Genomic DNA, 51,679 nt, shown 5'->3' with positions numbered 1-51,679 from the left:
TCAAGGACGCTCTGGTGCGCGAAGGCGTGCCGGCGACCGCGATCGCGGTGGTGGGCCGTGGCGAGCAGGGTCTGCTGGTGCAGACCGGCCCGAACGTCCGCGAGCCGCAGAACCGCCGCGTCGAAATCGTCATCCAGTAAGACGATCCGAAGCACTGACTTCAGGAACGGCCGGGGGCAACCCCGGCCGTTTCCATTTTCAGTTACGTGCTTTTCAGGTTGGCGACGCCGGGGCCGGCCTCTATATCCGGGCGCAGGAGAGTGAATTCATGTCGCAAGTGTTGATGCCCAAGGCGACCGCCGTCTGGCTGGTCGAGAACACGACCCTGACGTTCGATCAGATCTCGGCTTTCACCGGCCTGCATCCGCTCGAGATCCAGGCGATCGCCGACGGCGAAGTCGCAGGTGGCATGACGGGATACGACCCGACCACCAACGGCCAGCTGACCAAGGAAGAGATCAAGCGCGTCGAGGCCGACGCCAACGCGCGGTTGAAGCTGAGCCCGCGTGACGTGCCGATGCCGCAGGCCCGTTCCAAGGGCCCGCGCTACACGCCGGTCGCCAAGCGCCAGGATCGTCCCGACGCCATCGCCTGGTTGCTGAAGACGCACCCCGAGCTGCAGGACAGCCAGGTCGCCAAGCTGGTGGGCTCGACCAAGAGCACGGTGCAGTCGGTCAAGGATCGTTCGCATTGGAACATGCAGAACGTGCGTCCGCGCGATCCGGTGACGCTCGGCCTCTGCTCGCTGAAGGACCTGAACGACGCCGTCGACCGTGCGCGCCGCAAGGCCGCCCGCGAGGATGCCTCGCGCAAGAAGGAAGTGGCGAAGGCAGGGATGGTGGAGGAAGCCGCCGACGTCGATCCGGCCGAAGCCGACCAGCCCGACGTCGGCGAGCAGTAGATCGACCTAGACGGTCATCATCACCTTGCCGACATGGTCGGCGCGCTCCAGTTCGGCATGCGCGCCGGCGGCATTCTTGAGCGGGAAGGTCTTGAAGATGATCGGCTTGATCCTGCCGGCATCGAGCAGGGGCCAGACCTTCTCCTTCAGGCCGCAGGCCATGCGGCCCTTGCTCTCGATGCTTTGCGGACGCAGCGTCGAGCCGGTGAGGGTGAGGCGATTGACCATCAGGAAGCCGGCGCTGATCGTCGCCGTCGCGCCGCCCTGCACGGCGATCACGACGCAGCGTCCGTCGAGCTTCAGGAGCGAAAGGTTCTTCGGCAGGTACTCTCCGGCCACCATGTCGAGCACGACATCGACGCCGCCCGACAGCTTCTTGACCTCGGCCGCCCAGTCGTTGTCCTTGTAGAGGATGGCGTGGTCGGCCCCGAGCGCCTTCACCGCATCGGCCTTCTCCTGAGTTCGCACGGTGGTGAGCACCGTTGCACCAAACGACTTGGCGAGCTGGATCGCGGTCGTGCCGATTCCGCTCGCGCCGCCATGGATCAGCACGGTCTCGCCGGCCTTGAGCTGGCCGCGCTCGAAGAGGTTGTGCCAGACGGTGAAGTAGTTCTCGGGCAGCGCCGCGGCGTGCAGCAGGTCGAAGCCCTTCGGCGGCGGCAGGCACTGCGGTGCGGGCACGGTACAGTATTCGGCATAGGAGCCGCCCGGTGTCAGCGCGCAGATCTCGTCGCCGACGGTCCAGCCGCTGACCCCGTCGCCCAACTCGGCGACGGTGCCGGCGGCTTCGAGGCCCGGCAGGTCGGAGGCGCCCGGCGGAGGCGCGTAGTTGCCCATGCGCTGGGCGATGTCGGGCCGATTTACCGCCGTGGCCGCGACCTTGATCAGGATTTCGCCGGCCTTTGGCCGGGGCACCGGCCGCGTCGCAGGTACCAGGACTTCCGGGCCGCCATACTTGGTGATTTCGATGCAGGTCATCATGGCGGGCAGGGCACTCATGGTCGGCCTTTCGAAGCGGGTGGAGCGGTGCTAGTCCTGCCTTAGCCGCTTCCGTGGAGACGCGCCATGGCCTTCGATCTCGACGATCTCGACCCCCGACAGAAGAAGACACAACCGAAGAATCTCGACGTCATGAACGTCGAGGACCTGAAGGAATACGTCGTCGCGCTCAAGGCCGAGCTCGAGCGTGTCGAAGCGAAGATCAAGGCGAAGCAGAACCATGCCGCGACAGCGGCCTCGCTGTTCAAGAAATAGTGGCGGCAATATCGCCCGCTGAGAGGGAGACGACGTGGTCGAAGCCAAGTTCCTGAGGCCCGATACGCTGGCGCTGCATGCCGGCCAGCATCCGGATCCCGCGACCGGCGCGCGCGCCGTGCCGATCTACCAGACGACGTCGTTCGTGTTTCGCGACGTTGACCACGCGGCCAGCCTGTTCAACCTGGAAGTCGGGGGCCACATCTACAGCCGCATCTCCAACCCGACCGTTTCGGTGTTCGAGGAGCGGGTCGCGGCACTGGAAGAGGGCTCGGGCGCGCTCGCCGTGTCGAGCGGCCAGGCCGCGCTGCACATCGCCATCGCGACGCTCATGGGCGCGGGCAGTCACATCGTCGCCTCGACTTCGCTCTATGGCGGCACGCGCAACATGCTGGCGTTGACGATGCCGCGCTTCGGCATCGAGACTACCTTCGTCCATCCGCGCGACCATGAGGGTTTCCGCAAGGCCATCCGGCCCGAGACGCGGCTGGTTCTGGGCGAGACGATCGGCAATCCGGGCGGCGAGGTGCTCGACATCCCGGCCATCGCTGCGATCGCCCACGAGGCGAAGATCCCGCTGATGATCGACAATACCTTCGCCTCGCCTATCCTGTGCAAGCCGCTGACCCTGGGCGCGGACATCGTCTTCCATTCGGCGACCAAGTTCATCGGCGGCCACGGCGTGGCGATCGGCGGGGTCATCGTCGATTCCGGCCGCTTCGACTGGGAAGGCTCGGGCAAATTCCCCACGCTCACCGAACCCTATGCGGGTTATCACGGCATCGACTTCGCCGAGGAATTCGGCCCGCATGCCTTCGTCATGCGCGCCCGCAGCGAGGGCGTGCGCGACTTCGGCTGCTGCCTGTCGCCGCAGAACGCCTTCTATCTGATCCAGGGCCTCGAGACGCTGCCGCTGAGGGTTGCGCGTCACGGGGAGAATGCCCGCACGGTGATGGCGTTCCTGAAGGCCAATCCTGCGGTCGAGCGCATCGCCTCGCCCGACATGCCCGACCATCCCGACCACGCGCTGTCGCAAAAGCTGCTGCCAAAGGGCACGGGCTCGATCTTCAGCTTCGACATCAAGGGCGGACGTGAGGCCGGCCGGCGATTCATCGAACGGCTGAAGCTCTTCTCGCATCTGGCCAACGTGGGCGATGCCAAGTCGCTGGTGATTCACCCCGCCTCGACGACGCACGCCCAGCTCGACGCGGCGGCGCTCGCGCAGGCAGGCATCGGCGAGGGCATGATCCGTCTCTCGGTTGGCCTCGAGGATGCCGAGGACCTGATCGACGATCTCGGACCGGCGCTGCGCGCCTCGCAGAAGGGCTGACCATGAAGCTCACCGTCGATGGCCGGACTGTCTTCGCGACGACCGGCGGCACCGAATTCGATACCACCAGGCCCGCGATCGTCTTCCTCCACGGCGCCGGTTTCGACCGCACCGCCTGGCGCCTGCAGACGCGCTGGTTTGCCCATCATGGCCGCGCCGTCCTGGCGGTCGACTTCCCGGCGCATGGCTGGTCCGATGGCCCGGCACTCGACAGCATTCCGGCGATGGCCGACTGGACGGCGCGCGTGATCGAGGCGGCGGGGCTGAAAGAGGCGGCTCTCGTCGGCCACTCGATGGGCGCGCTGGTCGCCCTCGACTGCGCGGCACGCCATGCCGACAAGGTGCGGGCGCTCGGCCTGTGCGGCATCGCCTCGGAGATGCCGGTGCATCCCGAGATGCTGGACTCGGCTAAGGCCAACACGACGAAGGTGCAGGACCTCATGACCTTCTGGGGCATGGGCACTGCGCTGCACAAGGGCGGCATGGTCTCGCCCGGCCTGTGGCTGCGGCGTGAGTCGCTTGCCGTGCTGGCGGGCAACAGACCGGACGTGATCCACACCGATCTCGCGGCCTGCAACGCCTACAAGGACGCGCCGGCCCGGGCGGCCGCCGTGAAGTGCCCGACCGTGTTCGTGCTGGGCGACGGCGATCTCATGACGCCCGCTGCCAAGGCCAGGTCGCTGGTCGCCGCCATCGCCGGGTCGACGGCCGTGACCATTCCCAATTGCGGGCACTTCATGATGGTGGAGCGGCCCGACGAGACGCTGGAAGCGTTGAAGGCCCGTGTCTGAGCGCGTCGCCCTCGTCACCGGTTCGACCTCCGGCATCGGCGCTGCCATTGCGCGCCGTCTGGCGCACGATGGCTACACCGTGGCGCTTCATTCGCGCAGCTCCGCCGAGGTCGGAAGGGCGATGGCCGGCGAGTTGCCGCGTGCGAGCTACCACCAGGCCGATCTCGGCGATGAGACGGCCGCGCGCGGCCTCGTCGCGTCGGTACTGGAGGCGCATGGCCGGCTCGACGTACTGGTCAACAATGCCGGCCTCTCGATCCGGATCCCGCACACGGACCTCAAGGCCGCGACGCCGGCTCTGTGGCGACAGATGCTCGACGTCAACCTGATTGCGCCCTTCGTGATCACCGCTGAAGCCGAGCCTGCATTGCGGCAGTCCGCGTCGACCGGTCGAGCGGCCAGCATCGTCAACATCGGCACGCATGCCGGTTCGCGGCCCAAGGGCTCGTCGATCCCCTATGCCGCGTCGAAGGCGGCGCTGCATCATGTGACCAAGCTGCTGGCGCTGTCGCTGGGGCCGGACATCCGCGTCAACGCCGTGGCGCCGGGCCTGGTCGAGACGCCGATGACGGCGAACTGGCCCGACATGCTGGAAACCTGGAAGACCAGGTCGCCGATGAAGCGACCTGCGAAACCGGAGGACATCGCCGATCTGGTGGCCGCCCTCTGCGCCAACGACTACGTTACCGGAGAGATCGTCATCGCCGACGGTGGGTTGAACCTCACCTAGCCAGACACGGAGGAAACAACAATGAACGTCCAGACGCTGCCGCCGGGCTACAAGACCGCCCCATGGACGCCGCCGGAAACCATCACCGCCGCCATGCTGGCCGAAGCCAGCAACAAGCTGATCGAGCTGCTGCGCATCCGCACCCAGCCGATCGGCATGCGTCTGTTCGAGGACCCGGCCGAGATGGACAAGATCAAGGGCGTGCGCAAGCCGACCGAGGGCTTCAAGTTCACCATGTGCCAGATGGTGACGCAGTCGCGCTGGTACGGCTTCACCCTGGGCATCACCGTCGACAATACGCGCGGCGGCAATTGCGGCGGCGTCGTCGGCCTCAACCATCCCGGCGAGGGCTTCCTCTCGGGCGACCACATGAACGGCGTGTGGTTCGGCAACAAGGAAGCTTCGGCCGCCCACCAGGCGCAGATGCCCCGGGTGCCGGATGGCAAGTACAACGGCCTCGTCGTGTCGCCGCTGCGCTCGGCGCGTCTCGATCCGCCGGATATCTGCCTGTTCTACGGCACGCCCGGCCAGATGATCTATTTCATCAACGGGCTGCAGTATCACCGCTACCGCCGCTACGACTTCACGGTGACGGGCGAGAGCGCTTGCGCCGATTCGTGGGGCCGGGCGCTGGCCACGCGCCAGACCTCGCTGTCGCTGCCCTGCTTCGCCGAGCGGCGCTATGGCGGCGTGGCCGACGACGAGCTGCTGATGGCCTGCCCGCCGGACGAGCTGCTGCGCGCGGTCGAGGGCATGGGGCATCTCGGCAAGAACGGCTTGCGCTATCCGTTCCCGCCCTATGGCGCGGTGATGGATCCGGCCCTGGGCATGGCCAAGAGCTACAGCTGAGATGCTCTACGTCGTGGCCTGGCCGGTGCTCGGCGAGGCCGACGACACGGCGCTGCGCCGGTTGCGGGCGCAGTATCACTCGGGCGAGGCCGCGCTGATCGGCCCGCACTTCACCCTCGTGTTCGGCGCCGCGGACGATCGCGAAGCCGAATTGCGGGCGGCGTTCGAGAGCGTCACACGGCGACCCTTCTGGTTCCAGATCGACCGCATCGTTCGATCCGACCTGTACCTCTATGCCGAACCGTCGGACGGTGCGGCCGAGCTGTCGGCGCTTTACGACGTCCTGAATCCAGATCCCGGCAACCCGCCGTTCGAGCCGCATATCACGCTCGGGCGGTTCGGGAGCGCTGCCGAGGCGGAGCAGGTGGCGCGCATCGTCGGGCGGCAGAACCTGCCCATGACCGGACGGATCGAGGAGCTGTCGCTCCTGCGGCGAACGGGCGACACGCTCGAGACGTTGGCGAGCGTGCGCCTCGGCGCATGAAGATCCTTCGCCGGATCCTGCTCGCGCTCCTGGCCGGCCTGGTGCTGCTGCTCTTCTTCGGACGCCCGATGGTCTGGGCGGAAGCCACGCTGGTGATGTGGGACATCGCGGCGGGGGGTGCGCCGACCTGGTTGCAGGACGTGACCGCGCCGCCCGGCGAACAGCCGATGCGCTGGGACGGCGGGGAGGGCGATCTCTATCTGCCGGCCAGTCAGGCACGCGCCGCGATGGTCCTCGTGCCGGGTGCCGCTGCGCTGGGACGTGACGAGCCGCGGCTGCAGGCCTTTGCCCGCAGCCTCGCACGGGTGGGCTTTGCCGTGCTGGTGCCGGAGCTGCCGGAAGTGCGCCAGCTCGTCCTGTCCCGCGCCGACGGCGACCGGGTGGCCGATGCCCTGCGCCAGCTGAACAGGCGCCTGCCCGATCTGCCGCTGGGCGTCGCTGCCATTTCGTACGCCGCCGCGCCCGCCATCATTGCCGCGATCGAGGATGATCTTGCTCCGCGTATCGCCTTTGTCGTCGCCATCGGCGGCTACCGCGACGCCTACACGACCATCCGCTTCGTCACCACGGGCGCCTTCCGGCCGAGAGGCGACAGCCGGGAGTTCCGGGTCGAGCCGAACGCCTACGGCCGCTGGGCCATCCTGCGCGCCAATGCCGGCCGGCTCGACGATCCGGCGGACGCCCGCCTGCTGGAACAGATCGCGCTACACCGCTTCCGCGACCGCGACGCCGACATAGCGCGAGAGGCCGCGATGCTGGGACCGCAGGGGCGCGCGGTGCTGGCCCTGGTCGACAATCGCGATCCCGATGCCGTCAATCGCCTGATCGAGGCACTCCCCGAAAGCGTGCGTCGCGAGATCGACGGTCTCAATCTCGCCTTCCATGATCTGTCGAAGTTGCGCGGCCGTCTCATCCTGGTGCATGGCCGCACCGATCCCATGGTGCCCTACAGCGAGAGCCAGGACCTCGCCGTGGCGGCGTCGAAGGCACGTGTGTCGCTGTTCCTGATCGACGATATCGGCCATGTCGAATTCACGGCGGTGAACGCAGCCAATGCCTGGAAGATGTGGCAGGCGATCGTCGCGCTCCTGGAGGAACGGCGATAGGGCATGGAAAACAATGGTCGACGACAAAGAACCCGTCGTCTCGACTGGAGCGCCGCAGGCGCGAAGCGGAGAGACCTTTTTCCACCAAAAGCCGGCTATTCGCAGAGAGAAGGTCTCTCCGCTTCGCCTCGCTGCGCGAGGCTTCGGTCGAGACGACGGATTTGAATTGAACGTGAGGTTCCGATTCGATCAGCGCCAGAGCGGCGGCAGGGGCGGCAGGCGGACGTTGCCGGGGCGCGCCGCAATGCCGAACTTCGCCAGTGCTTCGCGGACCTCTCGGGGCATGCCCACCCCGGGCGCCGAAGCAACGCCCGACAGCTTGAACAGCTGGTCGATCATCCTCTGCCAGCGGTCGCCCTCGTCGGGATAGCGGCGGATCTCGACCTTGCGGCCCTCGCCGATGCCCGCCTTCGCCTTGGCGATGTTGAGGGCGAGCTGCAGGCCGCCCAGTTCGTCCACCAGGCCGGCCTGCTTCGCGTCGGTGCCGCTGAAGACACGGCCGCGGGCGGCGGCGTCGATGCGGTTGGCGTCGAGGTTGCGGGATTCGGCGACCTCGGTCGTGAAGGCCGCGTAGATGACGTCGAGTTCCCGGTTGACCGCGGCGCGCTGGGCCGGCGTCGGCGGCTGGAAGGTCGAGTGCATGCCGGCGTTTCGGCCGACCGAGACGCGCTCGACGTTGACGCCGAGCGAGGTCAGCAGCTCCTGGGCCATGGGCCAGATGCTGAAGACGCCGATCGAGGCGGTGATGGTCGTCGGCTGGGCGACGATCACGTCACCGCGCACGGCGGCCAGATAGCCACCGGAGGCCGCCACGTCACCCATCGAGACGATGACGGGCTTGCCGGCGGCGCGCGCCCGGCCGACCGCGTCGGCAATGGCGTCGGCGGCGGGGTAGGTGCCCCCGGGCGAGTCGATGCGCAGGACGATGGCGCGCACGTCCTTGGCCTGCGCGGCGTTCTCCAGCGCCTCGACCACGTCCTCGGCGTTGGCCATCGCGTCGGCCTCCAGAGGACCGCCTTTGCCACTGCCCGACGTGATGGCGCCGCTCACCCGCACGAGGGCGATGACCTCGCCGTGCTGCTCGGGACGCGTCTCGTCCCCGGCATATTCCGCCAGGGTCACCAGATCGCGCTTGCCGTTGGCGCGCTGGTAGACGTCCTCGAGCGCGTCCGCGCGATAGCCGATCTTGTCGACGAGGCCATCCCGCCGGGCCTGCTCGGACTCGTGCGGCGCCGTGTCGATCAGGCGGCGAAGCTGCGAGGGTTCGATCTTGCGGTCGCGCGCCACGTCGCTCACGAACTGACCGAACAGGCTGTCGATCAACTGCTGCAGGTTCTCGCGGGCGGGACGCGTGTAGCTGGTTTCGAGGAATGTGTCGGGAGCACTCTTGTACTCGTAGCGCCGGCCGCCTTCGACCTTGACGCCGAGCTTGTCGAGGCCTCCCTTGATGAACGGTGTCTCGACGGCGATGCCGGTGACGCCGAAGCCGCCGCTCGGCTGCAGCCAGATCTGCTCCAGCGCGGCGGCCAGATAGTAATCGGCCACATGGTCGCCGCCGCTGCCGAGGGACTCCGCGAATCCCACCGCGAACTTGCCCTTGCCGCGGAAGTGGGCGATCGCCTGGCGCAGCTCCTGGACGCGGGCCATGCCGCCATTCTCGTCGCCGATCTCGACATACAGGCCGACGACGCGCGGGTCGTCGGCCGCCTGCCACAGGAGCTGCACGGTCTCGACGATGTCGCGCGAACTGCCGAACAGACCGCCGCTCAGCAGACCGGTCGACGTCGTTTCCGGTGGCAGTGAACGCAGGTCCAGCGACAATACCATCTGCTGCGGCAGCGGCTTGGGCGAGAAAGGCCCCGAGGCGAAGTAGGCCACGCCGGCGACGACCGCGAGCAGGACGAGGGTGCCGATGGTCGCAAGAAAGCCGACGATGAAACGCCGCATGCGAGAGTTTCCCTCTGATGACTGAATGCTGACTAGGAGCGGACGAGATTCGGCCGGAACGCCTTCACGGCGTCAAGCATTGCCATGGCATTTGAGTCGAGCCCGTTGTCGCGAACCACGACGGCCCCGGGTACGCCGCGGATCGGGCGCAGGCTGTCATCGACATTGAACTGGGAAAGGCGCAGGTCCGCTGCGAGGAAGGCATGCGGTTCGACGCCGATCTGCAGTTGGGCGCGCATCCCGAGGCGGCGCAGCCGCACCCACTCGATGTCGTCCCATGAGATACGGGCGTTGCGACCGAAACCCAGCGCTATGCCCTCGTGGTCGATCACGACCTGCGGCGTGCGATCCAGATAGCGACTGACGCCGACAAAGATGTAGTAGGCCATGATCATCGCCAGAAGCGAGAACATCACGAAGCGCGGGTCTTGCAGCGACAGGGTGGGCGCGTTGTCCGAATTGCCCGATGCGAAATGCGCGATGGCCGAGCCGATCATCAGCAGCGCGACGGCCGCCATCGCGAGATTGTGGAGGGTGCCGTAGCGCACCTGCAGGGCTTGCCGGGCGGCCACCGACGCCGCGCTAGCCACACTGCGCGCGGTGGCGCAGCAGATGGTCCGCCAGGACGCAGGCCATCATGGCCTCGGCGACCGGGGTCCCGCGGATGCCGACGCAGGGATCGTGGCGGCCCTTGGTGCGCAGTTCGATCTCGCGGCCGTTGCGGTCGACACTGCGGACCGGCGTCAGGATCGAGCTGGTCGGCTTGACCGCGAGGCGGCAGACGATGTCCTGGCCGGTCGAGATGCCGCCCAGGATGCCGCCGGCATGGTTGCTGAGGAAGCCGGGCCGGCCGTCGAGCATGCGCATCTCGTCGGCATTCTCCTCTCCGCTCATCGCGGCCGAGGCGAAACCGTCGCCGATCTCCACGCCCTTCACGGCGTTGATGCTCATGAGAGCCTTGGCGAGGTCGGCATCGAGCTTGTCGTAGACCGGGTCGCCCAGGCCTACGGGCACGCCCGAAGCCACGACCTCGATCACTGCGCCGCACGAACTGCCGCGCTTGCGCACGTCGTCGAGATAGCCTTCCCAGTTCTGCGCCGCCTGACGGTCGGGGCACCAGAAGGGATTGTCGCCGGTGGCGTCCCAGTCCCAGTTGGCGCGGTCGATCTTCTGCGTGCCGATCTGGACCACGGCGCCGCGGATGGTGACGCCATCACCCAGGATCTTGCGCGCGATCGCCCCGGCGGCGACACGCACCGCGGTCTCGCGCGCCGACTGGCGGCCGCCGCCGCGATAGTCGCGCACGCCGTATTTCATTTGATAGGTGTAGTCGGCGTGGCTCGGCCGGAACTGGTCTTTGATCTCACCGTAGTCGCGGCTGCGCTGGTCGACATTGTCGATGTGCAGCCCGATCGGCGTGCCGGTCGTGACACCCTCGAACACGCCGGACAGGATTTTCACCGTGTCCGGCTCCTGCCGCTGGGTGACGAAGCGCGACTGGCCGGGACGGCGCTTGTCCATCCACACCTGGATATCGGCTTCGGTGAGGGGGATGCGCGGCGGAGCCCCGTCGACCACGCAGCCGATCGCAGGCCCGTGGCTTTCGCCCCAGCTGGTGAACCGGAAGAGGGTACCGAAACTGCTGCCGGCCATGGCCTGCCGGCCTCCGCTCTACTCGCCTTCGAAGTTGCCGAGCAATTCGGCGATCTGCTTCGCGGACGAGGTATTGATCATGCCGACGACGTGGTAGCCGGCATCGACGTGCATCACTTCACCGGTCACGCCGGTGCCGAGATCGGACAGGAGATAGAGGCCGGCATTGCCGACCTCTTCCGTCGTGACGTTGCGCTTCAGCGGCGAATTGAGCTCGTTCCACTTCAGTATATAGCGGCCGTCGTTGATGCCGGCGAAGGCCAGCGTCTTGATCGGGCCGGCCGAAATGGCGTTGACGCGAATCTTCTGCTCGCCCAGGTCCGCCGCCAGGTAGCGAACGCTGGCCTCGAGCGCGGCCTTGGCGACGCCCATGACGTTGTAGTGCGGGATCACCCGCTCGGCGCCGTAGTAGGTGAGGGTGAGCAGGCTGCCGCCATCCTTCATCAGCGGCACGGCGCGCTGCGCCACGGCGGTGAAGGAGTAGACGCTCACGTTCATCGTGAGGGTGAAATTGTCGGCCGAGGTGTCGAGGTAGCGGCCACGCAGTTCGTCCTTGTTGGAGAAGGCGATGGCGTGGACCACGAAGTCCAGCTTGCCCCATTCCTTCTCCAGCTTGGCGAAGACCGCGTCGATGCTGGCGGGGTTGGTGACGTCGCACGGCTCTATGATCTTGGCGCCGATCGAGTTGGCCAGCGGCCGCACACGCTTTTCCAGGGCTTCGCCCTGGAAAGTGAAGGCCACCTCGGCCCCCTGGTCGTGGCAGGCCTTGGCGATCCCCCAAGCGATCGAGCGTTCGTTGGCGACGCCCATTACGAGGCCTTTTTTACCGGCCATCAGTTGTGCAGCTGCGATCATGCCTCGTTCTAGCTGGGGAACGGTATTGGGACAAGATGCCGGTGGTGGAACGCGCCGGCCCCCCTCATATTGTGGTGATGATCAGGGAAACTACCGACCCGCTGGAGCTTTTTGCCGCCTGGTACGGCGAAGCCGCCACTTCCGAGCCCAACGACCCCTCGGCCATGGCCCTCGCCACGGTCGGTCCGGACGGCACGCCCGCCGTACGCATGGTTCTGTTGAAGGACTATGACGCCGAGGGGTTCGTGTTTTACACAAACTATGAAAGCCGGAAGGGCAACCAGCTTCTGGCCCACCCGAAGGCGGCCCTGCTTTTCCACTGGAAGTCGCTGCGCCGCCAGGTTCGCCTCGAGGGGCCTGTCACCCAGACGACCGCTGCCGAGGCCGACGCCTATTTCGCGAGCCGGGCGCGGGGGAGCCAGGTCGGCGCCTGGGCCTCGGAGCAGTCTCGGCCGCTCGAGAGCCGGTTCGCGCTGGAGAAGCGGGTGGCGGAATATGCCGCCAAGCACGTGATCGGGACGGTGCCGCGGCCGCCGCACTGGTCGGGCTTCCGTCTGCAGCCGAATCTGATCGAATTCTGGCAGGACGGCGCCTTCCGCCTGCACGATCGGCTGGAGTATCGACGCAGCGCGCCCAGCGAACCCTGGACCACGAGAACGCTTTATCCCTGAGGGCGTGATGGCGATGGAGCCCCAACGGCTGATGCGGCTGGCGACCGTCGCTTCGATGTCGACGGCGCTCATCCTGATCGTCGCCAAGTTCGCGGCGTGGCGGCTCACCGATTCGGTGAGCATGCTGTCCTCGCTGGTCGACACGTCGCTCGATCTCGTCAGCTCGATGGTGACCTTCTTCGCGGTACGCCAGGCCCTCGTGCCGGCCGATGACAACCATCGCTTCGGTCATGGCAAGGCCGAGGGGCTGGCGGGCCTCATCCAGGCCGGTTTCATCGCCGCCTCGGGGTGCGCGCTCATGGTCGCGATCGTCGAGCGGCTGGGCAATCCCAAGCAGGTCCGCGAAGAGGAGATCGGCCTGATCGTCAGCGTGCTGGCGGTCGGATTGACGCTGTGCCTGATCGCGTTCCAGAAGTACGTCGTGCGGCGCAGCGGGTCGCTCGCCATCAATGCCGACATGGCGCACTACAGCACCGATCTGGTGGCGACGCTGGTCACCGGCGCCGGTGTCTTCCTGTCGGGCCTGCTGGACCAGCCGCTGATCGACAGCGGCGTTGCAGGCCTGGTGGCGCTCTACCTGATGCATGGTGGCTGGAAGGTGGGTCGGGAGTCGCTGGACGTTCTGATGGACCACGAGTTGCCGGCCGAGGACGGCAGGAAGATCGAGGCGATCGCACGGGCGCATCCCGGTGTGAAGGACGTTCACGATCTGAAGACTCGGTCGAGCGGGCTCACCAGGTTCATCCAGCTCCATATCGAGGTCGAACGCGACCTCTCGGTCGTTCTGGGCCACGCGATCGGCCTCGAAGTCCAGGCCGAGATCGCCAAAGCCTTTCCCGGCGCGGAGATCATCCTGCACGTCGACCCGGCGCCCGCCCCATGAGCGCGCGGCCTTCCTTCATCGTCGAAGATCAGTCCGAGACGATCGCCTTCCTCGAGGCCGAGCTGACGCCGGAGCGCCGGATCGACACGCACGGCGCCGTCGTCTTCCTGTGCCGCGAGCGCGCCTACAAGCTGAAGCGGGCCGTGAAGTTCCCGTATATGGACTTTTCAACCGAGGGCCGGCGCGCGGCGATGTGCGCCGCCGAGATCGATGTGAACCGGCGATCGGCGCCCGAGATCTATCTGGGTGTCGCGCCCGTCCTCAGGCGCGACGGAAGGCTGGCGCTGGGCGAGGTTGGCGAGACGTCCGAACACGCGGTGGATTGGCTGGTCGTGATGCGGCGCTTCGACGAAGAGGGGCTGCTGGACCGCATGGCAGCGCGCGGCGCGCTGACGCCGAGTCTCATGGCCGCCCTCGGCGCGCGCGTGGCGCAGTTCCATGACGGGCTGCCCGCCATCGCCTCGGGCTTCTGTTCGCCTGACGATTACCGCCATTCGGTAGCGGCCGATGTCCGCCAGATGCGCGAGGCGGGGGACCGCCTCGATCCGCCGACCAGCGAGGCGCTGGCCGAGGCGATGCCGCGCTCGCTTGAGCCGTTCGCCGATCTGGTGGCGCGCCGCGTCGCGGCCGGCGCGATCCGGCGCTGTCATGGCGATCTGCACCTGCGCAACATCGTGACCTTGAACGGCCAGCCGGTGCCGTTCGACGCCATCGAATTCTCAGACAAGATCGCCAACATCGACATGCTCTACGATCTCGCCTTTGCGCTGATGGACCTCGCACGGCAGGGGCTGGGCGCCCTGGCCAACCGCCTTCTGAACGAGTGGCTGTGGCGGGTCGGCGAGGTCGAGGGCGCCTCGCACGAGGAGGCGCTGGCGCTTCTGCCGATGTTTCTCGCCCGCCGCGCCGCGATCCGCGCCTATGTCGATTCGGCGGTCACGGCGGTGAGTGGCGCCGACAACGCGCCGGCGCGTGCCTACCAGAAGGCGGCGCTGGCCTTCCTGCAGCCCGCGCCGCCGCGCTTGGTCGCGATCGGCGGCCTGTCGGGCAGCGGCAAGACCACGCTGGCGCTCAAGATGGCACCCGAGATCGGCCGAGCCCCCGGCGCCGTCGTCGTGCGGACCGATGTCGAGCGCAAGCGACGGGCGGGCGTCGCGCTGGACGAGCGCATGCCGGTGGGCAGCTATTCGCCGGAGGCTTCGGCCAGGACCTACGCAGCCTCCATGGCGCGCGCCGAGCGGGTCCTGCGGGCGGGGCACAGCGTCGTGCTCGATGCCGTCTTCGCCCGCCCCGACGAACGCGCCGCGGCCGAGGCGCTGGCGCGAACGGTGGGCGTGCCGTTCCAGGGGATCTGGCTCGACGTCCCGAAGGACGTGGCGCAACAGCGCGTGACGGACCGGAAGGGCGACGCTTCCGACGCCACGGCGTCCGTGGTCGAGCGCCAGTTCGGCTACGATCTCGGCAGCATCGGCTGGGAGCGTCGCTGAACTCGCTCTTGACCGGCCCGTCATGAGTGAGTAATCACTCAATTTATGAGAGAAGTGCCGCTTATCGATGCGCGGGATGGCGTCGCCGCCGGTCACGTGCGGCAGCGTGAGGCGGCGGCACTGGCGGTTCGCGACGCCTGTCTCGGCTGGCTCCCGCTGGGCGGACTGCTGGCTCGCATCGCCGATCCGATCGTACGCGCCTGGATGAAACGGGCAGGGACGAGCTACGCCGCCGAAATCGACACCGTCGCCCGCACCCTGAAGAAGCCGGGCATCTGGCTCCTGCACGGCGCCTACCTCTTCGGCTGCACCGCGCTGGCGGACGACACCGCACAGGGGCCGCGTCTCCGCCGTACGCTCGACTGGCCGTTTCCCGGTCTCGGCCGCCTCGTCGAGGTGAGACGCCAGAGCGGATCGGCCGGCGAGTTCCTGAACGTCACCTGGCCGGGCTTCATCGGCGTGCTGACCGCGGTGGCGCCGGGGCGTTTCGCCGCCTCGATCAACCAGGCGCCGATGCGCCGCCGTTGGCGCAGTCCGATGTTGCTGTGGCTCGACTATGCGCTGAACGCGCTCGATGGCCTTCGCAGTAGCGGGCGCCTGCCGCCCGAACATCTGTTGCGCCACGTCTTCGAGACCTGCACGAGCTTCAACGACGCGCGCCATCTGCTCCAGGCCATGCCGGTCGCACGACCCGTCCTCTTCCTGCTCGTCGGCACGCGGCCGGGCGAGCGGATCGCGATCGAGCGCGAGGAGACGAGCGCGCGGACCTATCGCGACGACACGGTCCTCGCCAACGACTGGCGCGAACGCCATCCGAACTGGCGGCCCCGGGCCTGCGGCGAGGGCGCGCCGGTCGAGAACAACATCCGCCGCCGCGGCGCGCTCGCCGCCTGGGAGGGACGCGATTCAAACGAATTCGACTGGGTGACGGCCCCCGTGCTCAACGCCTGCACCCGCCTGTCGGTCGAGATGTGTCCCGCGAGCGGCCGCCTCGTCGTCGCGGGCTGGGAAGCCGATGGAACGGGGAGCGCTGCCCGCGCCACTGCGGTTTCGGCGTTCTGATCGGTTCGACACGCCTCAACGGAGCGCGCCACTCCCGTGGCGCTCAGGCTTCGTCGATCAGCAAGCCATGAGCGCCACGGGAGTGGCGCGCTCTATAGGATCTAAGCCCGCTTCTTCGCCGTGGCGCTGCGGGGCAGGAGCCGAGCGAGGTATTGGCCGGTGTAACTCTCCGGCACCTTGACGATCGCCTCGGGCGGGCCCTCGGCGACCAGGCGGCCGCCGCCCGATCCGCCGTCGGGGCCCATGTCGAGGACCCAGTCGGCGGTCTTGATGACTTCGAGATTATGCTCGATCACCAGCACCGTATTGCCGGTCTCGACCAGGCGATGCAGCACTTCCAGCAGTTTGCGCACGTCCTCGAAATGCAGGCCGGTCGTCGGCTCGTCGAGGATGTAGAGCGTGCGGCCGGTGGCGCGCCGCGACAGTTCCTTGGCGAGTTTGACCCTCTGGGCCTCGCCGCCGGATAGCGTCGTCGCCTGCTGGCCGATATGGATGTAGCCCAGTCCGACCTGCTGCAACGTCAGCATCTTGTCGCGAATGACCGGCACCGCCTTGAAGAACTCGCAACCCTCGTCGACCGTCATGTCGAGCACGTCGGCGATCGACTTGCCGCGGAACACGATCTCAAGCGTCTCGCGGTTGTAGCGCTTGCCCTTGCAGACGTCGCACTCGACGTAGACGTCGGGCAGGAAGTGCATCTCGATCTTGATGACGCCGTCACCCTGGCAGGCCTCGCAGCGGCCGCCCTTCACGTTGAAGGAGAAGCGTCCGGGCTTGTAGCCGCGCTCGGTCGATTCCGGGAGCTGCGAGAACCAGTCGCGGATCGGCGAGAAGGCGCCGGTATAGGTCGCCGGGTTCGAGCGCGGTGTGCGGCCGATCGGCGACTGGTCGATGTCGACGATCTTGTCGAGATGGTTGACGCCCTCGAGCGCGGCGTGCGCGCCGGCATGTTCGCGCGCATTGTTCAGCCGCTTGGCCAGCGCCTTGTAGAGCGTCTCGACGATCAGGGTGCTCTTGCCGCTGCCCGACACGCCGGTGACGCAGGTGAAGGTGCCGAGCGGGATGCTGGCCGTCACGTTCTGGAGATTGTTCTCCCTGGCGCCCTTAAGGGTCAGCCAGCGTCCGTTCTTGGGCGGCGGCTCGCGCCGCATCTTGGGAATCGGGACCTGGCGGAAGCCGGAGAGATACTGGCCGGTGAGGCTTGCGCTGTTGCCCATCACCTCCTCGGGCGTACCCTGGGCCACCACGTGACCGCCCAGTGCGCCGGCGCCGGGGCCCATGTCGACCAGATAGTCGGCCGAGCGGATGGCATCCTCGTCATGCTCGACCACCAGCACCGTGTTGCCGAGGTCGCGCAGGCGCGTCAGCGTCTTCAGGAGGCGGTCATTGTCGCGCTGGTGCAGGCCGATCGACGGCTCGTCGAGCACGTACAATACGCCCGTCAGCCCGGAGCCGATCTGGGAGGCGAGGCGAATGCGCTGGCTCTCGCCGCCCGACAGCGTGCCCGACGTGCGATTGAGGGTCAGGTAGGACAGGCCGACATTGTCGAGGAAGCCCAGACGCTCGTTGATCTCCTTCAGGATGCGGGCCGCGATCTCGCGCTGCTTGGCCGTGAGCTTGGGATCGAGCGCCAGGAACCACTTCACCGCCTCGCCGATCGAGAACTCGGTGGTCTGGCTGATGTTGAGGCCGGCGATCTTTACCGCCAGCGCCTCCGGCTTGAGGCGGGCGCCGTTGCAGACCTCGCACTTGCTCTCGTGCTGGAAGCGCTCCAACTCCTCGCGCACCCAGGAGGAATCGGTCTCCTTCCAGCGGCGATCGAGATTGGGGATCACGCCCTCGAACGGCTTGGTCGTCTGGTACTGGCGGATGCCGTCGTCGTAGCGCATGGCGACCGACTCGCTGCCGCTGCCGTAGAGGATCGTGTCGCGCACCTTCTTCGGGAGGTCGCGCCACGGCACGGAGGTCTTCAACTTGAAGTGCTTCGCGATGCTCTCGAGCGTCTGCATGTAATACTGGCCCGACGAATCGGCCCACGGCGCGACCGCACCCTCGGAGAGCGAGAGCCGGTCGTCCGGCACCACCATCTCGGGATCGAAGAACATTTTTACGCCCAAGCCATCGCAGGCCGGGCAGGCGCCTTGCGGCGCATTGAACGAGAAGAGGCGCGGCTCGATCTCCTCGATGGTGAAGCCCGAGACCGGGCAGGCGAATCGCGCGGAGAAGACCGTGCGCTCGCCATTGTCGGCGTTCTCGGCGATGGCCAAACCCTCGGCCAGAGTGAGCGCGGTCTCGAGAGAGTCGGCGAGGCGGTTGCCGAGGTCGGGCTTCACGACGATGCGGTCCACGACCACGTCGATGTCGTGCTTGAACTTCTTGTCGAGCGCCGGCGCCTCGGCGATCTCATAGAGCTTGCCGTCGATCTTGACCCTCTGGAAGCCCTTGCGCTGAAGTTCCTGCAGTTCCTTCCGGTACTCGCCCTTTCGGCCGCGCACGATCGGGGCCATCAGGTAGAGGCGCGTGCCCTCCGGCATCGTCTTGATGCGGTCGACCATCTGGGAAACGGTCTGGCTCTCGATCGGCAGTCCCGTCGCCGGCGAGTAGGGCACGCCGACGCGCGCGAACAACAGGCGCAGATAGTCGTAGATCTCGGTGACGGTGCCGACCGTCGAGCGCGGATTGCGCGAGGTCGTCTTCTGTTCGATGGAAATCGCAGGCGAGAGGCCCTCGATCGAATCGACGTCCGGCTTCTGCATCAGCTCGAGGAACTGGCGGGCATAGGCCGAAAGGCTCTCGACGTAGCGGCGCTGTCCTTCGGCGTAGATCGTGTCGAAGGCGAGCGACGACTTGCCCGAGCCGGAGAGGCCGGTGATCACCACCAGCCTGTCGCGCGGCAGGTCGACGTCGACGTTCTTGAGATTGTGCTCGCGTGCCCCCCGTACGGAGATGAAGCGATGCGGCTCGGCAGCGGGTAAGCGGGACTTTGCCATCAGGACCGGAACAATAGGGTAAGCGCGGGATCAGCGCATATGGCGATTATCCCCCGACTCCACCAGTGCTCTGCGTCACGCTGGCGATGCTTGCGCTGCCAGCACCCGCGCGGTCGGACGGTCGTTCATCAGAAGCTGCGCGGTGCCCGCGATCAGCCCGATCAGGACGCCGATCTTCCAGGCGAGGTCGTAGGAGCCCATCAGGTCGAACAGATAGCCGCCGCCCCAGGCGCCGAGGAAGGACCCGGCCTGGTGGCTGAGGAAGGCGATGCCCGTCAGGGTCGACAGGAAGCGCAGGCCGAAGATCTGCACCACCAGCCCGTTGACCAGCGGGATGACCCCCAGCCAGAGCGTGCCCATCGCGGCGCCGAACAGCACGACGGAGAGCGGCGTCGGCGAGAACAGAAAGAAAAGCGCCACCGTCAGCGAACGCAGCAGGTAGATGGCGCCCAGCAGCAGGCGCTTGGGGTATTTGTCACCCAGCCAACCGAACAGCCACGAGCTCAGGATGTTGAAGCCGCCGATCAGCATCAGCGCGACGGCACTATAGGACGGATCCATGCCGCACTGGGCGAGATAGGTCGGCAGGTGGGTGGTGATGAAGACCAGCTGCAGGCCGCAGACGAAGAAGGCCAGCGCCATCACGACATAGCCGGTGTGGCGCCGCGCTTCGTCGAGCGCGCCGATCAGGGTGAGGTTGCGGTCGGTCGAAAGCGTGTTGGGCAGCTTGTCGGCGCGGCTGCCGATCCAGGCGGCCGGCAGCATGGCGAGCGCCAGGATCACGAAGGCCCAGACGGCGGCCCGCCAGCCGTCGCTGTTCAGAAGGTAGGCCGCGATGGGGGCCGTCACCATGGTGCCGACGGAGCCGGCGGCCGAGACGATGCCGAAGGCCAGCGTCCGGCGGCCCGGTTCGACAACGCGGGCCGCGATGTTGGCGGTGATGCCCGAGGTCGTGCAGGCCAGCGCCACGCCGATCAGTACGCCGGCGCCCAGGATGATGGGCAGGACGCCCTGTGCCGTGGCGGTCAGCCAGATGCCGAGGATGAACAGGGCGCTGCCGATCATCGCGACCCAGCGCGTCCCATACTTGTCGGCGAAGATGCCGGCGATCGGCTGGCTCACGCCCCAGGCGACCTGCTGGACGGAGATCGCCAGCGCGAAGTCCGAGATCGCGATTCCGAGTTCCTTGGAGGCCGGTGCCTGGAAGAGACCGAGATTCTGACGGATGCCCATGGCGAGGGTCATCATCAGCGCCGCCCCGCCCAGCATGGCGTAGGCCTGACCGGTCGAAACCTGGGGAACGTGGAAGGATTTGCTCATGGCCGGGGAAGATACGGGAGAGATTGGGGCGGCAACCAATGAATTGTCGGAGGGCGCCCATGAGCAGACCTAACTTCACAACCGTAATTTGGTGGCTGCCCACAGGCGGCCGGGGCTAGTTTGCCGCCCGTGAGGTAGGTGCCGCGTCCCGCGGCGCCGGGAAAGCCAAGGAGGCCCCCATGGCGGGCAGCGTCAATAAAGTCATTCTGGTCGGAAATCTCGGCCGCGACCCCGAAGTGAAATCCATGCAGGACGGCCGTTCGCTGGTGAACATGTCGGTCGCGACGTCGGAGACCTGGCGCGACCGCAATAGCGGCGAGCGCAAGGAACGGACCGAGTGGCACCGTGTCGTGATCTTCAACGACAAGCTGGCCGAAGTGGCGCAGAAATTCCTGAAGAAGGGCGCCAAGGTCTATCTCGAAGGCCAGCTCACGACCCGCAAGTGGACCGACCAGAGCGGCCAGGAGCGCTATACGACCGAGGTGGTCATTCCGCGTTTCGGCGGCACGCTCACCATGCTCGACGGCCGCAGTGGCGGCGGTGAGGGCGGCGGCGGTGGCGGCGGCATGGACGAGGATTTCGGCGGCGGCGGCATGTCCGGTGGCGGCGGGATGTCGAGCGGCGGTGGCGGTGGCGGTGGCCGCGCGGCACCGCGTGGCAAGGCCGAGCTCGACGACGACATTCCCTTCTAGGCCATGCGGACGCTCGTCCTGGGTGGGACGGGCGTCTTTGGCGGCCGGTTGTGCCGCCTGCTGGCGAACGATCCGCTTATCGATCTCACGATCGGCGCGCGCGATCGGGCCAGGGTCGAGGCGCTGGCTGCCGAATTGGGGGTGGCCGGCCTGGTGCTCGATTGGCGACGCGACCTCGATCGCCTGCTCGCCTCGCGGCGGTTCGACGTTCTCGTCCATGTCGCGGGGCCGTTTCAGGGCCAGGACTATTCGGTGGCGGAAGCCTGCATCCGTCACGGCGTCCACTATCTCGACCTTTCTGACGATCGGGCCTTCGTCTGCGGCATCGACCGCCTGGACGCGGCGGCCAAGGCAGCGGGCGTGCTCGTTTGCTCGGGCGCCAGCACGGCGCCGGCGCTGACGGGGGCTGTGCTGGAACAAGCCCTGGACGAGGGCGTGGCCGTCGACCGCGTGTCTTTCGCGATCGTGCCGGGCAATGATGCGCCACGCGGTCGCGCCTTGATCGAGGCCATCCTGGCAGGCGCCGGCAAGCCCATTCCGGATCAGCCGGGCCGGCATGTCTGGGGCAGCCTTCGCCGCTTTGCCGTGCCCGGACTGGGCCGCCGCTGGGCGGCTTCCTGCGACTTGCCCGAGGCAGCCTTGTTTCGCCAGCGTTTTGGCGTGGCGGAGACCTATGCCGGCGCCGGGCTGGAGCTCTCCGTCCTGCATTTCGGACTTGGGCTGTTGGCCGTGCCGGTCCGGCTGGGGGTGCTTCGCTCGCTCAAGCCGGCAGCGATGCCGCTGGCCTGGATCGCCGACCGGCTGCGCGCCTTCGGCACCGACAAAGGCGGGCTGCGCATCGATTTTGAGGGCGCGGGTGGCGCGCGCACCTGGTCTCTGGTGGCCGAAGGCGGGGACGGTCCTTTCGTGCCCGCGACGCCGGCAGCCGCGCTGGTTCGCAAGCTGGCGCGAGGCGAAGTGTCCCGGCGCGGCGCCCTGCCCTGCATCGGCCTTCTGTCCCTGGCCGAGATCGAGGCCGAATGGGTGCGGGCGTCTCTGCGCATCGCGTCGGGATGGGGCGATGACGGGGCGTCGTTCCGGCCTTCGCTCTATCGCCGCGTCCTGGGCCGTGCCTACGGCGCCATGTCCGAAGCCGGGCAAAGGCTTCATGACGGAGGGGGCGGCACATGGAGCGGCCGATGCTCGGTCGAGGGCCCGGTCAACCTTGCCGGGCGGCTCGTGGCCCGACTGTTCGCCCTGCCGCCCGCGGCGGCAGATGCCCCCATCGAAGTCGACTTCGTCGCGCGGGGCGGACGCGAGACCTGGATCCGGCGGGTCGGCAGCCGCACCATGCGTTCCGAACAGTATATCGGGTCGCGCCGGCCCCTGGGGAGCATCGTCGAGCGGTTCGGGCCCTTCGCCTTCGATCTCGCGGTGCCGGTGAAGGACGGTCGACTCGAACTGGTGATGGCGGGGATGCGCTTTGGGGGCATGCCACTGCCGCGCTTCTGCTGGCCCCTCGTCAAGGCGGTCGAGACCGGGGATGAGGAGGGGCGTTTCCGGTTCGATGTCGAAATCGGCCTGCCGTGGATCAGCCGGCTGGCGCGCTATCGCGGCTTCCTCACAGATCGATGAAGCGTTCCCGCGTCTGCGGCGATGGCACCAGGCAGGATTCGAGCCGGCCGAACCAGCGGATCCGGTTGCGCGCAACGACGTCGTAGATTGGGTCCCGCAGGATCTTCGGGACCAGGATCAGCGGGTAAAGCCAGCGCGCCGGGCCCCGCAGATGGCGCAGCGCCCGCAGCGCGGCGGTCGAGCGCGCATAGATATTGCCCTCCTCGAGCAGCAGGATCGTGCGGTCCAGCGTGTCGTCGGGCAGGTCGAGGGCAAGCAGGACACGCCTGCCGAGGGCCGACTGCGCGCTGGCGAACTTGAGATGCCCGTCGGGGTCGCGCTCGAGGCAGAAGGCGACGAAGCGGCTGCACAGGACGCACTGGCCGTCGAAGAAGTAGAGCGGCTGCGGCAGGTCTGCCAGGGCCGCCCGGACCTTCACGCAGGAAAGCCCAGGGCCCGCAGTTCGGCCACCGTCTCGTCCGCCGAGCGGTGATGGATGCCGCTCATGCCGGTGGCTTGCGCTCCCTCGACGTTTGCCACCACGTCGTCGATGAACACCGCGTCCTGGGGGCGGAAACCGCCCGTGCGGCAGGTCAGCGCGAAGATCGCGGCATCGGGCTTCCAGCATCCGACATGCCCGGAGACAATGAAATCTCGGAAGCGGCCGATGAAGGGATGCCTCGCCTGGCCCGGTCCGCGCAGCCAGGCATCGAGGAAGCCGGGGGCGTTGGACAGCAGGTAGAGCGGCACGCCCCCGTCACCCAGGCGCTCGACCAGTTCGACCATCGGGGGAAAGGAGTGGTCGAGCATCTCGTCGAAGCGGTCGTAATAGGCCGCAATCAGCGCTTCCTTGCCCGGATGGAGCGCCTGCAGTTCGCGCGTGGCGGCTGCGGGATCGCCATCATAATCCTGCCGCATGTGCCATTCGCGCGTGGTCACGCTGGCCAGGAAGTGCTCCATCTCCGCTTCCTGCGGGATGAGTTTCCGGTAGAGGTGCCGCGGATTGTAGTCGATCAGCACGCCGCCCATGTCGAAGACCACGACCGAGGGACGGGGAGGGGTACTTTCTGGGGGCAAGTCACGGCCTTTTGGTGAGGCAATTTCGAGAGGAATTTAGCCAATAAAATCAATGCATTAAAGGGGGCTTTTTCAGGCGATTTTTGTTGGTCTGGAGGGGGTTGTTTGCTAGGTTGCGAGATACCCCCGCCGGAGTCTCCGGAAGGGCTGCAAGAACGAGAAAATTCCAGGTCTCCGTGAGCGACGATACGACCCTTCCGCCGGCGCCGCCGCCCCCCGACGCGCCTCCGCCACAGCCTTCGCCGCACGATATCGCCCCGATCACGATCGAAGAGGAGATGCGCCGCTCCTACCTCGATTACGCCATGAGCGTGATCGTGTCGCGCGCACTGCCCGATGCGCGCGACGGCCTGAAGCCCGTGCAGCGACGCATCCTCTACGCGATGAAGGAGGGCGGCTACGATTCGACGAGGCCCTTCCGCAAGTCGGCGCGCATCGTCGGCGACGTGATGGGCAAGTATCACCCGCACGGCGACAGCGCGATCTACGATGCCATGGTGCGCATGGCGCAGGACTTCTCGATGCGCCTGCCGCTGATCTCGGGGCAGGGCAATTTCGGCTCGATGGACGGCGATCCGCCCGCGGCGATGCGTTACACCGAGGCGCGGCTCGCCACGGTCGCCGAGACGCTGCTCGAGGACATCAACAAGGAAACCGTCGAGTTTCAGCCGAACTACGACGAGCGCGAGAGCGAGCCGACGGTGTTGCCGGCGGCCTATCCGAACCTGCTGGCCAACGGTGCCGGCGGAATTGCGGTGGGCATGGCGACCAACATCCCGCCGCACAATCTTGGCGAGTTGATCGATGCTTGCCTGGCGCTGATCGCCAATCCCGAGCTGACGGTGCCGCAGCTCATGGAACATGTGCCGGGCCCGGATTTTCCGACCGGCGGCCTCATCCTCGGCCGCAATGGCATCCGCGCCGCTTTCGAGCTCGGCCGTGGCTCGATGATGATGCGGGCCAAGACCAACATCGAGCAGAAATCCGGCGGCCGCGAGTCGATCGTCGTCACCGAGATTCCCTATCAGGAGAACAAGGCCCGGCTGCACGAGCGAATCGCCGAGGTTGTGCGCGACAAGAAGGTCGAAGGCATCTCCGAGATTCGCGACGAGAGCGACAGGGACGGCGTGCGGCTGGTCATCGACCTGAAGCGCGATGCCATGGCCGACGTCGTGCTCAACCAGCTCTATCGCTTCACGCCGTTGCAGACGAGCTTCAGCGTCAACGCCCTGGCGCTCGACGGTGGCCGCCCGAAGCTGATGAGCCTCAAGGAGCTGCTCGAGGCCTTCATTCGCTTCCGGGCCGAAGTGCTGACCCGGCGCACCCGCTTCGAGCTCAACCATGCGCGCGACCGCGCCCATGTGCTGGTCGGTCTCGCGATCGCCGTCGCCAACATCGACGAAGTGATCGAGATGATCCGCCGCTCGCCCGATCCGAACGTGGCGCGCGAGCGGTTGATGGCCAGGGACTGGCCGGCCGCCGACGTGAAGCCGCTGATCGACCTGATCGCCGAGCCCGGCCGCGAAGTGTCGGCCGAGGGAACCTACCGGCTCTCCGAGGTGCAGGCCCGGGCGATCCTGGAGTTGCGACTGCAGCGCCTGACCGGCCTGGAGCGCGACAAGATCTCCGAAGAATTGACCGAGGTCGCAAAGCTGATCGAGGGTTATCTCGAACTGCTGGGCGATCGCGACAAGCTGTTCGCGCTGATGGCCGAGGAGCTGCGCGAGATCAGGGAGAAGTACGCGACGCCGCGGCGCACCCAGATCGTCGACAATGAGTTCGAGCAGGATATCGAGGACCTGATCCAGCGCGAGGACATGGTCGTCACGGTGACCCATGGCGGCTACGTCAAGCGCGTGCCGGTGTCGGCCTATCGTGCCCAGCGCCGCGGCGGCAAGGGCCGCTCGGGCATGGCCACGCGCGAGGACGATTTCGTGTCGAGCCTGTTCGTGGCCAACACCCACACGCCCGTGCTTTTCTTCTCCAGCCGCGGCATCGTCTACAAGCTCAAGGTCTGGCGTCTGCCGCTCGGCGCGCCGCAGGCGCGCGGCAAGGCGTTCGTGAACCTGCTGCCGCTCGGCGAGGGCGAGACGATCAGCGCGGTCATGCCGATGCCGGAGGACGAGGCGAGCTGGTCGACGCTCAACGTGATGTTCGCGACGGCGCGCGGCGGCGTGCGCCGCAACGAGCTCAGCGACTTCACCAGCGTCAACCAGGGCGGCAAGATCGCCATGAAGTTCGAGGGCGAGGATGCGGGCGATCGCCTGATCGGGGTCGGCGTCTGTTCCGAGGAGCAGGACGTGCTGCTGGCGACTCGCCAGGGCCGGGCCATGCGTTTCCCGGTCTCGACCGTGCGTGTCTTCGCCAGCCGCAATTCGACCGGCGTGCGCGGCATCGCGCTGGCCGAGGGCGACGAGGTGATCTCGATGTCGCTGGTCGACGGCGGCAAGGGCATTCCGACCGAGGATCGCGACGCCTACCTGCGCCAGTCGCGCGCGCTGCGCCAGGCCGAGAACGCGACGGAAGCGGGCGAGGCGGTCACCGAGGAGGAAACTCTCGCGGGTGAGGAGGCGGCGGCGACGGCCACCACGCTTTCGCCAGAACGCTTCGCCGAACTGCAGGCCAAGGAGGAGTTCGTGCTCACCGTGGCCTCGTCGGGCTTCGGCAAGCGCACCTCGGCCTACGAGTACCGGGTGACCGGTCGCGGCGGCAAGGGCGTCGAACTCATGAGCCTCGCCAAGGGCGGCGAGATCGTCGCGGCGGTTCCCGTCAAGGATACGGACGAGATCATGCTGGTCACGGACGGCGGCACGCTGATCCGCTGTCCGGTGGAGGGAATTCGCATTGCGGGGCGGGCGACGCGCGGCGTACGCATCGTCAATGTGAGCGAGGGCGAACGCGTCGTCACGGCCGTGCGCATCGGCGAGGACGATGCCGGAAACGGCAGTGGCAATGGCGATGGCGGTTCCGAGCCAAGTTCCGAAACTAGCGGTGGATAAGGACCGGTCGTGTCGCTAAGACTTCGCGGTCGCAGTCGGCGCACAAGGGGGAGACATGGCCGTAGAGCGCACCGGGGTGTATCCGGGCACGTTCGATCCCATCACGAGCGGGCACATGGAAGTGGTCCGGCGCTCACTGCGCCTCGTCGACAGGCTTGTGATCGGCCCGCATATCAACGTGGGCAAGGGCCCGCTGTTCTCGCTCGAGGAGCGGATCGACATCATCAACGAGGATATCGCGGATTTTCCACAGGCCGACCGCGATCGGATCACGGTGGTGCCGTTCGAGGGGCTGCTGATCCACTTTGCGCGCGACGTGAAGGCATCGCTCATCATCCGCGGGCTGCGGGCCGTCTCGGATTTCGAGTACGAAATTCAGATGGCCAACATGAATGCGCGCATGGAGCCTGCGATCGAGACCATCTTCCTGATGGCGTCCGACCGTCACCAGTTCATTGCGTCGTCCCTGGTGAAGGATATTGCCCGGCTGGGGGGAGACACGTCGCAATTCGTGTCCAAGAAGGTGTTCGAGCGCCTGAAGGCCAAATTCGGTAAGAAGTGAGGCCGGGAGAGGCCTCGTTGACCATCGGCCCCCCGCACTTTATATGGGCGCCGCGCGGCGAAGAAGCCCGCGGCGCGGAACCGGAAAGAGCCCGTAGCTCAGCGGTAGAGCATCTGACTTTTAATCAGAGGGTCGTGGGATCGTACCCCACCGGGCTCACCACTGGACCCAAGAAGGAGAAGAACGGCTCATGCCGTCGGTGAAAGTCGTCAACGGCAAGCAGATCGTGGTCGAAAATCTCGGCCCGATCGAGCGCCTCTTCAGCTTCATCGTGAAGCCGTTCGTCCGCATGTTGCAGCATCGTGACCTGATCGCTGCCATCCTGCGGCGCGAGGTTCGCGAGCGCTTCAAAGGGTCGATCGCCGGATGGATCTGGGCGATCATTGCCCCCCTGCTGATGATCGCCGTCTATTCCTTGGTATTCAGCACGGCCCTGACTCTGCCGCTGCCCGAAAATCTAGCCAAGAGCCAGGCCGGTTACGCCCTATTCATCTTCGGCGGCCTCATCATCTTCAATTTCTTCTCAGAGATGGCATTTCGTGCACCGATGCTGCTGCACGAGTACACCCATTTCATCAAGCAGACGATCTTTCCCAGCGACATGCTGGCGGTGATCTCGACGCTGCGCGCCACGGCCTATACGCTGATCTCCTTGGGGGTGATGCTGCTGTTCCAATTGGCGGTGATTGGCGAGCTGCCCGTGACGGTGCTGTTGCTGCCGTTCATTTTCATCCCGTTCATAGCGTTCTTGATCGGCATGTCATGGTTCCTGGCGGCTCTCGGAGCATTCACGCGCGATGCCGGCTATCTGATGATCACGATCGTGCCTCTTTTCATGTTTGCGACGCCGATTTTCTATCTGCCGTCGATGGTGCCGGCGCCCTACGATTTTTGGATGTATGGCAATGCGCTGGTTTGCTTTGTCGAAATTCTGCGCGACTTGGTGCTGGGGGGCAGATTGCCCAACATGATCCTCTACGGCTGGACATTGTTTATTTCGCTGTTCAGCTTCTATTTTGGCTATTGGTTCTTCGACAGGTACCGGAATGTCATCGTCGACGTCCTCTGAGATCGTCGTCGAGGCCAAGAACCTCGGCAAGGCGTTCCAGCTCTACGCTCACCGCAACGACTGGCTGAAACAGGTCCTGTTCGGCTGGTGGAAGGCCTACTTCAAGCCGTTCTGGGTGCTGCGCGACATCAGCCTCGAGGTGAGGAAGGGCGAGAGCATCGGCATCCTCGGCCGCAACGGCTGCGGCAAGTCCACCCTGCTTCAGGTCGTCTGCGGCATGACCTTGCCCAGCCATGGCGAGCTTCGGGTCACGGGGCGCATCGCACCGGTGCTGGCACTGGGCTCGACCTTCGACATGGAGCTGTCGGGCCGTGAGAACGTCCTGATCGGCGGCGCCGTGCTCGGGCTCAAGCGCAGCGAGGTCCTGCGCAAGTTCGATTCGATCGCCGAGTTCGCCGGCATCGGCGAGTACATGGACCAGCCGGTGAAGCACTATTCGATGGGCATGCGCACGCGCCTCGCCTTCTCGATCTGCGCCCATGTCGAGGCCGAGATCCTGGTGGTCGACGAGGCCCTGTCGGTCGGCGACGCGGCGTTCCAGCGCAAGTGCCTCGACTGGATCGACAATTTCCGCAAGACGGGGACGCTGCTCTTCGTGTCCCATTCGATGGCCGAAGTGCGCCGCCTGTGCACGCGGGCGATCTGGATCGAGGAAGGCCGCATCCGCGAGCAGGGCGATCCCAACGACGTCATCCGCTCCTATCACCGCGCCCTGCTGGTCGAGAAGGACGACGTCCAGCGCTTCTCCTCCGGAAACGCGAAGCAGGTCGCCGCGGGCGAGTGACACGGCATGGAGCCGGGGACCCTGGCGTGGCTCGGCTTCGGCTGGTGGTCGTTCGGTTCGGCAATCCAGTGGGCAAGTGCCGCGCTGGCGCGTACCCCCCGACGGACGTTCGCCGTCAGACACCGGGCCGGTGATTTCAGCATCGTGGCGCCGATGGCCGGCGCCGAGGACGCGACGGTCGCCTACGTCGAGGTCTTGCGCCGGCTGGCCGAGGCGGGGGTCGAAGTGCTGATCTGCGTGGCCCAGCCCGACGATGGCGCGGTGGCGCCGCTCAGGACCCTTTGGCCCGAGGCACCGATCCTCGTCGGCAGGGACGACACGTTCAATCCGAAGATGAACAACGTGCGCAAGGGGTTGGAAGCGGCCAGCCGCCCCGTCGTCGGACTGTGCGATGCCGGCATCCAGCTCGGCCTCGACGAACTGTGCCGTGCGGCCGCGCCCCTGGCGGAGGGAGCGGGGCTCGTGCTCGCGCTCAAGGCGGCGGAAGCACCCGGGACCTTCGCGGCCGAGATCGAGCGCGCCTATATCGACGGTCATCAGGCGAGGTTCCTGTTCGCCGCCGACCGGTTGGGGCTGGCCGTGGCGTCGGGCGGCGTCACGCTGATGACCCGCGAAACCCTGCAGCGTATCGGCAACTGGCGGGGCTTCAATCGCTGGATCGCCGACGACTATTCGGTCGTGCGTTCGGTGCGCGAACTGGGCCTGTCCACGCTGCTGGGCGAGGTCATGCCGCGGCTCCCGCTCGGAGAGCGGTCCTGGCCGATCGTGTGGCAACGCCAGGTGCGCTGGGCGCGAACGCGGCTGCGGCTGCCGGTATGGCCGCTCGTGCTGTGGGAACCCGCAATCGGCTGGGCTGCCACCGGCCTGGCCGGCGTCGGCGCCCTCATCTATTCGGGAGCGAACGCCGCCCTGGTCGTCGGCGCCCTTGTCTTCCATACCGTCGCATGGCTGCTGGCCGAGAAGTGGTTCATGAAGGGCCGAGGCCTGTCCTTCGGGGTGGGCGCGGCGGCCGCGGCGCTGGTTCGCGAGGTCCTGGCACCCGTCCTGATCGTGAATGCGCTGTGGGGCCGAACCATCTATTGGCGTGGTAGCGATCTGGGGGGGCAGTGGCGCGATCGCCACGTGGCCCCCAAGGACAGGCAGAGGGATGCCGCATCCGGAAAGTCCGTATGAGTAGCATGAGCAACAAGCAGCCGATCTCCACCGTGATGCTGCCGGCGAAGATCGATTCGGTGACCGCGACCACCGTCGAGAAGACGCTGCTGGCAGCCCTTCGGCCAGGCGCGCGCCTCATCGTCGATGCCAGCGAGGTCGCCTACATGAGCGCTGCCGGTGTCCGGACCTTCGCGTCCGTGCTGCATCAGGCGGCGAACGTGCAGGCCCGCATCGTTTTCTGCCGGTTCGCCGGCGCGGCCTGGGATTGCCTTCTCGTCAGTGGTTTCTCGGAACTGCTCGATATCGTCGGGACGGCGGAGGAGGCGGCCGCGAGACTGGAGAAGGAACCACGACTCTTCGCCGGGGAAAGCTTGCACCCGCGCGGCGCCGCGGGTTAACTACCGGCCGGGCTGAGTTGAATTATCAATGAGTTGGGACCAGGCGCGGCGCGAATCGCTGCGACAGTTCCGGACGGAGATCGGGATTTGACAATCTGGAGCTGGCTGCGCGCTGCCGCGCGACCTACCGCCATTGTCCTCGGCCTGGTTGTCGGCTTGGCGGCCTGTACCGCGATGCCTGGCGACGGTCCCTGGATGGGGGGCGCGGCCACGACGACGACGGATGCCTTGCCCTTCGACGTCATCGACCTCACGCCGACGACCATCGCGAACTACCGCCAGCCGCCCCCGATCGACCGCCCCTCGACGGTGAGCAATCTCCCAGCCGGCGGCCGCATCGCCGTAGCGCCCGGCGACGCCATCAAGGTTCGTATCTTCGAGCCCTACGAGGGCAGCATTTTCCCGACCATCCAGCGGCCGGGAGCGGACTTCGGCGTCCAGCGCGTCACCGACGACGGCACGATCAACGTGCCGTTCGTCGGTACGGTCAAGGTCGCAGGGCTCGACCTCAGCCAGATCGAGAAGAAGATCGCCCAGCAGGTCGCGACTTCCGGCAAGGCCCAGGACCCGCAGGTGATCGTCGAATTCGTCGCCGATCGGACCCACACCGTGATGGTCTCGGGCGACGTCAGGAATCCCGGACGAATTTCCCTGCTCGAGGGTGTGCGCACCGTCGTCGAGGCGATCAACAAGGCCGGCGGTCCGTCCGGCATCGGCGGCCAGGCTCCCAACGGCGTTGGCGCCAATCAGTTCGAGGTGGTGGTGCGCCGCAACGGCCAGATCATCCTGCAGTCGCAATATTCCGACCTGCTGGCCGGGGGCGACATCGGCCTCCAGAAGAACGACGAAATCGTGGTGCGCCCCAATCCGCGGATGTTCACCGTGCTGGGCGCCGTCCTGAAGGCCGGCAACGTCGACATGTCCAAGCATTCGATCAGCCTGCTCGAGGCCATGGGCATGGTCGGGGGGCTCAACGACGCGCGGGCCAACAAAACGGGCGTTTATGTGTTCAGGATGGGGGATTTGCAGAATAATCCCACAGCGCGGGCGCGGGTTTTCCGGCTGGACCTTTACCAGCCGGTCTCCATATTCATCGCTCAGCAGTTTCCGGTGCTGCCGAAGGACGTTGTCTACATAACGAACGCGCCACTCTACGAATACGACAAGATATTGACATCAATCTATCGCACCTTCTCGATCGTGGGCGTCGCGCGCGGCAATGTTCTGACGACAGGCTTCTGACGCCGAACTTCCAACTAGGGGCAGCGTCCCCAAGGGTTTTCTGGTACTATTTGTTATGGCGCAGGTAAGAAAGTTCACTTGGAGCGCCGCAGGACTGGTCGCGCTGCTCGTCGGCGCGGCCCTCATCCTGTGGATGACTCCCAGCCGGCAGACCAGCAGTGCACAGGACGGCCCCCGTCCGTTGCCGCCGCTGATCTCCCGAGGCTACACCGACTCGCCTGCGGGCACGGCCCTGATTGCCGGCGACCCGGCCGGCGGCGGCGTGCTGATCGAGTTGCGGATTACGGATGGCCAGAAGGTCAAGCGCGACGAGACCATCGCCGTCCTGTCGAACTATCCCAAGGCCGACATCGCCGTTCGAACGACCGAGGCGGAGCTCGTCAAGACCGAGCGGGCTCGCGAGGCGATGTTCAGCGGCTATCGCACCGCCGAGATCGCCATGCAGGAAGTCATGGTCAGGTCGGCGGCCGAAGAGGTCAAGCTCAAGAACCTCGAGATGCAGCGTTCCGGCAAGCCGCCGGACCAGAAGCAGCTCGAGCAGAGCATCTCCCTTCAGAGCCTCGAGCGGGAGCAGGCGAAACTGCGTGTCATGAAAGAGACGCTGCAGACGGACCTGCAGCAGATCGATACCGACATTTCGATCATCAAGGCCAAACTCGACAATGCCCGGAACACACGCGAGCAGGCACTTGTGCGGTCGCCGCTCGACGGCATCGTTATCCAGATTTATTCCCGTCAGGGTGAGCGCGTCTCCCAGAACGGCATCGCCAAGATCGTCGATCTGTCCCAACTTCGCGTGCTGGCCGACGTGGACGAACTGAATGTCGGTCGCATTGCGGCCGGTGGCAAGGTCGAGGTGACCTTCCGTGGCAGTCCGACCGTTTACATGGGCACGATCTCTCGCGTCGCGCCGACGGTGAAGCGCATGCAGCGCATGGAGCCCGATGGCGGTTCCTCCACCGACGCGCGCGTGGTTCAGGTCGAGATCCAGCTCGACGACCCGTCCAGCATGCCCCAGGTACTGGGCCGCGAGACGCGCGTCACCTTTCTCTGATGGCTGTCACGCTGCCAGGCAATCCGCCGCTGCGGCCGCGGCGCTGGTTCAGCTGGCGGCCGAGCTTCTCGTTGGCGCGTTTGCGGGCGGCCGCCATAACCGCCACTCGGATGCCGCTGGGCGCCCAGCAGCTCAAGCGCCAACGGACCAGCACCCTCCTGTCGCTTGCCGGCGTCACCGCGAGCCTGCTGGTGATCTTCGCCCAGCTCGGCATCGAGCGTGCGGTCTATGACTCGGCGATCAGGCTTCACCGCTCCGTCGTAGGCGACCTCGTCCTGGTCCCTTATGGCTTCAAGTCGCTGCAGCTTCATGCCGAGGTACCGGCATCGATGATGGACGTTCTGTCGGCCAATCCGGCGGTGACGAACACGCTGCCGTTCTGGTTCGGCGTCATGTCGCTGACCCACAAAGGCATGGAAGGAAGCCGCCGGATCGCCTGGTACGCCCTCGACGTGGAGCGGCCCGCCATCGACGTGCCGGGTCTGCGCGACAACCTCTACCGCCTTCGCGAGGCCCGGCGGCTCCTCTACGATCGCGAATCGAGGCCCTATTTCGGCGATCTTGCCGAGCAGGTGGGGCCCGGCAAGCCGGAGTTCCAGGTCCTGGGACCGCCCGACACGCGCGGGCTGCTGCGTCAGCTGTTCGTGGTCGGCACCTTCGCGCTCGGCCCCAACGTGCTGAACGACGGCTCGATCATCATGTCGGAGGACACGATGGCCGAAGTGTTCGGCTCGTGGTGGTCGGAACGGCCGGCCTTCATCGCGGTCCAGCTCGCCAGGGGCGCGAACGTCGACCAGGTTCGCAGCGAGCTCAACACCGCGCTGGCGGGACGCGGCGAGGTCGTCACCCTGCGCGACTTCGAGAAGCGTGAGCGGACCTACTGGTCGCGCGAGACGCCGGTCGGCTACATCACCGACCTGGGCTTCGTGATGGGCGTGATGATCGGCATGGTCTTCATCTACTACGCCCAGTACCAGATCATCCGGTTCTACCTGCCTGAGTACGCCATCCTGAAGAGCCTCGGGTACGACTGGTGGTTCTTCCTGTTCATGATCGCCCAGATCGGCGCTGCCATCATCACGCCGGCCTTCCTGGTGGCCTTCACCCTCGCGCGCTTCGTCTATGGCGCCACGGAGGCCGCCATGCATCTCGGCATGTCGATGGGCCTGCGCGAAATGGTCGTGGCGCTGGTCGCCTGCCTGATCATGACCCTCGTCTCCAGCCTGTTCGCCATCCGGCGGCTGTGGCGGGTCGACCCCATCATGCTGTTCGAGTGACCGCGATGGCAGACACGCAGGGATTCGGGCCGCCGGTCGTCGAAGCGGTCGACGTTCATCACCATTACGGTGAGGGGCCGCAACGGGTGGACGTGTTGTTCGACATCAACATGCAGGTCCGCGAGGGCGAGCTGGTAATCGTCACTGGCCCGTCGGGCTCGGGCAAGACCACGCTGCTCACCATCCTCGGGACCATGCGCAAGCCCTCCGAGGGCAAGCTGCGGCTGCTCGGGACCGATATCGTCGGCCTGGGCGGTTCCGACCTCGACGTCCTGCGCAACCGCATCCGCTTCCTGTTCCAGAAGCGCAATCTCCTGTCCTCGCTGACGGCGCTTCAGAACGTGATCGCCGGCGTCTCGACGACGCCGTTCGCCGATCCCGCCTGGGACGAGCCGCGCGCGCGCCATCTGCTCGGCATGCTCGGCCTCGGCGACAAGGCGTCCGCGTGGCCAGACGAGCTGTCGGGCGGCCAGCAGCAGCGTGTGGCCATCGCCCGCACCATGATCGGACTGCCCGACCTGATCATTGCCGACGAGCCGACTTCGGCGCTCGACCGCGTCTCGGGACGGCTGGTGGTCGACCAGCTCAAGGATCTCTCGATGCGCGCCAAATGCGCCGTTGTCCTGTCGACCCACGACGAGCGCATCTTCGACGTGGCCTCGCGCCGCCTCCATATCGAGGACGGCCGTTGCTTCGAAGTCCCCATTCACTACCATTGACCGCGGCGGCCCCGGCATGCTGCTGTTCCTGATCGATCTCCTCGTGTTCCTGTGCCTCGCCGCGCAGTTCGCGATCGCGGGCTATTTCCTCTACCTGGTCTACTGGCTGTTCGAGCTGCCGAACGGCGAAGCCCCGGCGCCCTCGTTGCCCGAGGAGCTGCCGCGTGTGCTGGTGCAGGTGCCGGTCTACAACGAGCCGCTGGTGGTGGAACGATCGATGGCAGCGATGGGTGCCCTCGACTGGCCGCGCGATCGCCTGACCATCCAGCTCCTCGACGACAGCAACGACATCACGTCCGACATCGCCGCGCACGCCATCGCGCGTCTGCGCCGCGCCGGCATCGACGCGCATCACGTCCGCCGCAGCGACCGCGGCGGCTTCAAGGCCGGTGCGCTGGCGGCGGGCCTGGCCCTCGACGATGCGCCCTATGTCGCGGTGTTCGACGCCGACTTCGTGCCGCCGCCGGGCTGGCTGAAGGAGGCCATGGCCGCGATGCTGGCCAATCCGCGCGCCGCCTTCGTGCAGACCCGCATCGAGTGGGGCAACGGCGGGCGCAACTGGCTGACACGAGCTCAGCGCCTCATGCAGGACGCGCACTTCGCCGTGGAGCAGGACGTCCGGGCGCGGCGCGGCGTGCCGTTCCAGTTCAACGGCACCGGCGGTATCTGGCGCCGTGCGGCCGTCGAGGAGGCAGGGGGCTGGTCGCACGACACGCTGTCGGAGGATCTCGATCTGGTTTTGCGGACCTACCTGAAGGGCTGGACCGGTGTGTTCCTGATGGGCACGCATGTGGTCGGCGAGCTGCCGCAGAAGGTCGAGGATTTCAGCGCCCAGCAGAGCCGGTGGTCGAAGGGCTTCGTGCAGGTCGCCCGCAAGCTGCTGGGGCCGATCTGGAAGTCGGCCTGGCCGGCCGAGGCCAAGCTCACCACCACAGTGGCCCTCGCCCAGCAGCTCATCTTTCCACTGCTCGTGGTCGGGGTGGTTGCCCTGGCCGTCTCGATCGTGGGCCACGGCCGGCTGCTGGGGCTTTTCCAGTTCGGCCTCTGGCTGTGGCTGATCGGCATGCTGGTCGTACTGTTCGGCATGACCTGGGGCGCCTACCGGCGCCTGGAGCGCGGCGGCGCGGCGCGCTACTTGGTCACGGCTGCCAGCGTGCCTGCGCTGATCGTATACCTCGCCGTCGCCAATGCCGCCGCGATCGTCAGCGCGGGCTTGGGCAAGAAGACAGAGTTCAACCGCACGCCCAAGACGGGCGTCTGAGGCAGCGTCGATGGCCATCCTCGCCACCCTGGCTCTTCTCTTCGGTGCCGTGTTCGCGGTCTGCTGTGTCCTGCTGGCCACCTTCATCGGCAGCCTGCTGTACATGGTGGTACTGCATCATCGCCTGAAGGCCAGCGGCCTCCGTCGGGAGGAGACGCTGCTGTCGACGCCGTTGCCGGCCGATGCCGACCTGCCGCATGTCGTCGTGCAGATCCCGTCTTTCAACGAGGGGCCGGTGGTGCGCCGCGGCGCGGAGTCGGCGGCCGCACTCGACTGGCCGCGCGACAAGCTGCACATCCAGCTCCTCGACGACAGCACCGACGAGACGGCCGAGATGGTCCGCCAGGTGGCGGCCGAGCTGCGGGCCAAGGGCTTCGACGTGGTGGCGCTCCAGCGCACCGACCGCAGCGGCTACAAGGGCGGGGCGCTGCACGAGGCGATGCAGAAGACGCCTCACGATTTCTTCGCGATCTTCGACGTCGACTACATTCCGCCGACCGATTTCCTGCGCGTCTGCATGCGGCCGTTCTTCGCCGAGCCAAAGACGGCATTCGTCCAGGCGCGCTTCGATTTCCTTAATCCGCACGAGAACGCACTGACCGAGATGCAGATGGTGACGCTCGACGCCCATCTCGGCATCGAGCAGGCGACGCGCTGCTGGGCCGGCCACCCGCTGCCGTTCAACGGCACCTGCGGGATCTGGCAGCGCGCGGCCATCGACGCCGGCGGCGGCTGGAAAGGCGACACCGTCACGGAGGATCTCGATCTCACCTATCGCGGCTGGGTGAAGGGCTGGCGGGCGCTGTTCCTGACCAGTGTCGGCGTGCCGGGTGAACTGCCGGCCGACACCAAGACCTGGCTGCGCCAGCAGCAGCGCTGGCAGGACGGTTTCCGCCACGTCTCGATGCGGATGTTCCCGGAGATCCTGAAGAGCCGGGACATTACCCCATCGGCCAAGCTGGCGGCGTTGCTGCATCTCTGCATGGCGTTGAACCAGCCGGTGCTGCTGGTGGGCGTGGTCTCCGGCATTCTCGCGGGCCTGCTGGCGCCGTCGCTGGTGCCGCTTCTGCTCACGCTCTTCGTCGTCACCGTGGCATGGGTGCTGGTCTGTGCGACGACCTTCCTGCGGGCTGGACACAACTTCATCCGCGGCGGCGAGATTCCGCCGCTCGCGTTCGGCGTGGTGCTGCTGCGCTTCGTCGGCGGCCAGGTGGCGACCGTCGCGCGCTCGTTCGGCGTCCATTTCCGGAAGATGTTCAGCAAGCCCAAGCCGGTCGTCTTCGACCGGACGCCCAAGCGCGGGACCTAAGCCAGCACGCTCTCGCGCAGCAGTGGATGGTGCGCGCAGCGGAGGCCGCCCCCCAGCCGGATCGGGCCGTCGAAGGGCAGGGGGATGACATCGACCTTGCGCCTGCGCAGCTCCTCGATCACGCGCCGGTTGTCGGCATCGATGATGACCCGTCCCGGCTCGAGGACGAGGCCGTTGGTCGCGAGAAGCGTCGCCTCCTCGGGGGAAACCTCGATCTTGTCCCAGTCGCGCAGCGACATCGGCAGGCCGTCGATCAGCTTCTGCGGGCAGTGGATCACGAGGCCGGGCTGGATCAGCGCCATCGCGCAGTCGAGATGGAGGACGTGCGACTTCAGGGCGACGGGGATTACGCGATAGCCGTCGCCGAGGAGCGCCTGCAGCCAGTCTGCACCGGCGAGATCGGAGGCGCAGCCCGAGATGCCGACATAGATCTCGTGGCCGTTGAGCAGCGTGTCGCCGCCCTCGAGGAATGGTCCGTCGACGCAGCCGGGTGAGCCCAGCGGGACGCTGGACCAATGTGCGCCCTTGGCTGCGACGGCCTTCTGGATCAACGGCCGCAGGCCATAGCGCTCGCGTTGCCGGCATTTCAGGCGCAACGAGGCGTCGATCACGTGTTTGTCGACGACGATCATGCCGTCGCGCGCAAAGAGCTGCGCGCCTTCGCCGTTCGGGGCGAGGAAAGTGCGCTCGTCGCCCTTCAGACGCTGCGGGCGGTGAACCGTGACCCCCTCGCGGGCCACGAGTTCGGCCAGCGCATCGACCTGGCGCTCGATCCGGTGCGCCCCTTCGGGATCGACGTCGATCAGGCGCTGTCCGGCGTGGCGACGGCTGAATTCGAGTCCTTCAGGCGTCAACCAGCGGCAGGAGTCCTCATGGAAGATCACGAAGTCTTCGGCCGGCGAGATGCCGATCACCACTTCGCGCAGCTTGCCCCATTCATGGTGTGCGCCGAACAGCATGCTCAAACCCGCGCGTAAATGTCCTCGTAGCGGACGATATCGTCTTCCTCGACATAGTCGCCGGTCTGCACCTCGACCACTTCCAGCAGCTCCTTGCCGGGGTTGGCGAGGCGGTGGACGCCGCCGATCGGAATGTAGGTCGATTCGTTCTCGCGCAGGGTCATGACCTTGCCGTCGAGCGTGACCTCGGCGATGCCCTTCACCACGACCCAGTGCTCGGCGCGACGGCTGTGGCTCTGCAGGCTGAGCTTGGCGCCCGGCTTCACCGTCAGCCGCTTGGCGCGGAAGCGCTCGCCGCGGTCGATGTCCTGGTAGCTGCCCCACGGGCGATGCATCACCGCATGCTCGGTCGCGGCCCGGTGCTTGCCGTCGGACATGCGCTGCACGACGTCCTTCAGGCGCGGGAGGTTGTCGCGATGGCCGACCAGCACGGCGTCGTTCATCGACACCACGACGACGTCCTCGACGCCGATCACCGCGGTCAGCGGGCCATCGGAGCGGATGTAGGAATTGCGCACCCGGTCGATTTCCACTGGACCTTCGGTGACGTTGCCGGCGCTGTCGGCGTGGCCGACATCGAGCAACGCGTCCCACGTGCCAAGGTCGGACCAGCGGAAGCGGGCCGGCACCACCCAGCATTTGTCGGTGCGTTCCATTACGGCATAGTCGATCGACTTGGCCGGCGCCCTGCCGAAGGCCTCGGCGTCGAGGAACACTGTGGAGCCGGTCATCCTCGCCTTGGCCACGGCCTCCTCGGCGGCGGCCGCCATCTCCGGTTCGAAGCGCGCCATCTCCGACAGAAGGAGCTCGGGCGGGAACAGGAAATTGCCGCTGTTCCACAGCAGGCCCTCGGCAATGTATTTCATCGCCGTCTGGGCATTGGGCTTCTCGACGAAGGCCGCGACCTTCATCACCGGGCCGATCCTCTCGGTACCGGGACGGATATAGCCGTAGTCGGTCTTGGGTTCCGTCGGCGGGATGCCGAAGGTGACGATGCCGCCTTTCTCCACGGCCGCGAGGCCCTCGCGGCAGCCGGCGAGGAACTCCTCGGCGCCGATCACGAGATGGTCGGAGGCGAGCGCCAGCACGGCCTTGGCGCCGAGGTCCCGCGTGTAGGCGGCGGCGGCGGCCATGGCAGGGCCTGAATCGCGGCGCGACGGCTCGACCAGAATGTCGATCTCGACGCCGATCTCGCGCGCCTGGCTCTCGCACATGAACCGGTAGGCGTCGTTGGTCGCGATCACGGGCTTGGCGAACAGGCTGCGGTCGGCCACGCGCAGCAGCGTCTGCTGGAAGGTCGACTGCTTGCCCAGCAGGGGCACGAACTGCTTGGGCATGCTCTCGCGCGACAGCGGCCACAGGCGCTTGCCGGAGCCGCCGACGAGGATAACGGGCGTTATGAGCGACATTTCGAAGCTTTCGTTGCCTGAGGGGCCTAGCGGGCGGCTTCCGCGGCCGCGTGCCGGGCCGCGATATAGCCGAAGGTGAGGGCCGGGCCAATGGTGATGCCGGCGCCAGGATAGGTGCCGCCCATGACGCTGGTCATGTCGTTTCCGGCGGCGTAGAGGCCCCGAATGGCCGTCCCACGGGCGTCGAGCACCCGGGCATGGCCGTCCACACGCAGGCCAAGGAAGGTGCCGATGTCCCCCGGAACCATTTTCATGGCGTAGAACGGCCCCTGTTCGAGCGGGGCGAGGCAGGGGTTGGGGCGGTGCGTGGGATCGCCGTTGAAGCGATGGTAGGCATCCGTCCCCTTGCCGAAATCGGGGTCCTCGCCGCGGGCGGCATGCACATTGAAGCCGTCAATCGTGGACTGCAGGGCGACTGAATCGACACCGATCTTGCCGGCGAGCTCCGCCCAGCTTCCCGCCGTCAGCAGGTAGCCATTGCGGATATGAGGCCCGAGCGGCAGGGGCGCCGGGCCGATGGCGCCCATGCCGTAGCGCCGGATGGCCCGGTGGTCGCAGAGCAGCCAGGCACTCGTCTCGTTGCGGCCGCGGCACGCCTCGACCATGGCTGGCACGAAGTCGTGATAGGAGGCCGATTCGTTCGCAAAGCGCCGGCCGGTCGGATCGACGGCGATATAGCCGGGCTTGCCGCGCTCGTAGAAATGCGGGAACGGCAGGGTCGATCCGTCCGGCTGGGGGACCAGCGAGACCGGAACCCAGGCTGCGGGATAGGCAACGTCCTCGGCCATCGCGCCGCCGGCCGACTGGCCCAGCCGGATCCCGTCGCCGCGATTGCCCGGCGGTGGCGCCGAGCGATGGAAATGGCCGTCGCGCACATGGCCATAGTAGCGGCTCTTGAGTTCGTCGTCGGCCGGAAAGCCACCGCAAGCCAGCACGACACCACGGCGCGCACGGATCTCCTGACGCTTGCCGTCGCGTTGCACGATCGCCCCGGTGACGACACCGTCGCTTTGCATCAGTTCGACGACCGGGCTCTCGAGCCAGAGCTCGATGCCGCGTTCCTCGGCCGAGAGGGCGAGCGCGGCAATGAGGCCATTGCCGTTGGTGAGACGGGTCCCGCGATCATGGTTCAGCCGGTCGATCGCATAGCGCGCCGTCATGCCTGCGACATGGAGCGCGGAGCGCGCAGACCGCGTCATCTTGAAGACATGGGGCAGGTCGTTGCGGCCGAGCATCATGCCGCCGAACGCCATCATGGTCCGCAGCGGCGCCCGCAGCTGGTTGAAACGCTTGCCGAGTCGCCGTCCGTCGAACGGCAGGGGCAGCAGCGAACGTCCGCCCTGGGCGGCGCCGGGCTTGGTCGGATGATAGTCGGCCCAGATCGGCACGGCCTCGTATTGGACGTGCGTGTTGTTTTCGATGAACTCGACGGCGGGATTGCAGTTGTCGAGAAAGGCGTTGGCCAGTTCGAGGTTCAGACGGTTGCCTGCTTCGTGCTGCAGGTAGGTGAGCGCCTCCTCCTTCGAGTCGGCGATGCCGAGCGCGCGGCCGTGCCGGTTGCCGGGAATCCAGATGACGCCGGCCGAGTAGGCGGTGGTGCCGCCGAACAGCTTCTCCTTCTCGACCATGAGCACGCTCAGTCCGGCATGAGAGGCCGTCAGGGCCGCCGAGAAGCCCGCGGCTCCCGACCCGACGACCAGCAGGTCTGTTTCGATCATGGTTTCTCCCCGCCGTGCGACGAACTTCCGGACTGACGCTCGAGATTCTCCTCACGCCGACGCCGCGCCTCGTTCTCCACCGCCTCGGCCAGGGCCGGGATGTGCGAGGCGATTTCGTAGAAGTCGCTGGCGTACAGCACCAGAAGGGTCGTCGGCATGGTCGTGGCGATCGAGGCGGCGCGCGGCTGACGGTTGAGCAACGACATCTCGCCGAAGAACGCTCCATCGCTCAGCCGAACGGTGCCGCCGGTCGGCAGGCGCACCTCGACCTCGCCATTGGAAATGAAGAACATCGAATCGCCGGGATCGCCGCGCCGAAGCACCAGAACCCGCGCCGGATAATAGCGGGTGCGCAGCTTGCCAACGATCTCCGAGAGCGTCACCACCCCCAGCGACGCGAAGATCGGGACCCGTGAGACCTGATCCCAGACCCGGAGGTACTCGCGACGCCTTTCTTCCTGGGCGAAGCCGGTGGCGAGCACGCCGGTCATCAGCGCCAGCACCGCGATACCGCTGATCATCAGCAGCGAGCCGATGATGCGGCCGATGGCCGTGAGCGGCACGACGTCGCCGTAGCCGGTCGTCGTCAGGGTGACCACCGCCCACCACATCGCGTTGGGCAGGGTGCCGAACTGCTGCGGCTGTCCGTCGCGCTCGACGATGTGGGCGCCGGTGGCTGCCGACATCAGCAGGATCGCGAACACGATCAGCACGCTGGTGATGGGCGCGCGCTCGTTGGAGATCACACGCGCCAGTGTGCCGAAAGCCGGCGCGTGAAGCCCCAGCTTCAGGATCCAGAGGATGCAGAAAACGGAAGCAGCATCTGTCCCGACAATGTTGTAACCGCCTGCCAGCATGATGGCGGGCATGATCGCGAGCAATCCGATCAGGCCGGGCAGGCTGGCGGCCCAGCGCAGCCGCGCCGTCAGGGGAGTCGTGTCGGCCATGTGCGGCAGCTCGGGCGCCACCCAGAGCCGGGCGATGTATTCGACGAGGAAAAGGAAAGTCACACACCAGATCGCGCCGCGCAGGATCCCCCGCTGCGAGGGCGGCATTTCATCGATCGACAGCAGGATGACGGCGAGCAGTCCTATGCCGAGGACGACCAGATGGGCTTTCCGCCAGCGGCGGGCCCCCGGCATCGGGTCGTTGGGGCGCAGCAGGTCGAACATCTGCGCCCGGAGCGTCTTTTCTTTGACCGTCACGGAGCGACCATAGGCGGGCTGGCCTGCGAATTGCAACGCGGCGGCGCCCGGTCTACCGTCAGGCCATCCCCCCAGACAGAGGTTTGCACTCAAGGTGATCAACGATTTGCGCATTGCCGTCGACATCGGCGGCACGTTCACGGACGTCGTGTTGGAAGAGGGAGTCCGTCGGATCACCCGCAAGCTGCTGACGACACCGCAGCGACCCGAGGAGGCCGTCCTCGAAGGAGTGCGTCTCATCCTGGGCGATGCCGGCAAGGGGTTCGGCGACGTCGGCGTCTTCGTCCATGGAACCACGCTGGCCACCAATGCCGTGATCGAGCGACGCGGTGCGCGCACGGCGCTGATCGCCACGGAGGGCTTTCGCGACGTCCTCGATATCGCCAACGAGAGCCGCTACGACCAGTACGATCTCAGCATCGAGAAGCCCAGGCCTCTCGTCGCACGTGCGATGCGGTTCACGATCCCCGAACGCCTGGACGTCCATGGCAAGGTTCGCCTGGCCCTGGACGAAGGCGCGGTGCGGACCCTGGCCGGGAGGCTCAAGGCCGAGGGAATCGAAAGCGTCGCCGTGGCCTTCATGCACTCCTATGTGAACCCGGCCCATGAGCGGCGGGTCCGCGAGATACTGAAGGCGGAGTTGCCCGACCTCTGGGTGACGTTGTCGAGCGAGGTCTGCCCCGAGGTCCGAGAGTACGAGCGGACGTCGACCGCGGTGGCCAATGCCTACGTGCAGCCCCTCATGGACTCCTATCTGGCCCGCATGCAGACGGCGCTCGCCGCCGAGAAGTTCACCGGGACGATCTATCTCGTGACCTCCGGCGGCGGACTCACCGCGATCGAGACGGCGCGGCGCTTCCCGGTCCGGCTGGTCGAATCCGGCCCGGCCGGCGGCGCGATCTTCGCGGCGCAGGTGGCGGCGCGTGCCGGCGAGTCGCGCGCGCTGAGCTATGACATGGGGGGGACCACCGCCAAGATCTGCCTGATCGACGACTACCAGCCCCACACCGCCCGCCTGTTCGAAGTCGACCGTGCCGCCCGCTTCCTCAAAGGCTCCGGCCTGCCCGTCCGCATCCCGGTGATCGAGATGGTCGAGATCGGCGCAGGCGGCGGCTCGATTGCCCGACTGGATGCCCTCAAACGCGTCACGGTCGGCCCCGAGAGCGCCGGCGCCGAGCCCGGTCCTGCCTGTTACGGGCGCGGCGGCCGGCATCCGGCCGTCACCGACGCCAATGTCGTCCTGGGGACGATCGACCCGGCTCATTTCGCCGGCGGCTCGATCGCCCTCGACATCGATGCGGCGCGCGGCGCCATCGAGCGCGACGTGGCCGAGGGCATCGGCCTCTCCACGGAGATGGGGGCCTACGCCGTCTATGAGATGGTGTCGGAGAACATGGCGAGCGCGGCGCGCGTCCATGCCGTCGAACGCGGCTCCGTGGTCAACCAATACACGCTGATCGCCTTCGGCGGTGGCGCGCCGCTCCATGCTGCGCGCGTCGCCGAGAAGATCGGCGTTCAGCGCGTGATCGTTCCGCCCAATGCCGGCGTGGGGTCCGCGGTCGGGTTCCTCGCCGCACCGGTGTCGTTCGAGCTGGTGCGCAGCCGCTACATGCGCCTCGACGCGTTCGACGGGGAGGCGGCCAGCGAGATGCTGGACGAGATGAGCCGCGAGGCGACGGCGCTGGTGGCGCCGGGCGCGCGCGGCCAGCCGACCTTCGAGCGGCGCGTCGCCTTCATGCGCTATGTCGGCCAGGGCCACGAGATCATGGTGACCCTGCCGCAGCGGCCGCTGACCGCGGCCGACACGGCAGCCCTGCGCGAGGCTTACGAGCGCGATTACGGCGTGCTGTTCGAACGGCATATCCCCAATGCCGCGATCGAGATCCTGAGCTGGTCAGTCCAGGTCTCGACCGAGTCCAAGCGGCCCGAGGTGCAGGGCGGGGCCGGCAGCGCGCCGGCGCCCGAGCCGGTCGGCCGCCGGCCGGTGTTCGACGGACGCAGTGGAAAGACCACCGACGTGCCAGTCTATCGCCGCGAGAAGCTGCCGCCGGGCAGCGTCTTCAGCGGCCCGGCCATCGTCGCCGAGGACGAGACGTCGACCTATGTTTCGGCCAGTTTTGCCGCGCATATCGATGCCTCCGGCTGTATCGTCATGAATCGCAAGGCAGCGTGAGGAGTAACCCATGAGCCAGTCCAACAGCGTCGGCCTGATCGATCTCCAGATCATGTGGCACCGTCTGATCGCGGTGGTGGAGGAGCAGGCGCAGACCCTGATGCGCACCGCCTTCAGCCCGATCGTGCGCGAGTGCGGCGATCTCTCCGCCGGCGTCTTCGACCTGCAGGGGCGCATGCTCGCCCAGGCGGTGACCGGCACGCCGGGCCATGTGAACTCGATGGCCGAGTCGGTGAAGCATTTCCTGCGCTACTTCCCGATCGAGACGATGAAGCCGGGTGATGCCTACATCACCAACGATCCATGGATGGGGACCGGCCATCTCAACGACTTCGTCATCACCACGCCGTGCTTCCGCAACGGCAAGCTGGTGGCGCTGTTCTCCTGCACCAGCCATCTCATGGACATCGGCGGCATCGGTTTCGGTCCCGACGCGACCGACGTGTTCATGGAGGGGCTCTACATCCCCATGCTGAAGCTGTTCGACCAGGGCAAGGCCAACGAGACGCTGATGGCGATGATCCGCGCCAACACGCGCCAGCCGGTCGACACCGAGGGCGATGTCTATTCCCTGGCCGCCTGCAACGACGTCGGCGCCCGGCGCCTGGTCGAGATGATGGACGAGTTCGGCATCGAGTCGCTGGATGAACTCGGTGACCATGTGATCGCGCGCTCGCGCGAGGCGGTGCTGGCGGAGATCGCCAAACTGCCCAAGGGCACCTGGCACAACAGCATGACGGTCGACGGCTACGACGAGCCGGTGACCCTGAAGGCGGCGCTGACCATCTCCGAGACCGGCATCCATGTCGACTTCACCGGCACGACCGGCGTGTCGCGGCGCGGCATCAACGTCCCGCATGCCTACACGACGGCCTACACCGTGTTCGGCCTGGGGTGCGTGGTGTCCACGCACATCCCGAACAATGCCGGTTCGCTCGAGCCGCTCACCGTGTCGGCCCCGGAGGGCTGCATCCTGAACGCGCCCAAGCCGACTGCCGTGGCCTCGCGTCATGTCGTCGGACAGATGCTGCCCGACGTGGCGTTTGGCTGCCTGCGCCAGGTCGTGCCCGACCGCGTTCCGGCCGAAGGGACCTCGTGCCTGTGGAACATCAACGTGCGGGGCAGGGTGAAGGGCGGCGACGGCGGCAACTACGGCTTCGGCATGGCCATCACCTCCAACGGCGGGACCGGCGCGCGTCCCGACAAGGACGGCCTGTCGGCCACGGCCTATCCCAGCGGTGTCCGCGGCACGCCCGTCGAGATCGCCGAGACCCAGACGCCGCTCCTGTTCTGGCGCAAGGAGTTCCGCCCCGATTCGGGTGGCGCCGGGCGCACGCGCGGCGGCCTCGGCCAGATCATGGAAATCGAAAGCGGCATCGACGAGCCGTTCGACCTGCTGGCCGCCTTCGACCGCATCGACTATCCGGCGCGCGGCCGTGACGGCGGCGGCGACGGCGGGGCGGGCGTGGTGGCCTTCAAGTCCGGCCAGACGCTGAAGGGCAAGGGTTTCCAGCTCATACCACCGGGCGAGCGGCTGATGATCCTGACACCCGGAGGCGCCGGGATCGGCGCGCCGAAGGAGCGTGATCGCACGCAGGTCGCCAACGACCTGGCCGACGGTCTGATTTCTGCGGAGACAGCCGAGAAGGTCTACGAGTACAAGCCGCCGCAGGCTGCGGAATAGGCCGACGGCGACCGGATACGGGGAACGGTGTCACTTCAACGATGGGGGCTACATTGAAACTGGGACGCAGGACGGCCTTGAAGGCCGGCGTGGGCGCGGGTGCAATGGCGATGGTCGGTGCGCCGGCCGTGGTGATGGGGCAGGCGGCGCTCAAGCTGCCGCTGGCGACGGTGTGGCCGGATGGAAACTTCCATACGGTCAACGTCAAGCGCTTCGCCGAGGAAGTGAAGAAGGCAACCAACGGCGCCGTCGAGATCGACGTCAAGGCGGGCGGCCAGCTCGGCTTCAAGGGCCCGGAGCAGATGCGCGCCGTGCGCGACGGCCTCGTGCCGATGGCCGACATCCTGAACATCCAGCAGATCGGCGACGAGCCGATCTTCGGCATCGAGGGCATCCCCTTCATCAGCAACAACATCGAAGAGCTGAAGGTGCTGCACAAGTACGTGCGGCCCGAGTTCGAGAAGGTGCTCCTGAAGAACAACCAGACGATGCTCTACACGGTGCCGTGGCCGACGCAGTACCTGCATCTCAAGATCAAGGCGGAGTCGCTGGACGCTCTCAAGAGCGTCAAGATCCGCGTGCCCGACAAGAACGCGCAGGAAATGTGCAGCGCCATCGGCATGGCGCCGGCTCTCATCCCCTGGGGCGAGACGATCGCGGCGCTGTCGTCGGGCGCCGTCTCGGGCGTGTCGACCTCGTCCGTCTCGGCCGTGGACGGGAAGTTCTGGGAGTTCCTGAAGTTCTTCCACCAGACCAACCATGCCTGGTCGTCCGAGATCGTCACCATCAACAACGACACCTGGAAGAAGATCTCGCCGGCCAACCAGAAGATCATCGTCGAGCTCGCGAAGAAGCTCGAGCCGGAGTTCTGGCAGTCGTCGCTGCAGGCCGACAAGGACAGCAACGCCCGCCTGATCGCGGGCGGCATGCAGCTGGTCATTCCGCCGCCGGCGATGACCGCTGAATTGCAGAAGAAGACCGCGCCGATGATCGCCGAGTTCTACAAGCGCGTTCCGGCGGCGGAGAAGCCGATCAAGGCCTATCTCGCCGAGATGAAGCGCGGGTGAGCGGCCACGGCCCCAATCCGAACGCCGGTGCGCCGCCGGTGCTGCGCGCCTTTCTCGACGGGATCGACATGCTGGGCCGTCTCGACGGCTGGATGGGCGCCGCCTGCCTGGTGGCGCTCACCTGCCTGATGCTGGGGGAGGTCCTCGTCCGGGCGCTCTCGGACATCTTCCCCTGGGTGCCGGCCGACATTCCCGTCGCCTGGGAATACGGTTCGTATCTCATGGCGGCCGCCTTCACCTTCGGCGCCGCCATGACCCTGCGGGCCGGCGGCCATATCCGGGTCACGCTCGTCCTGGCACGGATCGGACCGAAGGCCCGGCGTTGGCTGGAAACGATCCTTGCCGCGCTGGGCGTCGCTTTCTCCGGCTATCTCGCGGTGGCGATGGTGAACTTCACCTGGCGCAGCTACGTGTCGGACCAGGTATCGATCTCCAGCGCGACGCCGCTGTGGATTCCGCAGGCGCTGGTGACGTTCGGAATCTGTCTGCTGGTCATGCAGTTCGTCGCGCGGTTCTTCCAGGCCCTGTTCGGCCTGCCGCTCGAGGACCTCAACATGCGCGCCGGTTCCGTCGCTGAGTAGTCTGTCGCGCGAGTTGAGATCTCATGCTTGAAATCGTCCTCACCATGTTCGTCGTGCTGTTCGCCTTTCTGGCGGGCGGCCTGTGGATCGGCTGGACCCTGGCCGTCACCGGCACGGTGCTGCTGGCGATCTTCCGCGACATCCCGCTCGAAAAGCTGCTGGCCCAGTACACCTGGAACATCCTGACGACGCAGGAACTGCTGGCCCTGCCGCTGTTCATCATCATGGGCGAGATCCTGTTCCGCACGCGGCTGTCGCAGACGCTGTTCCGCGGCCTGTCGCCCTGGGCGGCCCTGTTGCCGGGCCGGCTGCTGCACGTGAACGTCATCGGCTGCACCATCTTCGCCGCCATCTCGGGCTCGTCCGCGGCGACGACCCAGGTGGTGGGCCGCATCTCGCTGGCCGAACTCCTGAAGCGCGGCTATTCCAAGGACGTCGCCGTGGGTTCGCTCGCCGGAGCAGGGACCCTGGGTTTCCTGATCCCGCCCTCCAACATCATGATCATCTACGGCGTGCTGGGCGACGTCTCGATCGCCAAGCTCTTTACGGCGGGCTTCATCCCCGGTGCCTTGCTGGCGGGCTGCTTCATGGCCTGGATCATGATCTACACGACCCTGAAGCCGGAGCTCGTGCCGGAGGCGGAGCGCAACGTGCGCATCGCCACCGCGTCGGAGTTCCTGACGTCGATCCGCGAACTGGGGCCGGCCGTCTTCCTGATCCTGTGCGTCCTGGGCTCGATGTATGGCGGCTTCGCGACGCCGTCGGAAGCCGCCGCCGTGGGCGTGCTCGGAGCGCTGATCGTTGCCGGGATCCAGCGCGAACTGTCGCTGCCGGCGCTGAAGGCCATTGCCATCGGCTCGGTGCAGACCTGTGCCATGATCGCCCTGATCGTGCTGGGTGCCTCGATCCTCGGAAGTGCCGCGGCCTTTCTCGGGATACCCGCTGCCGTCGCCGGGTTCGTGAGCAGCCTCGGTCTTTCGTCGTTCATGCTGATCGTGGCCCTGATCGCCTTCTACCTGATCCTGGGCTGCTTCCTCGACGGTTTCAGCATGATCGTGATGACCCTGCCGATCGTCATGCCGATCGTGAAGGCCGCCGGCTTCGATCCGATCTGGTTCGGCGTCTTTCTCGTGCTGGTCGTCGAGATGGCGCAGATCACGCCGCCGGTCGGCTTCAACCTGTTCGTGATCCAGGGGCTGACCGAGGACGGGCTGGGCTACATCGCCCGGGTGACCTTGCCGTTCCTCTCGATCATGGTCTTCTTCACCATGCTCCTCGCCCTGTTTCCCGACATTGCCCTCTGGCTTCCGCGCTATCTCAGCAGCTAGTCTGCCGCGGGGTAGCGAGGGGAGTTGAATGGAACCGCGACAGGTCAAGACGGCTGCCGACGCGCTGAAGATCGTCAAGCAACGGGGACTCACCCACGTGAAAGTGGGCGTCCACGACATCGATGGCATCCTGCGCGGCAAGTACATCCACGTCGACAAGTTCCGGTCCGCGCTCGAGGGAGGCTTCGGCTTCTGCGACGTGGTGCTGGGCTGGGACATGAACGACCAGCTCTACGACAATGTCACCTATACGGGCTGGCATACGGGCTATCCCGACGCGAACGTCCGCATCCTGCCGGAGACCTGCCGCGAGATCGCGACGGAGCCCGGCAACCTCTTCTTCCTTTGCGAGTTCGTGGGGAAGGCGGAGGAGATCTGTCCGCGCGGTACCTTGCGGCGCGTGCTGGAGCGCGCGCAGAAGCTCGGCTTCGAGGTCAAGGTCGGGTTCGAGTATGAGTTCTTCGTCTTCGCCGAGACGCCTGAATCGATCCGCGAGAAGGGCTATCGCAACCTGAAGCCGATCTCGCCCGGCTTCTTCGGCTACTCGGTCCTGCGCAACTCCGTCCTGTCCGACTGGTACCGCGACCTGCTCGCGATGTGCGAGGCGATGGACATGGGCATCGAGGGCCTGCACACGGAGACCGGCGCCGGCGTGCTCGAGGCGGCGCTGCGGGTCGACGAGGCGCTCGCGGCCACCGACAAGGCCGCCCTGTTCAAGATCTTCACCAAGGTGCTGGCGCAGAAGCGCGGCTGGCTCGCCACCTTCATGGCCAAGTGGTCGAAGGACTGGCCGGGCTGCGGCGGCCACATGCACATGTCGCTGTGGAAGGGCGGCAAGCCGGTCTTCTTCGACGAGAAGGCGCCGCACCGCATGAGCAAGACGATGCGCCAGTTCGTCGGCGGCCAGGCGGCGCTGATGCCCGAGCTGCTGGGCATGGTCGCCTCGAACGTCAATTCCTACCGCCGCCTGATCCCAGGTTTCTGGGCGCCGACCGCTTCGACCTGGGGCGTCGAGAACCGCACCACCTCGCTGCGCGTGATCCCGGGCTCGGCCAAGTCGACCCGCGTCGAATACCGGGTCGCCGCCGCCGACGCCAATCCCTATCTGGCGATCGCCGCCGCCATCGGCTCCGGCCTGTGGGGCATCGAGAACGACATCGATCCCGGCGAGCCCGTGACGGGCAATTCCTACGAGAAGAAGCACCCCGCCAAATCGCAACTGCCGCGGACGCTGATGGAGGCAGCCGGCCGGCTCAAGGCCTCGAAGCCGGCGCGCAACCTCTTCGGCGACGCCTTCGTCGATCATTATTCCGCAACACGCGAGTGGGAAGAGCGGGAGTTCCGCAAGGCCATCACCGACTGGGAACTCGACCGCTACATGGAAATCATCTGATGGCTGCGTCCTCTCCGCTCGTTGGCAACTGGAATTATCCGACCTCGATTCGCTTCGGCGCCGGCCGCATCAAGGAGCTGGCAGAGGCCTGCAAGGCCGTCGGCCTCAAGCGGCCGTTGCTGGTGACCGATCCGGGCCTGGCCAAGCTGCCGATGATCTCCGATGCGGTGATGGCGCTCCGCAAGGCCGGCCTCGAGGTGGCGGTGTTCAACGAGGTCAAGCCCAACCCCATCGCCGCCAATGTCGAGGCGGGCATCCGCGTGCTGCGTGCCGGCAAGCATGACGGCGTAATCGCCTGGGGTGGCGGCAGCGGCATCGATGCCGCCAAGGCGATCGCTTTCATGGCGGGCCAGACCCGGCCGATGTGGGATTTCGAGGACATCGGCGACTGGTGGACGCGCGCCAATCCGGCCGGCATCTACCCGTCGATTGCCGTGCCGACCACGGCCGGCACCGGCTCCGAAACCGGCCGCGCCTCGGTCATTACGGATGAGAACACGCACACCAAGAAGGTGATCTTCCATCCGAAGATGATGCCGGCAATCGTGATCGCCGATCCCGAACTCACCGTCGGCCTGCCGGCCAAGCTCACCGCCGGCACCGGTATGGACGCCTTCATTCATTGCTTCGAGGCTTATTGCGCGCCCGGCTATCACCC

General features: G+C 66.8%; 46 protein-coding genes and 1 tRNA gene. 34 read left to right on the top strand and 13 right to left on the bottom strand.

Annotated features, from left to right (window positions below):
* Positions 1-268 precede the first annotated feature (268 nt).
* Positions 269-901 carry a DUF1013 domain-containing protein gene (locus Q7V45_RS18565; RefSeq protein ID WP_304854707.1) on the top strand — a complete coding sequence of 211 codons (633 nt, stop codon included), beginning with the start codon at positions 269-271 and terminating at the stop codon, positions 899-901.
* Positions 902-907: 6 nt separating this feature from the next.
* Here the strand turns inward: Q7V45_RS18565 and Q7V45_RS18560 are convergent, their stop codons facing one another.
* On the bottom strand, positions 908-1,900 hold the full coding sequence (locus tag Q7V45_RS18560; RefSeq protein WP_304854705.1) for an NAD(P)H-quinone oxidoreductase: 993 nt from the start codon (positions 1,898-1,900) through the stop codon (positions 908-910).
* Between the two features lie 66 nt (positions 1,901-1,966).
* Between Q7V45_RS18560 and Q7V45_RS18555 the strand changes: the two genes are divergently transcribed.
* The 7 genes from Q7V45_RS18555 to Q7V45_RS18525 all read left to right on the top strand — a co-directional run bounded on the left by Q7V45_RS18555 (position 1,967) and on the right by Q7V45_RS18525 (position 7,445).
* The gene (locus Q7V45_RS18555; RefSeq protein WP_304854704.1) at positions 1,967-2,155 is read left to right on the top strand and encodes a DUF1192 domain-containing protein; all 189 of its coding nucleotides are present in this window, start codon (positions 1,967-1,969) and stop codon (positions 2,153-2,155) included.
* A gap of 34 nt (positions 2,156-2,189) precedes the next feature.
* On the top strand, positions 2,190-3,485 hold the full coding sequence (locus Q7V45_RS18550; RefSeq protein ID WP_304854703.1) for an O-acetylhomoserine aminocarboxypropyltransferase: 1,296 nt from the start codon (positions 2,190-2,192) through the stop codon (positions 3,483-3,485).
* 2 nt (positions 3,486-3,487) lie between these two features.
* Positions 3,488-4,276 (top strand): alpha/beta fold hydrolase, encoded by a 789-nt coding sequence (locus Q7V45_RS18545; RefSeq protein ID WP_304854702.1) that lies wholly within the window; start codon positions 3,488-3,490, stop codon positions 4,274-4,276.
* Positions 4,269-5,006, top strand: coding sequence for an SDR family NAD(P)-dependent oxidoreductase (locus Q7V45_RS18540; protein WP_304854700.1), 738 nt, complete (start codon positions 4,269-4,271; stop codon positions 5,004-5,006). Before Q7V45_RS18545 ends, Q7V45_RS18540 begins: the two co-directional genes overlap by 8 nt.
* A gap of 93 nt (positions 5,007-5,099) precedes the next feature.
* Positions 5,100-5,855: a DUF169 domain-containing protein gene (locus tag Q7V45_RS18535; protein WP_068194881.1), complete on the top strand. Its 756-nt coding sequence runs from the start codon at positions 5,100-5,102 to the stop codon at positions 5,853-5,855.
* Position 5,856: 1 nt separating this feature from the next.
* A complete protein-coding gene (locus tag Q7V45_RS18530) occupies positions 5,857-6,339 on the top strand; it encodes a 2'-5' RNA ligase family protein (RefSeq protein ID WP_304854697.1) in 483 nt (160 codons plus the stop codon).
* Positions 6,336-7,445 carry a S9 family peptidase gene (locus Q7V45_RS18525; RefSeq protein WP_304854696.1) on the top strand — a complete coding sequence of 370 codons (1,110 nt, stop codon included), beginning with the start codon at positions 6,336-6,338 and terminating at the stop codon, positions 7,443-7,445. Before Q7V45_RS18530 ends, Q7V45_RS18525 begins: the two co-directional genes overlap by 4 nt.
* Before the next feature lie 189 nt (positions 7,446-7,634).
* Here the strand turns inward: Q7V45_RS18525 and sppA are convergent, their stop codons facing one another.
* The 4 genes from sppA to fabI all read right to left on the bottom strand — a co-directional run bounded on the left by sppA (position 7,635) and on the right by fabI (position 11,900).
* Complete coding sequence (sppA, locus tag Q7V45_RS18520) at positions 7,635-9,392, bottom strand: signal peptide peptidase SppA (protein ID WP_304854694.1); 1,758 nt, start codon at positions 9,390-9,392, stop codon at positions 7,635-7,637.
* Between the two features lie 32 nt (positions 9,393-9,424).
* On the bottom strand, positions 9,425-9,910 hold the full coding sequence (locus tag Q7V45_RS18515) for a hypothetical protein (RefSeq protein WP_304854692.1): 486 nt from the start codon (positions 9,908-9,910) through the stop codon (positions 9,425-9,427).
* Positions 9,911-9,974: 64 nt separating this feature from the next.
* The gene (aroC, locus tag Q7V45_RS18510; RefSeq protein WP_304854691.1) at positions 9,975-11,045 is read right to left on the bottom strand and encodes a chorismate synthase; all 1,071 of its coding nucleotides are present in this window, start codon (positions 11,043-11,045) and stop codon (positions 9,975-9,977) included.
* 18 nt (positions 11,046-11,063) lie between these two features.
* Entirely contained in the window at positions 11,064-11,900 is an 837-nt protein-coding gene (gene fabI, locus Q7V45_RS18505) for an enoyl-ACP reductase FabI (protein WP_304854688.1), read from the bottom strand.
* Positions 11,901-11,977: 77 nt separating this feature from the next.
* On the opposite strand from fabI, the gene pdxH reads away from it, so the two are divergent.
* Genes pdxH through Q7V45_RS18485 form a run of 4 tightly spaced genes read left to right on the top strand, consistent with a single transcriptional unit; the run spans position 11,978 to position 16,003 of the window.
* Complete coding sequence (gene pdxH, locus Q7V45_RS18500) at positions 11,978-12,571, top strand: pyridoxamine 5'-phosphate oxidase (protein ID WP_304854687.1); 594 nt, start codon at positions 11,978-11,980, stop codon at positions 12,569-12,571.
* Between the two features lie 7 nt (positions 12,572-12,578).
* Positions 12,579-13,454, top strand: a complete 876-nt coding sequence (locus Q7V45_RS18495; RefSeq protein WP_304854685.1) for a cation diffusion facilitator family transporter — start codon at positions 12,579-12,581, stop codon at positions 13,452-13,454.
* Complete coding sequence (locus tag Q7V45_RS18490) at positions 13,451-14,941, top strand: bifunctional aminoglycoside phosphotransferase/ATP-binding protein (protein WP_304854682.1); 1,491 nt, start codon at positions 13,451-13,453, stop codon at positions 14,939-14,941. The genes Q7V45_RS18495 and Q7V45_RS18490 overlap by 4 nt, the downstream gene beginning before the upstream one ends.
* Positions 14,942-14,995: 54 nt before the next feature.
* A complete protein-coding gene (locus tag Q7V45_RS18485) occupies positions 14,996-16,003 on the top strand; it encodes a hypothetical protein (RefSeq protein WP_304854680.1) in 1,008 nt (335 codons plus the stop codon).
* A gap of 101 nt (positions 16,004-16,104) precedes the next feature.
* Here the strand turns inward: Q7V45_RS18485 and uvrA are convergent, their stop codons facing one another.
* Positions 16,105-18,993, bottom strand: a complete 2,889-nt coding sequence (gene uvrA / locus Q7V45_RS18480) for an excinuclease ABC subunit UvrA (protein WP_304854678.1) — start codon at positions 18,991-18,993, stop codon at positions 16,105-16,107.
* Between the two features lie 75 nt (positions 18,994-19,068).
* Positions 19,069-20,313, bottom strand: a complete 1,245-nt coding sequence (locus Q7V45_RS18475; protein ID WP_304854675.1) for an MFS transporter — start codon at positions 20,311-20,313, stop codon at positions 19,069-19,071.
* Between the two features lie 179 nt (positions 20,314-20,492).
* On the opposite strand from Q7V45_RS18475, the gene ssb reads away from it, so the two are divergent.
* A complete protein-coding gene (gene ssb, locus Q7V45_RS18470; RefSeq protein ID WP_304854673.1) occupies positions 20,493-21,005 on the top strand; it encodes a single-stranded DNA-binding protein in 513 nt (170 codons plus the stop codon).
* Between the two features lie 3 nt (positions 21,006-21,008).
* Positions 21,009-22,619, top strand: coding sequence for an SDR family oxidoreductase (locus tag Q7V45_RS18465; RefSeq protein WP_304854670.1), 1,611 nt, complete (start codon positions 21,009-21,011; stop codon positions 22,617-22,619).
* Here the strand turns inward: Q7V45_RS18465 and Q7V45_RS18460 are convergent.
* A complete protein-coding gene (locus tag Q7V45_RS18460) occupies positions 22,606-23,037 on the bottom strand; it encodes a thiol-disulfide oxidoreductase DCC family protein (RefSeq protein ID WP_304854668.1) in 432 nt (143 codons plus the stop codon). The genes Q7V45_RS18465 and Q7V45_RS18460 overlap by 14 nt on opposite strands.
* On the bottom strand, positions 23,034-23,675 hold the full coding sequence (locus Q7V45_RS18455; RefSeq protein WP_304854665.1) for an HAD family phosphatase: 642 nt from the start codon (positions 23,673-23,675) through the stop codon (positions 23,034-23,036). The genes Q7V45_RS18460 and Q7V45_RS18455 overlap by 4 nt, the downstream gene beginning before the upstream one ends.
* 176 nt (positions 23,676-23,851) lie before the next feature.
* Here Q7V45_RS18455 and gyrA point away from each other — a divergent pair, with 176 nt between their 5' ends.
* From gyrA to Q7V45_RS18390, 13 genes are all read left to right on the top strand, one after another.
* On the top strand, positions 23,852-26,674 hold the full coding sequence (gyrA, locus tag Q7V45_RS18450; RefSeq protein WP_370692625.1) for a DNA gyrase subunit A: 2,823 nt from the start codon (positions 23,852-23,854) through the stop codon (positions 26,672-26,674).
* Between the two features lie 55 nt (positions 26,675-26,729).
* A complete protein-coding gene (coaD, locus tag Q7V45_RS18445) occupies positions 26,730-27,236 on the top strand; it encodes a pantetheine-phosphate adenylyltransferase (RefSeq protein WP_304854662.1) in 507 nt (168 codons plus the stop codon).
* A gap of 87 nt (positions 27,237-27,323) precedes the next feature.
* Positions 27,324-27,398, top strand: a tRNA-Lys gene (locus Q7V45_RS18440).
* Between the two features lie 28 nt (positions 27,399-27,426).
* Positions 27,427-28,305 carry an ABC transporter permease gene (locus Q7V45_RS18435; protein ID WP_304854659.1) on the top strand — a complete coding sequence of 293 codons (879 nt, stop codon included), beginning with the start codon at positions 27,427-27,429 and terminating at the stop codon, positions 28,303-28,305.
* A complete protein-coding gene (locus Q7V45_RS18430) occupies positions 28,283-29,089 on the top strand; it encodes an ABC transporter ATP-binding protein (RefSeq protein WP_304854657.1) in 807 nt (268 codons plus the stop codon). Before Q7V45_RS18435 ends, Q7V45_RS18430 begins: the two co-directional genes overlap by 23 nt.
* A 6-nt stretch (positions 29,090-29,095) precedes the next feature.
* On the top strand, positions 29,096-30,262 hold the full coding sequence (locus Q7V45_RS18425; protein WP_304854655.1) for a glycosyltransferase family 2 protein: 1,167 nt from the start codon (positions 29,096-29,098) through the stop codon (positions 30,260-30,262).
* The gene (locus Q7V45_RS18420) at positions 30,259-30,642 is read left to right on the top strand and encodes an STAS domain-containing protein (protein ID WP_304854653.1); all 384 of its coding nucleotides are present in this window, start codon (positions 30,259-30,261) and stop codon (positions 30,640-30,642) included. The genes Q7V45_RS18425 and Q7V45_RS18420 overlap by 4 nt, the downstream gene beginning before the upstream one ends.
* A gap of 87 nt (positions 30,643-30,729) precedes the next feature.
* Positions 30,730-31,884, top strand: a complete 1,155-nt coding sequence (locus Q7V45_RS18415) for a polysaccharide biosynthesis/export family protein (RefSeq protein WP_304854651.1) — start codon at positions 30,730-30,732, stop codon at positions 31,882-31,884.
* A 55-nt stretch (positions 31,885-31,939) separates the two neighbouring features.
* The gene (locus tag Q7V45_RS18410) at positions 31,940-32,938 is read left to right on the top strand and encodes an HlyD family secretion protein (RefSeq protein WP_304854649.1); all 999 of its coding nucleotides are present in this window, start codon (positions 31,940-31,942) and stop codon (positions 32,936-32,938) included.
* Positions 32,938-34,215, top strand: coding sequence for an ABC transporter permease (locus Q7V45_RS18405; RefSeq protein ID WP_304854647.1), 1,278 nt, complete (start codon positions 32,938-32,940; stop codon positions 34,213-34,215). The genes Q7V45_RS18410 and Q7V45_RS18405 overlap by 1 nt, the downstream gene beginning before the upstream one ends.
* 5 nt (positions 34,216-34,220) lie before the next feature.
* Positions 34,221-34,934: an ABC transporter ATP-binding protein gene (locus tag Q7V45_RS18400; RefSeq protein ID WP_304854646.1), complete on the top strand. Its 714-nt coding sequence runs from the start codon at positions 34,221-34,223 to the stop codon at positions 34,932-34,934.
* 16 nt (positions 34,935-34,950) lie between these two features.
* Entirely contained in the window at positions 34,951-36,195 is a 1,245-nt protein-coding gene (locus Q7V45_RS18395) for a glycosyltransferase family 2 protein (protein WP_304854645.1), read from the top strand.
* 10 nt (positions 36,196-36,205) lie between these two features.
* Entirely contained in the window at positions 36,206-37,504 is a 1,299-nt protein-coding gene (locus Q7V45_RS18390; protein ID WP_304854644.1) for a glycosyltransferase family 2 protein, read from the top strand.
* On the opposite strand, the gene Q7V45_RS18385 is transcribed toward Q7V45_RS18390, so the two are convergent.
* From Q7V45_RS18385 to Q7V45_RS18370, 4 genes are read right to left on the bottom strand one after another with little or no spacing between them, the layout of a single operon-like run.
* Positions 37,501-38,463 carry a hypothetical protein gene (locus tag Q7V45_RS18385; RefSeq protein WP_304854642.1) on the bottom strand — a complete coding sequence of 321 codons (963 nt, stop codon included), beginning with the start codon at positions 38,461-38,463 and terminating at the stop codon, positions 37,501-37,503. The genes Q7V45_RS18390 and Q7V45_RS18385 overlap by 4 nt on opposite strands.
* 2 nt (positions 38,464-38,465) lie before the next feature.
* Positions 38,466-39,872, bottom strand: coding sequence for a mannose-1-phosphate guanylyltransferase/mannose-6-phosphate isomerase (locus Q7V45_RS18380; protein WP_304854639.1), 1,407 nt, complete (start codon positions 39,870-39,872; stop codon positions 38,466-38,468).
* A 26-nt stretch (positions 39,873-39,898) separates the two neighbouring features.
* On the bottom strand, positions 39,899-41,590 hold the full coding sequence (locus Q7V45_RS18375; RefSeq protein WP_304854636.1) for an FAD-dependent oxidoreductase: 1,692 nt from the start codon (positions 41,588-41,590) through the stop codon (positions 39,899-39,901).
* The gene (locus tag Q7V45_RS18370) at positions 41,587-42,795 is read right to left on the bottom strand and encodes a cyclic nucleotide-gated ion channel (RefSeq protein WP_304854634.1); all 1,209 of its coding nucleotides are present in this window, start codon (positions 42,793-42,795) and stop codon (positions 41,587-41,589) included. Before Q7V45_RS18370 ends, Q7V45_RS18375 begins: the two co-directional genes overlap by 4 nt.
* A gap of 94 nt (positions 42,796-42,889) precedes the next feature.
* On the opposite strand from Q7V45_RS18370, the gene Q7V45_RS18365 reads away from it, so the two are divergent.
* From Q7V45_RS18365 to Q7V45_RS18335, 7 genes are all read left to right on the top strand, one after another.
* Positions 42,890-44,968 (top strand): hydantoinase/oxoprolinase family protein, encoded by a 2,079-nt coding sequence (locus tag Q7V45_RS18365; RefSeq protein WP_304854632.1) that lies wholly within the window; start codon positions 42,890-42,892, stop codon positions 44,966-44,968.
* A 10-nt stretch (positions 44,969-44,978) separates the two neighbouring features.
* Positions 44,979-46,652, top strand: coding sequence for a hydantoinase B/oxoprolinase family protein (locus Q7V45_RS18360; protein WP_304854630.1), 1,674 nt, complete (start codon positions 44,979-44,981; stop codon positions 46,650-46,652).
* 89 nt (positions 46,653-46,741) lie between these two features.
* Positions 46,742-47,719 (top strand): TRAP transporter substrate-binding protein, encoded by a 978-nt coding sequence (locus tag Q7V45_RS18355; protein ID WP_304854628.1) that lies wholly within the window; start codon positions 46,742-46,744, stop codon positions 47,717-47,719.
* Entirely contained in the window at positions 47,716-48,300 is a 585-nt protein-coding gene (locus Q7V45_RS18350; RefSeq protein WP_304854624.1) for a TRAP transporter small permease subunit, read from the top strand. The genes Q7V45_RS18355 and Q7V45_RS18350 overlap by 4 nt, the downstream gene beginning before the upstream one ends.
* 23 nt (positions 48,301-48,323) lie before the next feature.
* Positions 48,324-49,628, top strand: a complete 1,305-nt coding sequence (locus Q7V45_RS18345) for a TRAP transporter large permease (protein WP_304854623.1) — start codon at positions 48,324-48,326, stop codon at positions 49,626-49,628.
* 28 nt (positions 49,629-49,656) lie between these two features.
* Positions 49,657-51,021: a glutamine synthetase family protein gene (locus Q7V45_RS18340; RefSeq protein ID WP_304854621.1), complete on the top strand. Its 1,365-nt coding sequence runs from the start codon at positions 49,657-49,659 to the stop codon at positions 51,019-51,021.
* Positions 51,021-51,679: iron-containing alcohol dehydrogenase (locus Q7V45_RS18335; protein WP_304854620.1), on the top strand; the 659-nt coding region annotated here is incomplete at its 3' end. The genes Q7V45_RS18340 and Q7V45_RS18335, both read left to right, overlap by 1 nt.

This window comes from Reyranella sp. (assembly GCF_030651995.1).
Taxonomy (GTDB): Bacteria; Pseudomonadota; Alphaproteobacteria; order Reyranellales; family Reyranellaceae; genus Reyranella.
The sequence above is the reverse complement of the archived record's forward strand: the minus strand, read 5'-3'. Positions and strand labels throughout refer to the sequence as shown.

Coding starts and splice junctions, on each gene's coding strand:
- Q7V45_RS18385 (WP_304854642.1), bottom strand. CDS start 38,463: ATGCTGTTCGGCGCACACCATGAATGGGGCAAGCTGCGCGAAGTGGTG.
- Q7V45_RS18515 (WP_304854692.1), bottom strand. CDS start 9,910: ATGGCGGCCGTCGCGCTGCTGATGATCGGCTCGGCCATCGCGCATTTC.
- Q7V45_RS18535 (WP_068194881.1), top strand. CDS start 5,100: ATGCTGGCCGAAGCCAGCAACAAGCTGATCGAGCTGCTGCGCATCCGC.
- Q7V45_RS18565 (WP_304854707.1), top strand. CDS start 269: ATGTCGCAAGTGTTGATGCCCAAGGCGACCGCCGTCTGGCTGGTCGAG.
- Q7V45_RS18465 (WP_304854670.1), top strand. CDS start 21,009: ATGCGGACGCTCGTCCTGGGTGGGACGGGCGTCTTTGGCGGCCGGTTG.
- Q7V45_RS18555 (WP_304854704.1), top strand. CDS start 1,967: ATGGCCTTCGATCTCGACGATCTCGACCCCCGACAGAAGAAGACACAA.
- Q7V45_RS18390 (WP_304854644.1), top strand. CDS start 36,206: ATGGCCATCCTCGCCACCCTGGCTCTTCTCTTCGGTGCCGTGTTCGCG.
- pdxH (WP_304854687.1), top strand. CDS start 11,978: ATGATCAGGGAAACTACCGACCCGCTGGAGCTTTTTGCCGCCTGGTAC.
- Q7V45_RS18380 (WP_304854639.1), bottom strand. CDS start 39,872: ATGTCGCTCATAACGCCCGTTATCCTCGTCGGCGGCTCCGGCAAGCGC.
- Q7V45_RS18495 (WP_304854685.1), top strand. CDS start 12,579: ATGGCGATGGAGCCCCAACGGCTGATGCGGCTGGCGACCGTCGCTTCG.
- Q7V45_RS18360 (WP_304854630.1), top strand. CDS start 44,979: ATGAGCCAGTCCAACAGCGTCGGCCTGATCGATCTCCAGATCATGTGG.
- Q7V45_RS18525 (WP_304854696.1), top strand. CDS start 6,336: ATGAAGATCCTTCGCCGGATCCTGCTCGCGCTCCTGGCCGGCCTGGTG.
- Q7V45_RS18545 (WP_304854702.1), top strand. CDS start 3,488: ATGAAGCTCACCGTCGATGGCCGGACTGTCTTCGCGACGACCGGCGGC.
- ssb (WP_304854673.1), top strand. CDS start 20,493: ATGGCGGGCAGCGTCAATAAAGTCATTCTGGTCGGAAATCTCGGCCGC.
- Q7V45_RS18560 (WP_304854705.1), bottom strand. CDS start 1,900: ATGAGTGCCCTGCCCGCCATGATGACCTGCATCGAAATCACCAAGTAT.
- Q7V45_RS18435 (WP_304854659.1), top strand. CDS start 27,427: ATGCCGTCGGTGAAAGTCGTCAACGGCAAGCAGATCGTGGTCGAAAAT.
- Q7V45_RS18420 (WP_304854653.1), top strand. CDS start 30,259: ATGAGTAGCATGAGCAACAAGCAGCCGATCTCCACCGTGATGCTGCCG.
- Q7V45_RS18530 (WP_304854697.1), top strand. CDS start 5,857: ATGCTCTACGTCGTGGCCTGGCCGGTGCTCGGCGAGGCCGACGACACG.
- Q7V45_RS18490 (WP_304854682.1), top strand. CDS start 13,451: ATGAGCGCGCGGCCTTCCTTCATCGTCGAAGATCAGTCCGAGACGATC.
- Q7V45_RS18345 (WP_304854623.1), top strand. CDS start 48,324: ATGCTTGAAATCGTCCTCACCATGTTCGTCGTGCTGTTCGCCTTTCTG.
- Q7V45_RS18375 (WP_304854636.1), bottom strand. CDS start 41,590: ATGATCGAAACAGACCTGCTGGTCGTCGGGTCGGGAGCCGCGGGCTTC.
- uvrA (WP_304854678.1), bottom strand. CDS start 18,993: ATGGCAAAGTCCCGCTTACCCGCTGCCGAGCCGCATCGCTTCATCTCC.
- coaD (WP_304854662.1), top strand. CDS start 26,730: ATGGCCGTAGAGCGCACCGGGGTGTATCCGGGCACGTTCGATCCCATC.
- Q7V45_RS18340 (WP_304854621.1), top strand. CDS start 49,657: ATGGAACCGCGACAGGTCAAGACGGCTGCCGACGCGCTGAAGATCGTC.
- Q7V45_RS18410 (WP_304854649.1), top strand. CDS start 31,940: ATGGCGCAGGTAAGAAAGTTCACTTGGAGCGCCGCAGGACTGGTCGCG.
- Q7V45_RS18400 (WP_304854646.1), top strand. CDS start 34,221: ATGGCAGACACGCAGGGATTCGGGCCGCCGGTCGTCGAAGCGGTCGAC.
- Q7V45_RS18395 (WP_304854645.1), top strand. CDS start 34,951: ATGCTGCTGTTCCTGATCGATCTCCTCGTGTTCCTGTGCCTCGCCGCG.
- sppA (WP_304854694.1), bottom strand. CDS start 9,392: ATGCGGCGTTTCATCGTCGGCTTTCTTGCGACCATCGGCACCCTCGTC.
- Q7V45_RS18425 (WP_304854655.1), top strand. CDS start 29,096: ATGGAGCCGGGGACCCTGGCGTGGCTCGGCTTCGGCTGGTGGTCGTTC.
- Q7V45_RS18405 (WP_304854647.1), top strand. CDS start 32,938: ATGGCTGTCACGCTGCCAGGCAATCCGCCGCTGCGGCCGCGGCGCTGG.
- fabI (WP_304854688.1), bottom strand. CDS start 11,900: ATGATCGCAGCTGCACAACTGATGGCCGGTAAAAAAGGCCTCGTAATG.
- Q7V45_RS18475 (WP_304854675.1), bottom strand. CDS start 20,313: ATGAGCAAATCCTTCCACGTTCCCCAGGTTTCGACCGGTCAGGCCTAC.
- Q7V45_RS18430 (WP_304854657.1), top strand. CDS start 28,283: ATGTCATCGTCGACGTCCTCTGAGATCGTCGTCGAGGCCAAGAACCTC.
- aroC (WP_304854691.1), bottom strand. CDS start 11,045: ATGGCCGGCAGCAGTTTCGGTACCCTCTTCCGGTTCACCAGCTGGGGC.